Below are 56,511 nucleotides of genomic sequence, written 5' to 3' on the forward strand. Positions count from 1 at the left end.
CGATGCGGCGATCGACCAGCGCCGGCGGCGCCGACGAAATGGTGTTCGTGGCGGGCAAGGTCGGCTCGTTGCGTCCGTCTTCGTCGATGCTCGCGAGTTCCGCTTCATCGGCGGCGGTGGCTTCAGCCTGCAGATCGACGGCGGTGTCAGCCGGAGCGATAGGCGCGGGCGCGACGGGCGCCGGCTCGGCCGCAAGGCTCACGCCGCCAAAACTCGGCTCGACGCGCGCTTCGCTCTCGCTCGAAACCGGCTCGCGACGCGGCTGGCGCACCGGTTCGATAAACGGTTGCTCGTCGTCCGTCTCCTGACGCGCGAGCGCGTCGGCTGCCTCGTCGGGCATCGGACGCGGCATCTTGCGGCGCACCTTGGCGCTCTGCCACGCGTTATACACCACCACGCCGCCCACCACCACGGCTCCTGCTCCGATCAAACCGAGTGTCAACTCGTCCATGCACGCTCCATCGTTCTTTTGGGTTACGAAGCGCCGCGCGATCTGTCGCACGCATCGGACCGCGTTCCGGCATCACGCCTCGGGTCTTTTGCGCACCACTCCGCGCCTGCGCGCCTGGCCGGATCAGCGTCCGGCCTGCCACTCATTCAAATCCTGGTGCTGCGTCGCGCGCTTCAGCCGTTTTGGGCGAAGCCCGCCGCCGACTCCATGTCCACCGCGACGATGCGCGATACGCCCTGCTCCTGCATCGTCACGCCGATCAGTTGCTGCGCCATTTCCATCGCGATCTTGTTGTGCGAGATGAACAGGAACTGCGTCTTGACCGACATCGCGCGCACGAGATTCGCGAAGCGTTCCGTGTTGGCGTCGTCGAGCGGCGCGTCCACTTCGTCTAGCAGACAGAACGGCGCCGGGTTCAACTGGAACATCGCAAACACGAGCGCGGTCGCGGTAAGCGCTTTCTCGCCGCCTGACAGCAAGTGAATGGTCGAATTCTTCTTGCCGGGCGGCTGCGCCATGACCTGTACGCCAGCGTCCAGGATTTCGTCGCCCGTCATGATGAGCTTGGCCTGGCCACCGCCGAACAGCCGCGGGAACAGTTCGCCGAAGTGTCGGTTTACTTCGTCGAACGTGCCTTGCAACAGCGCGCGCGTTTCCTGGTCGATTCGCTGGATTGCATCTTCCAGCGTACCGATGGCGTCGTTCAGATCCGCCGATTGCGCGTCGAGGAACTGCTTGCGCTCGGTGGCCGCGACGAGTTCTTCGAGCGCCGCCATGTTGACCGGCCCAAGCGCCGTGATCGCGTTGTTCAGACGCGTGACTTCGCCTTGCAGATACGAAGGCTTCATGTCCGGCGTGAGCTTCGCCTGCAGTTCGGCTTCGTCGACGCCCGCTGCTTGCAACTGTTCGACGAACTGTTCGCCACTGATGCGCGCGGCCTGCTCCTTCAACTGCAATTCGTTGATGCGGTCGCGCAGCGGCTGCAGCGAGCGTTCGGCGAGTAGCCGCTGTTCGTCGGAGGCACGCAGACGCGCCGTCAGATCGTCCAGTTCGACGCGCGCGGCGTGCAGCGCTTCCTCGCGTGCCGCGCGGACTTCGAGCGCGTCCTGCAAGCCCGTCTGCGCCGTCTGTTCGTTGATGGTTTCGAGTTCGGCGCGCGCATCTTCGAGCGATGCCGCCACGCGTTCGCTTTGGTCGTGCGCCGTGTCGATGTTGCGCTTGTATTCCTCGATCTTCGCGGCAAGGCCGCGCGCGGCGAAACCCGCGTCGCTCGCGGCGCGTTCCAGTTCGCGCAGTTCCTGACGGGCGGCCGTTAGCGTTTCGTCGAGCGCTTCGAACGCCATCTGGTTGTCTTCGAAGCGCGCCTGCAATTGCGCGAGCTCCGTGTCGTGATGTTCGAACGCCGCCTCGGATTCGGCCCGCAGCGCGCGTTGTTCCTCGATCTGCGCGACGATTTCCTCGAGTTCCTCGCCAATCTGCGTGCTGCGCTGCGTGTAGCGCTCATGCGCCTGCGCGAGCTTCAGCACATCGAGTTGCAGCGCGTGGACGCGTTGCGTCGCGCGTTCGGCGGCGGCGCGGGCATCGGCAAGAGTTTGCGAGCCTTGGGTATGCGCGGCTTCTGCGCGTACCGCGTTGGCCTTTGCTTCGTCGGCGAGCAATGCCTGCGCGCGCACTTGCCGCGTGAGATTTTCGATATCCTGCGAACGCGCGAGCATGCCCGACTGCTCGGAATCGGCGGCGTACAGCTGCACGCCGACACGCGTCACCACATGCCCTGCCTTCACGATGAACGCGCCGCCTTCCGGCAATTGCGTGCGCGCCGCGAGCGCCTGGCCGATGTCGTCGGCGATGAAGGTCGTGGCGAGCCACTCGTTCAGCACCGCGCGCAAGCCCGGGTCGTCGATGCGCACGAGCGACAGCAACGGCCGCAAGCCTTGCGGCGTGTCGAGCGGCTTGCCGGCGACGGGCGGCGAATAGAACGCGAGCTTGGCGGGCGGCGCGTCGGCGGCGAAAGCCTTGATCCAGTCGAGATTCGATACTTCGAGCGCCGCCAGCCGCTCACGCAGCACCGATTCGAGCGCCGCTTCCCAGCCCGCTTCGACATGCAGCTTCTTCCAGAGGCGCGGCAGCGCGCCGAGCTCGTGCTTGTCGAGCCACGGCTGGATCTTGCCTTCGGTCTGAACGCTTTCCTGAAGCTGCCGCAAGGCAGCAAGCCGCGCTTCGAGCTGATGATTCTGCGCGCTTTCGGCCTGTACACGCTCCTGCGCCGCGCGGCGCTCGGCATCCAGACGCGGCACGGTTTCCTGCGCATCGGCGAGACGCGCCTGCGCTTCGCTCTGTACTTCCTCATGCTCGGCGAGCTGCATGCGCAGTTCTTCGAGTTGCGCTTCGTCGGGTGCGTCGAGTCCTTTCGATTCGGTCCTGAGCCGCTCCTCGCGCTGCTGCAACTGCTGAAGCTGCTGATCCGCGTTGCGCTGATGCGCCGCTTCGAGCTTCAACGCCTGCTCCGCGCGCGCGATGCCAGCGCGTTCTTCGTTCAGATGCGTCTGCGCGTCGCGCCACCGGGCTTCGAGCGCCGGGAGTTCGTCATGCTTTGCGGCAGCGTTTTCCCGCGCGATGACTGCTTTCTCTTCGCCTTCCGCGAGCGCTTCCGATGCCGTCCCGATTTCGTCGCGCGCCTTTTGCGCCTGCATTTGCCATTGCTCACGCTGCGCGTTGAGCGCGGCGATCTGAGCCTGCACGCGATTGCGCGATTCGACGATGAAGCGAATCTCCGCTTCCAGCCGGCTCACTTCGCCGTTGGCTTCATAGAGCGCGCCTTGCGCGCCTTGCATGGCGTCGCTCGCGCTGTAGTGCGCGACACGCAGCGTCTCGAGTTGCGCTTCCACTTCGCGCAGACGCGCGGTCTGGGCTTCGAGTTCGATCTGCGCGTCGCGGATAGCGCGTTGCTGCCGCTCGGCCTCGTTGCCCGCTTCGTTCTTGCGCAAAAGCCACAACAGGCGCTGCTTTTCCTCGCCTTCGGCCTGCAGATCCTTGTACTTCGTCGCGACGACCGCCTGCGCTTCGAGCTTCTCGAGATTCGCGCCGAGCTCGCGGACGATGTCTTCCACGCGCGTCAGATTCTCGCGTGTATCGTGCAGACGATTCTCCGTCTCGCGGCGGCGCTCCTTGTACTTCGACACGCCCGCGGCTTCTTCCAGAAACACGCGCAGTTCTTCAGGCTTGGCCTCGATGATGCGCGCGATCATGCCCTGGCCGATGATCGCGTAAGCACGCGGACCTAAGCCCGTGCCGAGGAAGATGTCCTGGATGTCGCGGCGTCGCGCGGGCAGGTTGTTGATGTAGTAGCTGGAGGTGCCGTCGCGCGTGAGCACGCGCTTGACCGCGATCTCGCCGTATGCGCTCCATTGCCCGGCGGCGCGGCCGTCGCCGTTATCGAAGATCAGTTCGACGCTTGCCCGGCTGCCCGGCTTACGCGCCGTGGAGCCGTTGAAGATGACGTCCTGCATCGATTCGCCGCGCAGTTCGGACGCGCGCGATTCGCCGAGCACCCAGCGCACGGCATCGATGATGTTTGACTTGCCGCAGCCATTCGGACCGACCACGCCGACTAACTGGCCGGGGACCTGGAAATGCGTGGGATCGACGAAGGACTTGAAGCCAGCGAGTTTGATCGAGGTCAGACGCACGGCGATTTCGCTGTTTGAGATGAATACGGAGGTAAATAGCAGACAGGCCGCACAGCGGCCCGTCGATCATGCTCGCCTTGAAGGCAGTCGAGGCCCGGGCATGAGCTTAAAGCCCTACCCGGCGAGCGGTCACCATCATACCATCGCCCGTCTCGATTTCTTTTTGCCTGCGCCTTCATCGCGCGATGTATTTTCAGCGGCTTCTTTTCGCTGCCGATGCACCCATGCCGACAGCACGCAAGCCGCCACGATGCACGCGCCGCCGGCCCACTCGCGCGGGCCCGGCACTTCATGCGCGAAGAGCCACGACGACAGCGCGGTGACGACGAGTTCGAACAGCATGATGATCGACGCGCGATTGGCGGGCACGCGCGCCAGGCCGATCTGCACGATCATGTTGTTCACCGCGAGCACGACGCCGAGGCCCAGCACGATCGACGCGACCGTGCCCAATTGCGCGGCTGAAGGCGGCGCGGGCATCGGCTCGAACACGGTGACGAGCGAAGCGACGATAGCCGCGCCGCCGAAGATCACCGCCGTGCGCATCTCCGGCTTCATTGCCGGAAGCGTGCGCGTGATGCGCACCACCAGCACGTTGCTGATGGAAAAGCCCATGCCGCCCATGAGCCCCGCCCATTCCGCGAGATTGGCGGGCAACGGCAGGCCGAGTTCGGGCGACCACAGCATGGTGACCGCGCCCGCGAGCGACAGCAAGGACAGCGCGGCATCCACGCGAGTCAGGCGTTCCTTCAGGATGAAGTGCGCGAAGATCGCGGTCCAGGCGGGCGTGAGATAGAACAGCAGCAGCACGCGCATCACCTGGCCGTGAATAGCGCCCCAGACGAAGCCGATGCTCGTCACGCCCGCCGCGAGTCCAAGCGCGAAGAGCAGCCAATGCCACGAAAGGCTCTTGATCGAGCGATGCCGGAACAGCAGCACGAAGAGACAGGCGACTGCGCTCGTGCTTGCGCTGGCGGCGGTGCCGGAAAGGCCCATGGCGGCGAGCATGCGCATGGGATACCACACGAGGCCCCAGACCGATGCGCCGATCATGATGGCGAGCGTCGGGCCGGCGTCGTGGAAGCGGCTGCTCATCGTGTTACTCCGGCCGGCTGCGCGATTGCGCGCATCTCATCGTGATCAACCGGCTGTACCAGTGCGCCTTTCATGAGGCTCATTATTCGTTTGTCCTTTGCTGCAACGCGTCCGGCATAAGGCCGCGCGCTATAATCTCGTGCTCTTGCGTGTGCATTTCGCGTGTTCGTCGTGTCGCGACGAAGCTCTTCTTCAAGCCCGCTGCACGCATGCGTCGGATGCCGTTCGCTCATACATACGTACAGACGCTTAACCGCATAACCGCAAACCGGTCACGCCGTGAATCCACTACTCCAGAAACTTCAGTCGTATCCGTTCGAAAAGCTGCGTCTGCTTTTTCACGGCATCGAGCCGCGCGCCGGATTCACGCCGATCAGCTTCGGTATTGGCGAGCCGAAGCATCCCACGCCCGCGCTGATACGCGACGCCGTCATCGATTCGCTCGACGGCATGGCGAGCTATCCGGCAACGCTCGGCAGCGCGCCCTTGCGCGAAGCCATCGCCAAGTGGGTGATGACGCGCTACGGTCTGCCTTCGTTCAATCCCGCCACCGAAGTGCTGCCCGTTTCCGGTTCGCGCGAAGCCTTGTTCGCGCTGGCGCAGACCGTTGTCGACAGCCGCGGCGCGAGTCACGCGGCGGCATCGGGCGAGCCGCCCATCGTACTCTGTCCGAACCCGTTCTATCAAATCTACGAAGGCGCGGCGCTGCTCGCGGGCGCCGAGCCTTACTTCGTCAATAGCGACCCGTCGCGCAACTTCGCGTGCGATTACTCGACGGTGCCCGAAGCAATTTGGGCGCGCACGCAACTGCTCTACGTGTGTTCGCCGGGCAATCCGACAGGCGCCGTGCTCACGCTCGACAACTGGCGCGAACTCTTCGCGCTGTCGGACAAGCACGGCTTCGTGATTGCCTCCGACGAGTGCTATTCGGAAATCTATTTCGACGAAGCCAATCCGCCGCTCGGCGGCCTCGAAGCCGCGCACAAGCTGAATCGCGGTTTCGAGCGTCTCGTCATGCTGTCGAGCTTGTCGAAGCGCTCGAACGTGCCCGGCATGCGCTCGGGCTTCGTCGCTGGCGACGCCGCTATCCTCAAAAGTTTCCTGCTGTATCGCACCTATCATGGCGCGGCGCTTTCGACGGTGTTTCAGAAAGCGAGCGTGGTCGCGTGGCAGGATGAAACGCACGTTCGCGACAATCGCGCGAAGTATCTGCGGAAGTTCGAAACCGTCACGCCCATGCTCGCCGAGGTGCTCGACGTGTGTCTGCCCGACGCCGCGTTCTATTTGTGGGCCAACGTCGCCAAGACCGGTCTCACGGATACCGAGTTCGCCGCGCGTCTGTACGCCGACTATAATGTGACGGTCCTGCCGGGGTCCTTTCTCGCCCGCACGGCGCACGGCACGAATCCGGGCGAAGGCTTCGTGCGCATCGCGCTCGTCGCCGGCGTCGAGGAATGTGTCGAAGGCGCCCGCCGTATCGTCGAATTCTGCCGCACGCTGTCGCCGGTCACGGCACCCGCCTCGCCGTGACGGGCGCGGCCAGTCCATCTCTCCATCATCCTCGATACCAACTATGTCGCAACAACTTCAGAGCATCATCGATCAAGCCTGGGAAAACCGCGCTGAACTGTCGCCCAAGGCCGCGCCCGCGGAAGTCCGCGAAGCCGTTGCCCATGCCATCGAACAACTGGACAAGGGCGCGTTGCGTGTCGCCGAAAAGCGCGACGGCGACTGGGTCGTGAATCAATGGCTGAAGAAGGCGGTGCTGCTGTCGTTCCGTCTGGAAGACAACGCGCCGATGCCCGCCGGCGGCTACTCGCAGTTCTACGACAAAGTGCCCTCGAAGTTCGCGAACTACACGCCCGAAGACTTCGCGGCAGGCGGTTTCCGCGTGGTGCCGCCGGCCATCGCGCGGCGCGGCTCGTTCATCGCGAAGAACGTGGTGCTGATGCCCTCGTACACCAACATTGGCGCTTATGTCGATGAAGGCACCATGGTCGATACCTGGGCCACCGTCGGTTCGTGCGCACAGATCGGCAAGAACGTGCATCTGTCGGGCGGCGTGGGCATTGGCGGCGTGCTGGAACCGTTACAGGCGAATCCGGTCATCATCGAGGACAACTGCTTTATCGGCGCGCGCTCGGAAGTGGTGGAAGGCGTGATCGTCGAGGAAAATTCGGTCATTTCCATGGGCGTGTATCTCGGCCAGAGCACTAAGATCTATGACCGCGAAACCGGTCAGGTGAGCTACGGCCGCATTCCGGCGGGCTCGGTGGTGGTCGCGGGCAACCTGCCTTCGAAGGACGGTTCGCACAGCCTGTATTGCGCGGTCATCGTCAAGAAGGTCGACGCCAAGACGCGCGCCAAGGTTGGCCTGAACGAACTGCTGCGAGGCGACTGATCGTGGCGAAGACAACGGTCGTGTACGGCATTCCCAATTGCGACACGGTGAAGAAAGCACGCGTGTGGCTGGAGGAACATGGCGTGCCGTTCGAGTTTCACGACTTCAAGAAAGCCGGCGTGTCGAACGCGCTGGTGCAGGACTGGCTGAAAGACGTGCCGCTCGACCAGCTCATCAACAAGCGCGGCACGACCTGGCGCGGGCTGTCGGACGTGCACAAGGCCGAAGCGGATACCACCTCGGGCGCCATTGCGCTCATGATCCACAAGCCGTCGATCATCAAGCGGCCGGTCGTCGTCGTGAACGGGCGCGTGAAGACGCTCGGCTTTTCGGCCGAGCAGTACGAGACGATCTTCGCATGATCCCGTGCGGTGACTTCGCTTTTCCGAGTCACTGACGCGCCACGAGTGCCGGCCCCCTGCGCCGGCATTTTTTATCGCATCAACGTCAAGACACCATGTCCGGCACCTTATCCCTCACCGAAGCATTGATCGAACGCGCGTCCGTCACGCCCGACGACCAGCATTGTCAGGCGCTGATGATCGAACGCCTCGCCGCGATCGGCTTTCACTGCGAAACCATCGCCTCGGGCGGCGTCACGAACTTGTGGGCGGTCAAGCGCGGCACGGACGGATCGCAAGGCAAGCTGCTTGCCTTCGCCGGCCACACCGATGTCGTGCCCACAGGCCCGCTCGAACAATGGACCTCGCCGCCGTTCGCCCCGGCGCAGCGCGACGGCAAGCTCTATGGGCGCGGCGCGGCGGACATGAAGGCCTCGCTTGCGGCGTTCGTCGTATCGAGCGAAGAGTTCGTCGCGAACCATCCGCTGCATCGCGGCTCGCTCGCCTTTCTCATCACGAGCGACGAAGAAGGCCCCGCCACCGACGGCACCGTGAAGGTCGTCGAAGCCTTGAAGGCGCGCGGCGAGCGACTCGATTACTGCATCGTCGGCGAGCCGACTTCGAACGCCACGCTCGGCGACATGGTCAAGAACGGCCGGCGCGGCTCGATGACAGGCAAGCTCGTCGTCAAGGGCGTGCAAGGGCATATCGCGTATCCGCATCTCGCGAAAAATCCGGTGCATGCGCTCGCACCGGCGCTTGCCGAACTCGTGGCGGAGCGCTGGGACGACGGCAACGAATACTTTCCGCCGACCACGTGGCAAGTCTCGAACCTGCATTCCGGCACGGGCGCGACCAACATTATTCCCGGCAACGCGGACCTGATGTTCAACTTCCGCTTCTCGACCGCGAGCACGGTCGAAGGTCTGCAAAGCCGCGTGCAAGCCATTCTCGACAAGCACGGCCTCGATTACGACCTGACCTGGACCGTGAGCGGCCTGCCCTTCTTGACGCCGCGCGGCGAACTCTCCGAGGCGCTCGAAAAAGCGATCCGCGACGAAACCGGCGTGGCGACGGAACTGTCGACCACGGGCGGCACGTCGGACGGGCGCTTCATCGCGCGCATCTGCAAGCAGGTGATCGAATTCGGTCCGCCGAACGGCACCATCCATAAGATCGACGAACATGTCGAAGTGCGATTCATCGAGCCGCTGAAGAACATCTACCGCCGCGTGCTCGAACAACTCGTCGCTTAAAGCCTCTACCCGTCACACAAGGAGCCATTCGATGGCGCTGCCCTTCACCACCCTGCGCGACTTGCTGCGCTTTGGCGTTACGCGCTTCACACAGGCCGGACTCTCGTTCGGCCACGGTTCGACCAACGCCAATGACGAAGCCGCGTATCTGATTCTGCATACGCTGCATCTGCCGCTCGACACGCTCGACCCGTTTCTCGACGCGCGCCTGCTCGACACCGAAATCGACGCCGTCATGAAAGTGATCGAGCGCCGCGCGAAGGAACGCGTGCCCGCCGCCTACATCACGCAGGAAGCGTGGATGCACGGACACCGTTTCTACGTCGATGAGCGCGTGATCGTGCCGCGTTCGTTCATCGGCGAATTGCTGCAGGACGGCTTGCAGCCTTACGTGGCCGACCCCGACCAGGTCACGCGCGTGCTCGAACTCTGCACGGGTTCGGGCTGCCTCGCGGTGCTCGCGGCGCAGGCGTTCGAAAACGCCGATATCGATGCCGTCGACATCTCCGCCGATGCGCTCGCGGTCGCGCGCCGCAACGTCGACGACTACGAACTCGACGAACGCATCTCGCTTTACGAAGGCGACCTGTATGCGCCGCTGCCGCAAGACGCGCGCTACGAAGTGATCATCACGAACCCGCCATACGTCAACGCCACCGCCATGCAGTCGCTGCCCGAGGAATATCGCCACGAGCCGGCACTCGCGCTCGCGGGCGGCGCGGACGGCATGGACGTGGTGCGGCGTATCGTGCACGAGGCGAGCAAGTGGCTGACCGAAGACGGCGTGCTCGTCGTCGAGATCGGCAACGAACGCGCCAATGTCGAAGCGGCGCTCGGCGGTCTCGATCTGATCTGGCTCTCGACCAGCGCCGGCGACGACAACGTGTTCCTGATCCAGGCCGCCGACCTGCCGGCCTGAGCCTTCAGCGGCGTTGTTTCAACGCAAGCGCGGTCCTTTTCGGGCCGCGACTTGCGCCCAAGGTTCGGTAATATGACGCATCCTCGCGGCAGCGCATTTGCTGTCGCGCCGTGCAGGCTGCACGCGTCGTCATCGGACCAACGGCATTCCATGCAAGCAGCAGACTGGCTACACCTCGGCACGCTCGTGATAGCCGCGCATGTGCTCGGCGTGATCGCGGCGATTCACGCCATCATCAATACGCGCACCTCGCAGGGCGCGGTGGCGTGGGCGGTGTCGCTCGTGGCCATGCCTTATTTCACGCTCATTCCTTATCTGTTTCTCGGCCGCAGCAAGTTCGCGGGTTATATCGACGCGCGTCGGCTCGAAATCGAGATTCTGCGCAGCCGCTCGAAACCCGCCGAATGGGACTCGACGGATCGCAGCGACGCGCCTCAGCCGCTCCCGAATCATCGCGACGAAGCCGGCGCGCTGCTCGACGCGTCGGGCGTGCGCGGCGAGATCGCGCCGGGACCGGCGAGCTATCTCGGCAATCCGACCATTCGCACTTTGCAGCGCCTCTCGGGCATGCCGTTCCTGCGCGGCAACTCGGTGCGCGTGCTCGTCAACGGCGACGCCACGTTCTCCGCGATTCTCTCCGCCATCGAAGCGGCCGAGCACTATGTCGTCGTGCAGTTCTTCATCGTGCGCGCCGATGCGCTCGGCGAGTTGCTCAAGGAAATGCTCATCGCGCGGGCGAAAGCGGGCGTGCGCGTCTATTTTCTCTACGACAGCATCGGCAGCTTCGACTTGCCGCATCGCTACGTGAATGCGCTGCGTGCGAGCGGCGTACAGGCGCATCCGTTCGCGGCCAAGCGCAAGTTCGTGCACCGCTTCCAGATCAACTTCCGCAATCACCGGAAGATCGTGGTGGTCGACGGCAAGCGCGCGTTCGTCGGCGGACACAATGTGGGCGTCGAGTATCTCGGCGGCAATCCACGCCTCACGCCCTGGCGCGATACCCACGTCGAGGTGCGCGGCCCCGCCGTGGCGAGCATCCAGTTCGTTTTCACGGAAGATTGGTACTGGGCCACGCAACGCCTGCCCGAGCTCGGCCCCGCGCCGCATTCGGACGAAAACATGCACTGCATGGTGTTGTCGAGCGGCCCGGCCGACAAACAGGAGACCTGTTCGCTCTTCTTCGTCGAGGCGATCAACGCGGCGCGCCAACGTGTCTGGATCACCTCGCCCTATCTGATTCCCGACGAAGCCGTGTTCTCCGCGCTGCGCCTTGCCGTGATGCGTGGCGTCGATGTACGCATCCTGATTCCGAGCCGGCGCGATCATCGCGTGGTGTTCGCGGCATCGAAGCTGTATGCCTACGATCTGTTGCAGGCGGGCGTGCGCATCTTCCGCTACAAGCCGGGTTTTCTGCATCAAAAGGTCGTGCTCGTCGACGATGTCGGCGCGGCCATCGGCAGCGCCAATCTCGACAACCGCTCCTTTCGCCTCAACTTCGAGGTCATGGTGCTGACCGTCGACAACGCTTTCGCGCGTGAAGTCGAAAGCATGCTGCTCGCCGACTTCGCGCTTTCGTATGAGATCGACCGCGAGGACTATCGCGGCGCGGCGTCCTGGCGACGCATGGCCATGCACGTCGCGCGCCTCTTCTCGCCTATCCTCTAAGGCGCTACAGCAGTTTTTCGATGTCCTCGGCAATCGACTCCGGTTTCGTCAGCGACGCGTAGCGCTTCAGGATGTCGCCGTTGCGGTTCACGAGAAACTTCGTGAAGTTCCACTTGATGACCTCGGTGCCGAGCACGCCCGGTTCCTTCGATGTCAGATATTTGAAGAGCGGATGCGCATTTGGCCCCTTGACGTCGATTTTCGCGAACATCGGGAACGTGACGCCGTAGTTCTTTTCGCAGAAGCTGCCGATCTGCGTGGCATCGCCCGGTTCCTGCGCGCCGAACTGGTTGCAGGGAAAACCGAGCACTTCGAAACCGCGCGCCGCGAAGCGCTCATAGACTTCCTGCAGACCCTTGTATTGCGGCGTGAAGCCGCATTCGCTCGCGGTGTTCACGATCAAAAGCACCTTGCCGCGATACTGGTCGATGTTCACCGTCTCGCCGCCCAGCGTCTCGGCCTTGAACGCGTAAATGTCGTCGCTTGCTGCACTCATGAGTTGCTCCCGCTGGAAAGATTCGAAGAAAGGCGATGCTACTACCGCGCGCCACTTACCGCCATTGGCCGAACGGACGACCCCCGGCGCTTCGTGGCCGCAGTCTAAAATAGCGGTTTCCCTCATGCCGCGCCGCCATTTCCCGTGATTCGCTTCAACCAGTTCAGCCTCTCCCGCGGCACCAAGCCGCTTTTCGAAGAGACCAGCTTCACGCTCAATCCGGGCGAGAAAGCCGGTCTCGTCGGCGCGAACGGCGCGGGCAAATCCACGCTCTTTTCCGTGTTGCGCGGCGAGTTGCACGCGGACGGCGGCGATTTCGCGCTGCCGCCTTCGTGGCGCATTGCGCATGTCGCGCAAGAAACGCCCGCCGTGGACCGCACGGCGCTCGACTACACGCTCGACGGCGACACGCGACTGCGGGCTATCGAGGCACGCATCGCGGCGGCTTCGGCGGCGCATGACGGCGCGGCCGAAGCCGAAGCCCACGCCGCTTTCGCCGATGCCGACGGCTACACCGCGCCCGCGCGCGCCGAAACGCTGTTGCTCGGCCTGGGCTTCACGCTCGCGCAGACACGCGAACCGGTGACGAGCTTCTCGGGCGGTTGGCGCATGCGCCTGAATCTGGCGCAGGCGCTGATGTGTCCGTCCGACCTCTTGCTGCTCGACGAACCCACGAATCACCTGGACCTCGATGCAATCATCTGGCTCGAAGACTGGCTCGGCCGTTATCCCGGCACGCTCGTCGTGATTTCGCACGACCGCGAATTTCTCGACGCGGTCTGCAATGTCACGCTGCATCTTGAGAATCGTCAGATCAAGCGCTACGGCGGCAACTACAGCCAGTTCGAAGTGCTGCGCGCGCAGCAGCTCGCCTTGCAGCAGAACGCCTACGAAAAGCAGCAGAGAACGGTGGCGCATCTGCAGAGTTTCATCGACCGCTTCAAGGCCAAGGCGACCAAGGCCAAGCAGGCGCAAAGCCGTGTCAAGGCGCTGGAGAAGATGGAGCTGATCGCGCCCGCGCATGCGAGCTCGCCGTTCACGTTCGAGTTCCGCGCGCCCGACGCCGCGCCCAATCCGATGATGGTGATGGAAGACGTGCGCTGCGGTTATCGCACCGAGGGCATCGAGATTCCGATTGTCGAAGGCGTGACGCTGTCGATTCAAAACGGTCAGCGCATCGGCTTGCTCGGCGCGAACGGGCAGGGTAAATCGACGCTCATCAAGACGCTCGCCGGCACGCTTGCCGCGCTGTCCGGCAGCGTGCGGCAAGGCAAGGGCTTGCAGATTGGCTACTTCGCGCAGCATCAGCTCGAAACGCTGCGTCCCGACGACTCCGCCATTCAGCATCTCGCGCGGCTTGCGCCCGACACGCGCGAGCAGGAACTGCGCGACTTTCTCGGCAGCTTCAACTTTTCGGGCGAAATGGCGACCGCGAAAATCGCGCCGTTTTCCGGTGGCGAAAAGGCGCGGCTCGCGCTGGCGCTCATCATTTGGCAGAAGCCGAATCTGCTGCTGCTGGACGAGCCGACCAATCACCTCGACCTCGAAACCCGCCACGCGCTCACCATGGCGCTCGCGCAGTTCGAAGGCACGCTGATCCTCGTGTCGCACGACCGGCACTTGCTGCGCGCGACGACCGACACCTTCATGCTGGTGGCGAAGCATCGTCTAAGTCCGTTCGACGGCGATCTCGACGATTATCGCGACTGGCTGCTGCAACACGCCGCCGAAACGCGCGCGGCGGCAAAGGACGCGAATGGCGCGTCGTCCACGAACGCAGACACGCAGGACAGCACGCAGAACCGCAAGGAACAGCGCCGTCTGGAGGCGCAGGAGCGGCAGAAGCTCGCGCATCTGAAGAAGCCGCTGCAGTCGCGCATTGCGAAGATAGAAAAGGAAATGGATGCGCTGAATGCGGAAAAAGCCACGCTCGATGCGTTCGTCGCCGATCCCGCGAGTTACGAGGCCGCGATGAAAACGAAGCTAACCGACACCATTCGCCGGCAAGGCGAAGTCGGCGCGCGGCTGGAGGCGCTCGAAATGGAGTGGCTGGAAGCGCATGAAGAGCTTGAGCAGATCGGGTGATGACTTTGCGGCGCGCTCATCCAGCGGCCGGACTCACGTAGCTTCGCGTGCCTGGCGCGCCGCAAGCCTTCGAACGCCACCGTGCTTCGTAGGAAGCGCGAACCCTTCACAGATCGACACGCAACACGTTCACCCACGCCGCCGCCACGAATTTCACCTTCGCGGCAAGGTCTGCCTTGGTTGCCGTTCGTCATCGACGAGCACGTGCTTGCGCCCCGTCACATGGCGGCGGATAGTCGCGACGACTTCGTCCTCGGTGGCATCGGCCGCGACGACACGGCGCGAAATCTGCCCTTCACCGTCGATCCATTCGACGATCCGGCATCCGCCACCGAAAGGCTGCTGCAGCGGCGCGGAGACACGGCACCCGCGCAGATGAAACGCGGGCTTGGGCCGCGTTGATTTGATGTGGTTCAAAGCGTGGTCCTCTCGATCCTTGCAATCACTTCGCCTGTGTCGAGACAGCAGACGAAGCCGGCCGGTTCCGTAGCCCTGTAAGGATAAGAAGATCGCGCGCGAATCAGGTTACATATCGACGCGACATTTTTACGCCGCATTACGAAGCTCCGACCAAGCGCGCCAGGAGCTCACTCCAGGTCGCGCACGCGGTCGATCGCTTCCTCGATCCGATCCACCGCGATCACGTTCAGCCCGTCGATAGGCTGCTTCGGCGCGTTGGCCTTCGGAATCAGCGCGGCCGAAAAGCCCAGCTTGGCCGCTTCCTTGAGCCGGTCTTGTCCGCGCGGCGAAGGCCGGATCTCGCCGGCGAGTCCCACTTCGCCGAACGTGATGAGGCCCTTCGGCAGCGGCTTGTTGCGCATCGACGAATGGATGGCGAGAAGCACGGCGAGATCGGCCGCGGGTTCGGTGATCTTCACGCCGCCGACGGCGTTCAGGAACACGTCCTGATCGAAACACGCGATGCCCGCGTGCCGATGCAGCACCGCGAGCAAGAGCGCGAGCCGGTTCTGTTCGAGCCCGACCGCGAGGCGTCGCGGATTGGGCACGTGCGCGGTGTCGACGAGCGCCTGTACCTCGACGAGCAAGGGCCGCGAGCCTTCCTGCGTCACCAGGACGCACGACCCCGGCACGCTCTGCTCGTGCTGCGACAAAAAGAGCGCCGACGGATTCGCCACGCCGCGCAAGCCCCGCTCGGTCATGGCGAACACGCCGAGTTCGTTGACCGCGCCAAAGCGGTTCTTGAAGGCGCGCACGAGCCTGAACGACGAGTGCGTATCGCCTTCGAAGTACAGCACCGTATCGACGATATGTTCCAGCACGCGCGGCCCCGCGAGGCTGCCTTCCTTGGTCACGTGGCCGACCATGATGATCGCGGTGCCGGTCTGCTTGGCGATGCGCGTCAACTGCGCCGCGCACTCGCGAACCTGCGCGACCGAGCCGGGCGCGGAGGAGAGCGCTTCGGAATAGATGGTCTGAATCGAATCGATGACCGCGACTTCCGGCCGTTGCTCGTCGATGGTCGCCTGGATTTTTTCGAGCTGGATTTCCGCGAGCAAGCCGAGGTCGCCGACGGCGCTGTCCCGCGCGCCCGTCAGGCCGAGCCGCGCCGCGCGCAACGCGATCTGCGCGCCGGATTCCTCGCCGCTCACGTAGAGCGCGCGCCGCTCGCGGGCAATTTCCGCAAGCGATTGCAAAAGCAACGTCGATTTGCCGATGCCCGGATCGCCCCCGATCAACACCACGCCGCCCGGCACGAGACCGCCGCCGAGCACCCGGTCGAACTCGCCGACGCCCGTGGTGAAACGCGGCACGTCGGAGGCCTCGATGTCGGCGAGCCGCTGCACCGGCGAACTCTTCGCGAGCGCCTGGAAGCGATGCGCCGAAGCGCCCTGCTCCACCGACTCCACGAGCGTATTCCACGCCCCGCACGCGGCACACTGGCCGGTCCATTTCGGCGCTTGTCCGCCGCATTCGCTACAGATATAGAGCGTCTTTGCTTTCGCTGCTTTTGCCACGCGCTGCCTTGCTATAAGTCCGGTTGAAGTTCGATGCCTGGGTCATTCCGCGCGTACCGGCACGCGTTGCGCGATCGCGCACATCAATTCATAGCCGATGGTGCCGCACGAAGAGGCGACATCGTCGATAGGCAGATTCGGGCCCCACAGTTCGACGCGCGAGCCGATGCCCGCATGCGGAACCGGCGTGAGATCGACCGTGAGCATGTCCATGGACACGCGGCCGACGAGTTTCGTCCTCACGCCATCGACGATAACGGGCGTGCCTTCCGGCGCCACGCGCGGATAACCGTCCGCATAACCGCACGCCACCACGCCGATGCGAATGGCCTGTCCCGCCGTGTAAGTGGAACCGTAACCGATGCTGCTGCCCGCCTCGACCGTCTGCACGGCGATCAGCTCGGACGAAAGCGTCATGGCCGGACGCAGCCCGAGATTCGCGACATCGGCCGTCACGCCCGACGGCGACGCGCCATACAAAATGATGCCGGGCCGCACCCAGTCGAAGTGCGCGGCCGGATGCCACAGGACCGCCGCCGAGTTCGACAGGCTGCGCGCCCCCGCAATGCCTTCCGCGCCGCGTTCGAACGCCGCCAGCTGATGCGCGACGCCGCGTTCGCTGTCGGCATCGGAAAAATGGGTCATGAGCGTGATCTGTCCGATGCCCTGCACCGCCCGCGCCCGCTCCCACGCGGCGCGGAACCGCTCGGGCACGTAGCCGAGCCGGTTCATGCCGCTATTCATCTTCAACTGGATATTGATCGGCTTGGACAGCCGCGCCATTTCCAGCATGCGCAATTGCTCGTCGCAATGCACGGCCGTGGTCAGGCTGTAGCGGTCGATCACGTCGATATCGGTCGGCCGGAAGAAGCCTTCGAGCAGAAGAATCGGCCCGGCCCAACCCAATTCACGCAACTTTACGGCTTCTTCGAGGTCCAGAAGCCCGAAGCCGTCCGTTGCCCGAAGTCCGGGGAACGCTCGCGCAAGTCCGTGGCCATAAGCATTGGCCTTGACGACAGCCCAGATTTTGGATTTCGGCGCGTGCTTTCGTGCGACGGAGAGATTGTTGGCGAGTGCGGCGGTGTGAATGGTGGCGGAAAGGGGGCGCGGCATGAGCGTGTGTGGAATTGCGGTTCGGGCAGTCGGAAGGGCGAGCATACGCCAGCGTGGCATTGCGTGCTGCGGGTCTCAAAGACGCCTTGCGAATCAGTATCTTAAGAACAAACTCGCGGACGATCGTCTGTTTTTCGAGCGTCATCGAGATTACTGCTAGTCAGAATGCGCCTATTTTCGTGTTATAAAGCCGTGCGCACAACCCATTTCGAAAGGCATAAGCCCGATCGCAAGACAAGCGGCATGTCCGGCGGGCGGGGCGGATCACCCGCAGTGAGGAAAGCTTCGGATCAGATGAAAAAAGGTTTTTACACCATCATGGCCGCGCAGTTTTTCTCATCGCTGGCTGACAACGCTCTCCTGATTGCTGCCATTGCACTGCTGAAAGACCTTCACGCCCCGAACTGGATGACGCCGCTCCTGAAGCTGTTCTTCGTGCTCTCCTACGTGGTACTCGCGGCTTTCGTCGGCGCTTTCGCGGACTCGCGGCCCAAGGGCCGGGTGATGTTCGTCACCAATTCCATCAAGGTCGTCGGCTGCATCACCATGCTGGTGGGCGCACATCCGCTACTGGCCTACGGCATCGTGGGCTTCGGCGCGGCGGCCTACTCGCCCGCGAAGTACGGAATTCTCACCGAACTGCTGCCCGCCGACCGGCTCGTTGCCGCCAATGGCTGGATAGAAGGCACCACGGTCGGGTCGATCATCCTGGGCACGGTCATGGGCGGCGCGCTCATCAGTCCGCATATCGCCGGGCATCTGCTCAGTCTGCACATTCCGAAAGTCAATACGCCCGCCGAAGCCGCCATGCTCGTGATCGTGCTGATGTATGTAATCGCCGCGATCTTCAACCTGCGCATTCCCGACACCGGCGCGCGTTATCCGAAGCAGGAAACGCGGCCGATCAAGCTCATCACCGATTTCGCCGGTTGCTTCGTGACGCTCTGGCACGACAAGCTCGGACAAATCTCGCTCGCGGTCACCACGCTCTTCTGGGGCGCGGGCGCGACCTTGCAGTTCATCGTACTGAAATGGGCCGAAGTGTCGCTCGGCATGACGCTCTCGCAGGCCGCCATCTTGCAGGCGGTGATCGCGGTGGGCGTCGCGGTCGGCGCGGTGCTCGCGGCGGCGCGCGTGCCGCTCAAGCGCTCGCTGTCGGTGTTGCCGGTGGGCATCATGATGGGCATCGCCGTCATGCTGATGGCGTTCTACACGCGCCACCTCTTTCCCGCGCACTGGGGCATCTACTTCGGCAAGATGCACTTTCCGGGGTATCTGCTCGTCGCCTATTTGTTCCTGATGATCGTCGGCGGCTTGTCGGGCTTCTTCGTCGTGCCGATGAACGCGCTGCTCCAGCATCGCGGGCACGTGCTCTTGTCGGCGGGCCATTCGATCGCCGTGCAGAACTTCAACGAGAATCTCTCCGTGCTCGTCATGCTGTGCCTCTACGCCGTGCTGGTGTGGCTCGACGTGCCGATCCAGTTCGTGATCGTGCTGTTCGGCACCTTCGTGTGCCTGATGATGTACTTCGTCATGCGGCGGCATCAGGCGAATCAGCGCGCGTTCGATTCCGTCGCGCTGATCGGCGAAGCGCGGCATTGAAGGCGCGCGGCACGCTTTGCTCGTAGCATCGGCTAATCTTCTTCCATCATGCTTTCCGCCGATCTCTATTCCTTCGTCACGCGCGTGCGCGGTCATGCGCCGCTCGTGCATTGCCTGACGAATCTCGTCGTCACCAACTTCACGGCCAACGTGCTGCTTGCCATCGGCGCCGCGCCGGCCATGGTCGTCGCGCGCGAGGAAGTCGGTGAATTCGCGCCGATCGCGGGCGCGCTCTCCGTCAATCTCGGCACGCTCGATGTCCCGCAGTCCCGCGCGATTCGTGCCGCCGTCGATGCCGCCAACGGCGCCGGCACGCCGTGGGTGCTAGACCCGGTCGCGGTCGGCCCGCTTACGTTCCGCACGGAATTCGCGCTCGAACTGCTCGATCTCACGCCAGCGGTCATACGCGGCAACGCATCCGAGATCATCAGTCTCTCGGGCGGCGCTGCAAGCGGACGCGGCGTGGACAGCACCGCCGCCACCGACGCCGCGCTCGACGCCGCCCAGATCCTCGCGCTCAGGACACAGGCAGTCGTCGCGGTGACGGGCGCCACCGACTACATCACCGATGGCCGGCAGGTCGTCGCGCTGTCGAACGGCTCGCCGCTGATGACGCGCGTAACCGGCGTGGGCTGCGCGCTCTCGGCGACGGTCGCGGCGTTCATCGCCACCGCGACATCGCGCGATGAACACTTCGCGGCGACGGTCGCGGCCATCGCCCATACGACGATTGCGGGCGAACTCGCCGCGCGCGATGCCGCCCTGCCCGGCAGTTTCGCGGTCGCGTATCTCGACCGGCTGGCCTCACTCGACGAGAACGCGTTCGGGCAGACGCTCGTCACGCGTGACGTCGCGCTTTCCTGATCGCTCGGCAAATGCGGCCTTCCTTCGATCTTTCGCTTTATCTCGTGCTCGATCCCGTGCAGTGCGGCGGACACGCTGCGGCGCTTGCCGTGGCGCGCGCGGCGCTCGAAGGCGGCGCGACCATCTTGCAATTACGCGCGCCCGAGTGGCACAAGCGCGCGTGGTACGAGCTCGCGCGCGATCTGCTGCCGCTCACGCGTGCGCATGGCGTGCCGCTCATCATCAACGATCAGGTGGATGTCGCGCTTGCAGTCGGGGCCGATGGCGTGCATGTCGGGCAGCGCGATCTGCCGGCCGACGCCGTGCGGCGCTTGCTGGGCGCGGATGCGATCATCGGTTTGTCGGTGGCCGATCGCGCCGAACTCGACGCGGCGAACGCGCTACGAGGAACCGTCGATTACCTCGGCGCGGGACCGGTGTACGCCACGCCGACGAAGACCGATGCATCGGCGCCATGCGGTATCGATGGCCTGGCTGCGCTCGTCGCCGATGCGCGTTTGCCCACGGTGGCGATCGGCGGCATTCAGACGCACAATGCCGCGGATGTCATGCGCGCGAAACCCGCGGGTCTTGCCGTCGTCTCCGCAATCTGCAAGGCGGCCGATCCCCGCGACGCGTCGCGCGTCTTGCGCGAGATCATCGAACGCGCCTGAACCTCACCGTCACCTTATGGCCGATACGAAAACCATCCCCAACGTGCTCACCATCGCCGGTTCCGACTCGGGCGGCGGCGCGGGTATCCAGGCCGATCTGAAAGCGTTCTCCGCGCTCGGCGCGTACGGCGCAAGCGTCATCACGGCGCTCACGGCGCAGAACACGTGCGGCGTCACGGCCGTGCATGCGCCGGAAGCGGCGTTCATCACCGCGCAACTCGATGCCGTGTTCGACGACATTCGCATCGACGCGGTGAAGATCGGCATGCTGGCGAACGCGGATATCGTGCGCGCTGTCGCCGATGCGCTCAGGCGGCATAAGCCGACGCATGTCGTGCTGGATACCGTGATGATTTCCAAGAGCAATCACGCGCTCCTCGCGCCGGAAGCGGTGGCGGCGTTGCGCGACGAACTGCTTCCGCTTGCCACGCTGGTGACGCCGAATCTGCCGGAGGCGGCGGCGCTGCTCGGCTCGACGCCGGCCGTCGACGAAGACGAAATGGTCCGTCAGGGCGAAGCGTTGCGCTCGCTCGGCGCGCGCGCGGTGCTGATGAAAGGCGGCCATCTTGTTTCGGCCGATAGTCCCGACTGGCTCGTCGAGGCAAGCGGTTCGATGCGGCTTAACGGTGTGCGCGTGCCGCTCAAGAATACGCACGGGACGGGATGCACGTTGTCGTCGGCGATTGCGGCGCTGATTCCGCAAACGGACGATCTCGCGAGCGCGGCGGCTGAAGCGAAGCGCTATCTCACGGGAGCGATCGAAGCGAGCGCGCGGCTCGATGTCGGGCACGGCGTCGGGCCGGTGCATCATTTTTATCGCTGGTGGTAGCGGTCGGCGCGCGCCTGAACGCTCTATAACCGCGCCGCCGCAAAGATCCGCGCGCGCTCCGGCCAGTCGTCCGGCACGATGAAGCCGCGCGATTCCTCGCTCCAGTTGCCCGCTTCATCGCGTCGATAAGCCGCGATCATCGTCGGCATGGCAATCTCTTGCAGACGCGCATGAATCACCGATGCCTCGGCCAACAACGCGTTCGCATCGTCTGCGCGGAGCCGCCGCGAAGCCAGCCACGCGAGTCGTGGCTGCACGATCCACGCGCACTCATCGCAGGCATTGCTTGCCGTGCCACGCTTCTCGCGCCAGTCGGATGCCGTCATCCACCAGCCGCGCAAATGCTGCTCGCCGATTTCAGGCGCGCTCGCGACGCCTTCATCGCGATAAAAGAGACGCCCCTTGATGAACAAGCGCGGCTCCCACGGTCCTTCGTAACCCAGCGCGATGAACTCAGGACGCGCCGTCAGCGTGGACTGATGCGTCAGCAAGCGCGCATGTTTCAGATCGAAGCGATCCTGCAAGTTCGGTCCCACGTAGTCGGAAAGTCGTGAACTTGGCGACGCGGCGTCAGCGCCGACGTTTTGCTCGGCGCATTCACCGACAATGCGGCCTGGCAGACGCGCGCCTGACGACGCGTCGATATCGACACCGCCTTGCGCGGCGTGTTCACCGACGAAGCGATCCGGCAAACGCGCACCGGACGGCGCGTCGATCTCGCCACCGCTTTGCGCGACAGGTTTGCCGATATGCAGATAAAACTTCACCGCGAGTTCCCAATGCAGCCGCGCGCCGTCCGCCGTTTCGAGCAGAAAATCGCATTCGCCGATGGTGCGACGCTGACGCCGTATCTGCACGTTCGCGGCGATCAGGCGCGCCGCCGGCCCGTGCGCCAGGAAGAATTCCAGCAGGCTTTCCGCATAGATGCCGAGCCGAGTGCTCTTTGGGTTGCGCGTGTGGGCGTGGAGCGCGTCGGGCGCGGCATCGAGTTCGGCGAGCCACGCGAGCGTCGTTCGCCGCATTGCTTCCGAGTCGAAGGGATGAGCGAGCCGCGCGCCCGCATGATGCTCGTCGAGCAAGTCCGGCGAGAGTAGCAGCCACGCCAGATCCCGCACCGTCGTGTCGCCGAAACCATCGACGATGCGCGCGAAATCCGGCGATGGCGCCGACATCAGCGGCCGCCCTTTCGTCCTTCCTGCGCGCCCGCCTCGACGCCGAGCGCGGCGAGCGCATCCCGGTACGTGCCGCGCGCGAGGCACAGATCCGCCCAGGCCTTGGCCTTGTCGGGCAGGCTGCGCAGCAGATACGCGGGGTGATACGTGACCACCACCGGCACGCCGCGATATTCATGCACGCGGCCGCGCATCGACGCGATGCTGCCGTCCGTCTTGAGAAGACTCTGCGCCGCGAAGCGCCCGAGCGCGACGATGATCTTCGGCTTGACGAGCTCGACCTGACGTTGCAAATAAGGCTCGCAGCGCGCGACTTCCTCGGGTTCCGGATTGCGATTGCCGGGCGGACGGCACTTCAACACGTTGGTGATGAAGACGTTCGACTCGCGCGACAGTTCGAGCGAGCGCAGCATGTTGTCGAGCAGCTTGCCGGCCTGGCCGACGAACGGTTCGCCTTCCTTGTCCTCGTTCTCGCCGGGCGCCTCGCCGATGAGCAGCCAATCCGCTTCGCGGTCGCCGACGCCGAACACCGTGTTGGTGCGGCGCTCGCACAGGCGGCAACGTTCGCAACCGGCAACGCGCGCGGCGAGCGTGTCCCAATCGAGCGTATGGATGTCGCTCGGGGCGTCGGCTGCGGCGGGCGACGGTGCGTAAAACGGCGCATCGTCGGTCCACGGGAGATCGTCGTAGGCTTCGAAAGGGGCTTCGTGGTCTTGAGGCGGGCTTGGTTCGCGTGCGGCGCGTGCCGGTTCGCGATCGGCGCGAGTGACGGCTTCGGCTTCGGCTTCGGCTTCGCGTAAGCGCGGTTGGTGGGCCAAGGCATCAGGCGATGCGTCTTGCGCAAGACCTTCAGGCGCTTGGTTCGGCAGCGAATCGCGCGAGGTTGGGCTCGCCACATCTCCCCGACGCGTCGCTGATGCGTCGCGTGGATTGGCCGCCGGAAGAGGCGTCAACCGCGCCTCCGATGTTTTCGAAGCCAACGATGCCGCCTCGTCCGCATCCGGACTTGCCACTTCGCCACGCGACGAACGCGAAAGCCGCGCCTCGACTGCAACTTCCGATGGCAACGTCAAGGAAGCCGAAGACGCGCCACCCGCCTCGCTCACCCGCCGCCGCACCCACACCGGCCCGAAGCCGAGTTCTTCCACAAGCAGATCATCGAGCGCCATGCGCACTCTCCTTCGGAAACGACAGACGCATGACGATTGCGTCCTCGCGCGAACGGTGCCGCGCGGGATAATAATTTTTCCGGCGCCCGATGGCCACGAAGCCAAAGCGCTCGTAAAGCTGAATGGCACGCGGGTTCGACGGCCGCACTTCGAGCAACACGCCTTCGAGCTTTTCCGTACGCGTGATGCGCACCGCCTCGCGCAACAGCGTGAGCCCCGCTCCAGCGCGCTGCGCACTCGGCGCGACGCACAGGTTGAGCAGATGCATTTCATCGACGACCGGCATCAGCACGCAATAGCCGATGAGCGTGCCCGTCACATGCCGCAAGCACACGCCGTAATAACCATTGCGCAACGAGTCCTGAAAATTGCCGCGGCTCCACGGAAACTCGTACGCCATCTTTTCGACGGCGGCGACTTCGTCGAGATCGGCCTCGGTCATCGGCGTCAGATACCGGTCCGCCAGCAGCACGCCGCTCACCGCAGCGCCCCGTCGCCCGATGCGGCGCGCGCCTGCATGCGCTCCGCCGTCGTCTGCGCCACCTTGTCGCGGATATAGTCGGGTGCGGCGAGTTCAGGTGCAATCGCCCGTCCCGCGCGCCATTCGCGAAGCGCGATCAGCGCGACGGGAAGCGCGTGCGGCAAGGCATGACGATCGACGACCGTCGCGGCTGCAAGCGCGGGAAAACGCTCGCCAAAAGCCGTTGCGGCGTTGCCCGCGAGCGCAAAGGGGACATCGGGAAGCGGTACGGCCGCCGGTGCATCGAGCGATGCGGGATGCAGCGTGCGCCACGCGCCCGTTGCATCGTCGAACTCGAAGTCGGCCCAGTAGACTTCGTCCATGCGTGCATCGAGTGCGACGAGCACGCGCGCTGGCAGCGCTGCGTCGTGCAGGCGCGCCGCTTGTGCGCATGCGAAGAGCGTGCTCACGGGCACGACCGGCACGTTCAAGCCGAACGCCAAACCCTGCGCGACGCCTGTCGCGGTGCGCAATCCCGTGAACGAGCCCGGACCCGCGCCGAACGCGATCGCCGAACATTCGGCAAGCGTGACGCCAGCGTCCTCGCACAACTCGCGCACCGCGGGCAGCAGCCGCGTGCTGGATACCGCGCCCGTCGCCTCGTGGCGATACCAGACGCGTAGATCGTCGTGTAGGTATTGCGGGGCGACGGTATCGGAAGGAGAAGAAGAATTGGCGAGCAAGAGCGCAACGGAGCAGAACTCCGTCGAGGTATCGAGGGCGAGCAGAACGGTGCGTGTCATAGCCGGTATTGTAATGCGGGACCCGCGACGCTTTCGCGCCATCTGAATCGGCGCGACGCGTTTTCGGCGATGCGTGGTCTCTGGAGGCTTCGCTCGGTTCGAAGAAAACCTCGACCCATTCGGAGAATGCGCTTGCTAAGATCGGCAGCCCAAAGACTCGCAGGAGAAACGCACATGACCGAGATCGATCAGCAATTCGCCCAGGCGCAGAATGATGTCACGCAGTTGACCGAGCGCCCCGGCAATCTCACGCTGCTGCGCCTGTATGCGCTATTCAAGCAAGGCAGTCTCGGCGACGTTCAAGGCGACAAGCCAGGCTTCACCGATATCGCCGGCAAGTACAAGTACGAAGCCTGGGCCGCGCTCAAAGGCACACCCGCCGACGACGCCAAGCGGCGTTACGTGGAATTGGTCGATTCGCTCAGACGCGGCGACGCTGACTAATTCACGAACCAAGTATGCCGGCGCGCTTTAATGCCCGAAATTGGCGCGCAGATGCTTCATCATGTGGCGCGGTGCAACAAACTACGATATACTAGCGGTCAGCGCTTGACTGTAAGTTGCATCACCCGAGAAAGACCCAAGCAAGATCGGTGATCCTCCGAGCAACAAAGCGTTTCGTAGCGTTTTGCCCCAATCCAGTTTAGAAACTGTCCCCTCCCTGCCAGGCCGTCTGCGTGTTGTATTAGCGCGTTGTGTTGTTCGCATCTATCGGCCCGTCATGCATCAGGCTGACGTCAGCGCCCCTCGGGTCTGCCGTATCCTATACAGCTTCTAAAAAGATTCTCGCCGCTTATGCGTGCGAGTGGCCCCCGTTTTTCGATTTGCTCGCTGTTTCTTCGCTCGCTGAATCCAACGACCTGGGTATGCCGATTGGCGCCGACGCCTCATTTCCCGTTTCAAGGATCGACATGACTTCGAGCATTACCCCCAGCCCGTTGGACAACATCGCAGCACAAGCACTAGACCTCCCCGCAGCACCCGCAGTACAAGCCGTGGCACAACCCGAAGGCCCGACGTTCGAGTCGCTTGGCCTGTCCGCCGACATCGTCTCCGCGCTGACCGCCGCAGGCTATCAGTCGCCGACGCCGGTTCAGCAGCGCGCGATTCCCGCAGCGCTCGCCGGCCGCGATCTGCTCGTCTCCAGCCCGACCGGTTCGGGCAAGACGGCCGCGTTCATGCTGCCCGCCATCGAAAAATTCGCGCAAATGGAAAAGCTCCAGGCGCAGCAACCGCGCGCCCCGCGTGACCCGAATGCCAAGCCGGTGCGCCGTCAGCAACCCGTCGCGCGCCCGCGTCTGCTCGTGCTCACGCCGACCCGCGAACTCGCCATGCAGGTTTCCGCTGCCGCGACGACCTATGGCCGTCATCTGAAGCGTCTGCGTACGGTCAGCATTCTCGGCGGCGTGGCTTACGGCCAGCAATTGATGCTGCTTGCGAAGAACCCTGAGATTCTCGTCGCCACGCCGGGTCGCTTGATCGATCACCTCGAACGTGGCCGTATCGACCTGTCGACTCTCGACATGCTCGTGCTCGACGAAGCCGACCGCATGCTGGACATGGGCTTCATCGACGACATCGAAACGATCGTTGCCGCCACGCCGGCTTCGCGTCAGACGCTGCTGTTCTCGGCCACCATCGACGGCAAGATCGCTTCGCTCACCGGCCGTCTGTTGAAGGACCCGGAGCGCATCGAGATCGTTCAGAAGCTCGAAGCGCGTGACAACATCGCGCAACACGTGCATTACGTCGATGACCGCGATCACAAGGATCGTCTGCTCGACCATTTGCTGCGCGACGAAGGCCTCGATCAGGCAATCGTCTTCACGGCGACCAAGAGCGACGCGGACCTGATCGCCAACCGTCTGTCGGACGCTGGCTTCGATTCCGCCGCATTGCACGGCGACCTGCCGCAAGGCGCACGCAATCGCACGATCCGCGCGCTGCGAGAAAAGCGCGTTCGCGTGCTGGTCGCGACCGACGTGGCTGCACGCGGTATCGACATTCCCGGCATCACGCACGTGTTCAACTACGATTTGCCGAAGTTCGCGGAAGACTACGTGCACCGTATCGGCCGCACGGGTCGCGCGGGCCGCAGCGGCATCGCGGTGAGCCTCGTGCATTACGCTGAAATCGGCGCGCTGAAGCGTATCGAGCGCTTCGTGCGTTCGCCGCTGCCGGTGAACGTCGTGGTCGGCTTCGAGCCGCGCAAGTCGCCGCCTAAGGGTGGTTTCGGTGGCGGCGCTGGCGGCCGTGGTCGTCCGGGCGGCGGCAATGGCGGCGGTCGTCGCTTCGGCAGCGGCGGTGGCAATGGCGGCAGCGGTAACGGCGGTGGCCGTGGCTACGGCGCATCCAACGCCAGCGGATACGGTAACAAGCCGAGCACCGGTTCGCGCGAAGGCGGTTATCACGGTGAAGGCGGCGGCTATCGCGGCACCAACGCCGGCGGCAGCGAAGGCGGTTATCGTGGCGGTTCGCGCGATGGCGGTTTCGGTGGCCAGCGCGACGGTTTCGCCCGCCGCAGCGATGGTCCGCGCGCCCCGCGCCGCGGCAGCTAAGCCTTGATCGCTTAAAGGGCAGAGCGGCTATAAAAGCCGTTTGCCCGATAGCACAAAAAAAACCGATGCCTCGCGCGTCGGTTTTTTTTCGTCCGCTCGCCATATTTCACGATGTGCAATGATCTTTTGCGTCGCAAAAGACGTGCTGCGCGGCACAACGTCGGGCATTGCAAGATGGAAAACCGTATTTCGCATCGTGGAAATATTATTCCATCTCCCTGTATTTTAACGAAAATATTTATACGCAAATCTCTCTGCAGGGACTGTGTTGCGGGCGGCAATTTGCCTAGACTCTTATATAAGAGTTGAGCAAACGAAGCCGCCGACGTCGGCGCACGAAGCTCAAATCGCCAAGGAACTCAGTTCAATCTCAAGGAGAAACGCCATGACCTCACGTCAACAGCAAGCCCAACAACTCCATCAGGAATGGGAAACGGATTCGCGCTGGAAAGGTGTCAAGCGCAGCTATTCGGCGGAGGACGTGGTGCGTCTGCGCGGCTCCGTGCCGGTCGAGCACACGCTCGCGCGGCGTGGCGCTGAAAAGCTGTGGGCGTCGATTCATGAAGAGCCGTTCGTCAACGCGCTTGGCGCATTGACTGGCAATCAGGCGATGCAGCAGGTGAAAGCCGGCCTCAAGGCCATCTACCTGTCCGGCTGGCAAGTCGCGGGCGATGCCAATGTCGCGGGCGAGATGTATCCGGATCAGTCGTTGTATCCGGCGAACTCGGTGCCCCTCGTCGTGAAGCGCATCAACAACACGCTTACGCGCGCTGATCAGATTCAATGGTCCGAAGGCAAGAATCCGGGCGATGCTGGCTACGTCGATTACTTCGCGCCGATCGTCGCGGATGCCGAAGCCGGTTTCGGCGGCGTGCTCAACGCCTTCGAACTGATGAAGGCGATGATCGAAGCCGGCGCAGCGGGCGTGCACTTCGAGGACCAGTTGGCGTCGGTGAAAAAGTGCGGCCACATGGGAGGCAAGGTGTTGGTGCCCACGCGTGAGAACGTCGCGAAGCTGACGGCCGCGCGTCTCGCCGCCGACGTCTGCGGCACGCCGACGCTCGTCATTGCGCGCACGGATGCCGAAGCCGCCGATCTCGTCACGTCCGACATCGACGACAACGACAAGCCGTTCCTGACCGGCGAGCGCACCGTGGAGGGCTTCTATCGCACGCGTCCGGGGCTGGATCAGGCAGTGTCGCGCGGCCTCGCCTACGCGCCGTATGCGGACCTCGTATGGTGCGAAACCGGCAAGCCGGACCTGGAATACGCGAAGAAATTCGCCGAAGCCATCCACAAGCAGTTCCCGGGCAAGATGCTCTCGTACAACTGCTCGCCGTCGTTCAACTGGAAGAAGAATCTGGACGACGCGACCATCGCCAAGTTCCAGCGCGAACTCGGCGCAATGGGCTACAAGTTCCAGTTCATCACGCTCGCGGGTTTCCACGCGCTGAACTATTCGATGTTCAACCTCGCGCACGGCTACGCCCGCTCGCAGATGAGCGCATTCGTCGAACTGCAGCAAGCCGAATTCGCTGCCGCCGACAAGGGTTTCACGGCGGTCAAGCATCAACGCGAAGTGGGCACCGGCTATTTCGATGCCGTCACGCAAACGGTCGAACGCGACGCATCGACGACCGCGCTGCATGGATCGACGGAAGACGAGCAGTTCTTCGACAAAAAGGTCGCGTAAAAGCGGCAGGCTGAATCAGGGAGCGCAGTGAAACCGACGGCGGCCGTGGCGACATGGCCGCCGTTTTTCATTTCACCGTGACCTGTCACCGATAGACGATGACCGGAATCTTGGTATGCGTGAGCACGCGCTGTGTCTCGCTGCCGATCAGGAGACTGCCGAGCCCGCGTCTGCCGTGCGAGGCCATCAGGATCACGTCGCAGCCGTTGCCCTCCGCCGCCTCGATGATGCCGATATACGGCGCCGCGTCGATGCTCGTCACGCTGTCGCACGCCACGCCTGCCGCGATCGCCGCGCGTTCGACGGCGCGCAGATGATCGCGGGCTTCGCGTTCGGCGCGCGTGTGGAAGTCGTCGGGTGGTTCGACGGCGACATCGGCGAAAGGCGAATAAGGGTATTGCGGCAGGCACGCGTAAGCCGTGATGCGTGCGCCAACGGATTGCGCGAGGTCGATCGCGCCGTCGATGGCCTTTTGCGACAGTTCGGAACCGTCCGTCGGCACAAGGATGTGTTTGAACATGGCGTCCTCCTTCGGGCGTCGGTGCGTGCTTTCATTCTAGTGCCGCAAACGCGCGATCAAGGGCGGTTCATCCCCAGTATCCCGAAGCGTTATACGTATGCTTGAGCAGATCGAGAAAAAGACGCACACGCAACGGCAAGTGCCGGCGTTGCGGAAAAACGGCGTGGATGCCGATAGGCGGCGCGGCGAACGCATCGAGCACGCTCTCGAGGCGTCCCGCGCCGATATCCTCGCCCACCTCCCACCACGACCGCCACGCGAGCCCGCGCCCTTCCATGCACCACTCGTGCAGCACGGCGCCGTCCGAGCACTCCATCGTGCCGGAGACTTTGATCGTCACTACCTTGCCATCTTGCTGAAACACCCAGCCGCGCTGCTGATTCGCCGATGCCCCAAGCGCGAGACAGTTGTGATGCGCAAGCGCCGCGAGGTCCGCGGGTTCACCGAATTTCGCGAGATAGTCGGGCGACGCCACGCACACGCGCCGGTTCTCGCCGAGTTTGAGCGACACGAGCGACGAATCCGGCAACTCGCCGAGACGCACGGCGCAGTCGAAGCCTTCGTTGACGAGATCGACCATGCGGTCGGTGAGATCGAGGCTCACGGAAACGTCCGGATGCAGCGTCGTGAATTTCGGCACGAGCGGCGCGACGTGACGCCGCCCGAAGCCCGCCGGCGCCGACACGCGCAGATGCCCGCTCGCCTTCACGCCGCCCGCCGACACGCTCGATTCCGCGTTCTGCATGTCGTTGATGATGCGCTGGCAGTCTTCGAGAAACGCCGAGCCTTCGAACGTCAGCGTGATCTTGCGCGTCGTGCGCACGAGCAGCTTGACGCCGAGCCGTTCTTCCAGCGCGTCGAGCCGCCTGCCGATCACCGCGGGCGCGATGCCTTCCGCCTGCGCCGCCGCCGACAAGCTGCCTTTTGCCGCGACGGCCGCGAACGTCTCAATCTGCTTGAATCGATCCATGCGTTTTTTTCGTCAAATGCGGGACTCGCGCTCAGATTAGGTATTAAAAAGTAAAAGATCAAGTGATCCGGCGATGCTTTTTCCTTCACTACGATCACCAATACAATCCAACCCGACCTCTACATGGAGCGCACGGCTATGTCGGCCATAACGACACACCCATCTCCCCGCGCAGTGATTTTCGACGCCTACGGCACGCTCTTCGACGTTCACTCGGTCGTCTCGGTGGCCGAGCAACTGTTTCCCGGCAAGGGCGAACCGCTCTCGCAGCTTTGGCGGCAAAAGCAGATCGAATACACGCAGTTGCGCACGCTCGCCGATCCGTCGGGTAGCCATTACGCGCCGTTCTGGGACATCACGATCGATGCCCTGCGCCACGCCGCCGCCCGCCTCGGTCTTGCCGATGCGCTCACCAGCGCCGCCGAGAAGCGTCTGATGGACGAATACGCCTGCCTGTCCGCGTTCCCCGATACCGTGACCGCGCTCAAACAATGGCGCGAGCGCGCAGGCATTCCCCTCGCGATCCTGTCCAACGGCAATCCGCCGATGCTCGATATCGCCATCAAAAGCGCGGGCATGACGGGCCTCTTCGACCACGTGCTTTCCGTCGATGCGGTGCGCGCCTACAAGCCCGCCGCCGCCGCGTACGAACTCGGCACGCGCGCTTTCGGCGCGGCGGCGCGCGAGATCGTGTTCGTGTCGTCGAACGGCTGGGATATCGCGGGCGCGACCTGGTTCGGCTACACGACGTTCTGGATCAATCGCGCCGGCTTGCCGGTTGAAGAACTCGGGCTCGCGCCACGTGCAACGGGACGCGGCATGGCCGAACTGATCGAATTCGTCGAAGGTGGATGCAAGCCACAGGACATTCCCTTACGTGGTGCGCGCCGGGCGCCGCGCAACTGATTTACCGCTTTACCGCTACAAGCAAAACCGTCTGACCGACCAAGGAGATTTGAACATGACGCAGACATCGCAATCGCATCCGCTCTCGTTGCCCGAAGGCATGCGCATCGCGGCCGAGATCAAGCCGGGCTTCGAAACCGTCCTCACGCCCGAGGCGCTCGCGCTCGTTGCATCGCTGCATCGCCGTTTCGAGCCGCGTCGCCGCGAACTGCTCGCCGCGCGTATCGACCGTACCCGGCGGCTCGACGCAGGCGAGCGTCCCGACTTCCTCGCATCGACCGAATCGATTCGCGCAGGCGACTGGAAAGTGGCGCCGTTGCCGAAGGACCTGCAATGCCGTCGCGTGGAGATCACCGGTCCGGTCGAGCGCAAGATGATCATCAACGCGCTCAACTCCGGCGCGGATTCTTACATGACCGACTTCGAGGATTCGAACGCGCCGAGTTGGGACAACCAGATCACCGGCCAGCTCAATCTGATGGAGGCCGTGCGCCGCACCATCTCGCTCGAACAGAACGGCAAGTCATACAAGCTCAACGACCAGGTCGCCACGTTGATCGTGCGTCCGCGCGGCTGGCATTTGGATGAGAAACACGTGACGGTCGATGGCGAGCGCGTCTCGGGCGGCATCTTCGACTTCGCGCTGTTCCTGTTCCACAACGCGAAGGAACTGATCGCGCGCGGCAGCGGCCCTTACTTCTATCTGCCGAAGATGGAGAGCCATCTCGAAGCGCGTCTGTGGAACGACATCTTCATCGCGGCGCAGGAAAGCGTGGGCATTGCGCGCGGGACGATTCGCGCGACCGTGCTGGTCGAAACCATTCTCGCCGCCTTTGAAATGGACGAGATTCTGTACGAACTGCGCGAACATAGCTCCGGCCTGAACGCAGGCCGCTGGGATTACATCTTTTCCGCGATCAAGAAGTTCAAGAACGATCCAAACTTCTGCCTCGCCGATCGCGCCAAGATCACGATGACCGTGCCCTTCATGCGCGCATATGCGCTCGAATTGCTGAAGACGTGCCACAAGCGCAATGCGCCGGCTATCGGCGGCATGGCGGCGCTGATTCCGATCAAGAACGATCCCGCCGCGAACGAAAAAGCGATGGGCGGCGTACGTTCCGACAAGGCGCGCGATGCCACCGACGGTTACGACGGCGGCTGGGTTGCGCATCCGGGACTCGTGCCCATTGCGATGGAAGAATTCGTGAAAGTGCTCGGCGACAAGCCGAATCAGATCGCGAAGCAACGTGACGACGTACAGGTGAGCTCACACGATCTGCTCGATTTCCGTCCCGAAGAGCCAATCACCGAAGCCGGTTTGCGCAATAACGTGAACGTGGGCATTCACTATCTCGGTTCGTGGCTCGCGGGCAATGGCTGCGTGCCGATCCATAATCTGATGGAAGATGCCGCGACCGCCGAGATTTCGCGTTCGCAAGTGTGGCAGTGGATTCGTTCGCCGAAGGGCAAGCTCGACGATGGCCGCAAGGTCACGGCAGCGATGGTGCGGGAGATCACCATCGACGAACTCGAGAAGGTGAAGCAGTTGGTCGGCGGCGCGGGCAGCGATACCAAGCCTTACGAACGCGCGGCCAAGATCTTCGAAGAGATGTCGACTTCGGCGCAGTTCACCGAATTTTTGACCCTGCCGCTTTACGAGGCGATCTGACCCGCGAAGGTTGAGTCGTTCATCGCGAACGTGCATTGCGAACAAACGGCCTGCGGGCCGTTTGTTCATTGAGACGTGGCGAACGAATCGCGCATGGCGTGTGCTACATTGCGCATCGTCTTTTTAACGATTCAACCGTGGAGCGCACTGACCGTGCGAACGACAGCATGAGCAATATCCAGATCGATATCGAATGGACCGAGGCGGCATCGCGCAAAATCGAGAAACTGATGCCGCGCAACGCCAGCAAGGACGCCTATCTGGCACTGCCGCCGGTCGAATGTCTGCCGATGGAAGGCGATGTGCTTTTCCTCGGGCCGTCAGGCAAACAGCAACCGTTTATCGTGGCCGAGCGTCAATATCATCACGACGGCGATGCGGACTGGACCATCATTCTGATCCTCGACGTCCCGCACGAAACGCACTAACGACCCAACGGCATCCGCGCCGTTCATTCACGCCGCAGTTCAGAGAATCTTGCCTGCGACGTGAACCTCGCCGTGCTCGGCCAGTTCCGGCGACTTGGCGCGAAACGCCTGGATATGCGCGGACTTGCCGTGCTCGGCGAGTGCCTCTTCGCTTTCCCAACGCTCGACGAAGATGAAGCGGCGCGGTTCCTTCACATCGCGATGCAAGTCGTATTGCAACGCACCGCGTTCCTTGCGAGTCGGCTCGACATTCGCTTCGAGCACTTTCCTGAGTTCCTCTTCCTTGCCTGGCTTCGCGACAAAAATAGCGACGACTGCGACTTCCGACATAAGCGTTCTCCTCGTTTCAATGTTGGGATGGAACGCGAAGCATAACCGCGCGCGGCGCACTCTGCCGTTTTCGATCCACAAAGAAAAAACCCGCGTTCCGAATGAAACGCGGGTAAAAACCGTCGCCCTACGAGGATAGGCGACGGGGCCATCGGGGTTCGCGAGAACGCGAACCATTATTCGTTTGTCCTGTACCGGCGCTTCGCGGTGCCGTGTTCGCCGATGACGTAATGTACTGTCCGCTCGGTCGTTTTCTATAAGCTTTTGCGCACATAGCGCGATAGAAAGAATCCTCTGCGCAATAAGCGCGGAACGCTCGCATATGCGTTCAATCGCACGACCGATTTTTTCGCTATCGGCTTAACTTGTCGCGCCGAGAAAGGTTGACGAAAAAAAACCGCCTCGATGACAAGGCGGTTTGCACACGATGAGAGCCCGAAGGCTGCGAACGCGATGTTCAGCCGATCTGACCGGCCAACAAGGCCATGATCTGTCGCGCTTGTGGCGACGAATCGAGCTGACCTTTGTCGTCGACGATTGCGACGCGTGTTTGCTGTTCGGTGACCGCGCGCACGTTGACCTGATATTGCTTCGCGACCATTTCCTTGCGGCCGTGGAACACTTGGCTCCAAAAGCCCTGCTCGGCCGATGTCTTGTCGTTCGGATCGACGTAACGCACGTAGTAGACGCCACGCCCACGGTCGCGATCGTCCACGGTGAAGTTCGCCCGATCCAGCGCGATGCCCACGCGCAGCCACGCGCGGTCGTAGGCTTCGGGCAGGGTCAGTTCCGATGTCGTGGCTTCGGGTACGGCTTCGTTGCGAATGGGGCTGTTGCCTGCGTTGGCCGCGTTCTGCGCGGCAACCGATGCAGCCTTCTTGTCGCCAGCCTTGGCGCTCGCCGCCGCGGCGGTCGCGCCCGGCAAAGACGTGCCGCCCGCTTGACGCGTGTCCGCGTTGGTAAGCGAAGTCATCAGACGGCGCAAGTATTCGTTTTCGAGCGCGGGGTCGTTCGGACGCGCCTGCCACTGGCTCGTGTCGTTGTTTACGCCGGTCAACGCTTCACGCATGCCCTTCTGGCTGATGAACACGTACGTACCGCCGTTGGGCGCCGCTTCGAGACGCGTGCGGTATTTGTTGCGCTCGGCCGTGACATAGGAATTGCCCGTGGCCTTGGAGAGCGTGTCGCGAATCAGGCCATCTGAAATTTGCGGATGCGTTTCGTTCCAGTCGGTTTCCATCACGCCTTTATCGCGTTGATCGACGACGAGCAAGAAGCCCTGCTCTTGCCAGAACCGGCGGATCTGCGGCCAGACCTGATCGGGCGCGCGGTCGTCGACGACGAGCCAGCGCTCGGCGCCATCGCGCTGAATGCGCATGCCCGTGATTGGCGGCACCACCGTGGGCGCGGTGGGTGCGACCTTCTGGACTTGCTGCAGATCGGAAAGGGATGTCTGCCCGCCCTGTGGCGGCAGCGAACGCTGATCGACGGCTTCGTCGAGCAGGTTCGGCGGATTCGCGAGGGTTTCCTGCTTGGAGCGCTGATCGCTCTTGTAGTTGATCGCGTTAGGTGAAGACGTGCCGCAACCCGCCACGATTCCTGCCACTGCGACGACCGCAGCAACCCGCCTGGTTACACGAAAATCTGTCATGTCTGGAAAGTCCTTCCGCAACGCCACGGGTTCTTCCGTGGATCAACCCAGCATTTTACCGGTCTGGCGGTGTCTCTGGCAAAAAGAGGCTGGTTTCGTTTTCCGCGACGCTCGTCGCGATATTGATCCACGGAAACTGGATGCTTTTTGTCGCCTATATTTGTTGGCAATTTGCCATCGGCAGCGAATGCACTTTTGTTGCGGTCAAAAGGCATGGATGCACCCATGCCATTAGATCGTCTTCGCCTCGAAATGACAATTTATGACAGTCTCAGAAATAGGCAATTTGGCTTTTCGAGCTTCGTAACGTACTGATTTTCAAGGCACCACGCCCGTCTTTCGAAGGCTTTTCGCGGCTTTCGAGTGCCTCGGGCGACGGTATCGCCCATCCCCTTCTTCCCTCTAGAATCGCTCTCAAAATTAAGACTTATCTGAGTGAAACTGAGAGAGGAACACGTGACTACGCCAAGACATACGCTAAGAAATCCTCATTACCTCGCGGCGGCCTGCATCGCGCTCGGCGGATCGATGGCCGCACCTGCACAAGCGCAACTCGGCGCGATAGCGCGCAGCGCCGTATTTTCGCCAGGTGTCGTCGCGCATCGATCGACGCACGGCCTGCTCGATTACGTCGAAACGACGGACGCGAACGGCATCGTCGTGCGCGAATACGTCGCGGCCAGCGGCGCCGTGTACGCAATCTCCTGGCGCGGACCGGCCATGCCCGACACCGAAGCGCTGCTCGGCGCGTACTTTCAGCGCTTCAAGGACGGCGCGAACGCTTCGTCGGGCGATGCCGGTCTGCACGCGACGCGCATCGCGAATGGCGATCTCGTCGTCGAAAATCACGTGCGGCTGCGTGAGTTCAGTGGCCGCGCATGGCTCGTGAGCGCGCTTCCAGTTGGCGTATCCACCGCCGATATTCAATGACGATGGAGGCACGCATGCCTATTCGCACGCATCTCACGCTTCTTATCGTCACCGCACTGACCTTGACCGCATGCGGCGGTGGCGGCGGTTCCGACAGCGCCACGCCGGCACCCGCCGCGCCTGCACAAGCCAGCGCGCCCGCGACGGCCAGCGCGCCGGGCACGGCAAGCGTTCCGGCCGCGGCAAGCGCCGCCAGCAGCGCCAGCGCGGCATCCGCACCGAGCGCCGACTCCACCACCGTCGTGCAATCGACCACGCCGAACGTGCAGACCATCACCGTCACCAGCACGCCAACTCGCACGCGCAACATGCTGCAGACGAGCGTCACTATCTGCGTGCCGGGCACGAATACTTGCCAGACCATCGACAACATCCAGGTCGATACCGGCTCGCACGGGCTGCGCGTGCTGGCGTCGGCGCTGAACTCGCAAATCGCGCTGCCGCTCGTCGCTTCAAGCGGTTCGAACGGGTTCGTCGCCGAATGCTCGGTGTTTGGCACGGGCTACACATGGGGCGCCGTGCGCACCGCCGATGTGCGGCTCGCTGGCCAAGTGGCGGGGGCAACCTCCGTGCAGTTGATCGCCGATGCATCGACGCCCACGGCGCCCGCCGATTGCGCACAGTCCGGCCTGCCGATGCTCGACGCATCGAAGCTGCGCGGCAACGGCATTCTCGGCGTCGGTCCGTTCACCGCCGATTGCGGCGCGGGCTGCGCCGCCTCCGCCATGCCGCGCTGGTACTACACCTGCAACGCGGGCGGCGGTTGCACGGCGAGCAGCTTGCCGGTTGCGCAGCAGGTGACCAATCCGGTCGCCAACTTCGCCGCCGACAACAACGGCGTGCTGATCGAACTCCCCGCCATTCCAGCCGCAGGCGCATCCGCGGTCACGGGGACGATGACCTTCGGCATCGGTTCGCAGGCGAACAATCTACTCGGCTCGGCGACGGTGTTGAAATCGAGTTCGTCTTCCGGCTATGTGTCGACGAGCTTCGGCGGCAGTCAGTATGGGATGAGCTTCATCGACAGCGGATCGAATGGGTTGTTCTTCCCTTCGACGAGCATCACGACATGCGGCGCGTGGTATTGCCCGGCGGCGACGCAAGCCTTGAGCGCGACCGTGCGTTCGACGAGCGGCATCACGACCGACGTCTCGTTCAGCGTCGCGCAATCGACCACGTTGATCGCAAGCGGCAATTTTGCGTTCAGCAATCTCGCCGGACCGTCGAGCGGATACTTCGACTGGGGCTTGCCATTCTTCTTTGGGAGACGCGTGTTCACGGCGCTCGAAGGACGCGCGACGCCCGCAGGAAACGGGCCGTATTACGCGTTCTGAAAAGCCGAGGGCCGTTCGCGATGAACGGCCCTCGGCTTGACATGCCGCAACAGGCGGAGAGCTCCTTACTTCTTCTGCGCCTCTTCCTCGAAGATCTTCTGCGCTAGATGGAACGCTGAGTTCGCGGCCGGCACGCCGCAATACACGGCCGTCTGCAGCAGCACTTCTTTGATCTCGTCCTGCGTCACGCCGTTGTTCTTCGCGGCGCGCAGATGCAACGCGAGTTCCTCGCCACGATTGAGCGCGACCATCATCGCGATGGTGAGAAGGCTGCGCGTATGACGCGGCAAGCCATCGCGCGTCCAGATTTCGCCCCACGCATAGCGCGTGATGAAGTTCTGGAAATCCGTGGTGAGATCGGTGCGGTTGGCAAGCGAGCGGTCCACGTGCGCATCGGACAGCACCGCGCGGCGCACCTTCATGCCGGCTTCGTAACGTTCGTCATCAGTCATGGTTGTTCTCCGAGAAAGTCGAGCACGGCGCGCGTGTAATCGTCGCGCTTCTCGATGTTCGACAAATGCGCCGCGTCCAGTTCGACGTAGCGCGCGCCTTCGATATAACCCGCCAGTTCGCGGCCCTGCTCGGCTGTCGTCGACAGATCGTGCGTGCCTGCGATCACGAGCACCGGCAGCGCGATGGTCTTCGCTTCGGCGCGCAGGTCGGCGTCGCGGATAGCTTCGCAATTCGACGCGTAGCCTTCGCCCTCCGTATGCCGGAAGACATCGCGGATGTTGGCGAGCACGAGCTGTTCGCGCTCGATGAACGGCGCAGTGAACCAGCGCGCGATCACGGCGTCGGTCAGCGACGACATGCCGCCTGCTTCACGCGCTTTCGCGGCGCGCGGCGTCCACACCGCATCCGAGCCGATGAGCGCCGCCGTGTTCGACAGCACCACGCGCGAGAAACTTTCGGGATGACGCGCGGCGAGCCCGATGCCCGTGAGCCCGCCCATCGACAGACCGCAGTAATGCGCGCGTTCGATACCGAGATGATCGAGCAGCCCGACGACATCGCCGATCAACTGATCGATGGTGTACGGCCCCGCTGGCGCGTCCGAATGGCCGTGGCCGCGCGTGTCGTAACGCACCACGCGGTAGTGCTCGGCGAACGCTTCGACTTGCGGCGTCCACATGGAGACATCGGCGCCGAGCGAATTCGACAGCACGAGCCACGGGGCGTCATGGCCCGCGCGGGCATCGACTCGATAGTGAATCCGGGTACCGTTGATAGCGGCAAGGGGCATGCTGTATCGCTCCTGAATCTTGTGCGCTCACGCGTTCGCGCGATGAAGCTCGAGCGCGGCCTCGACGAAGGCCTGTGCCTGACCGGCGTAGTTCGCCGGATCGAGCAAGGATTTCAACTGTTGTTGCGAAAGATGCTGCGTGACGGTTTCGTTCGCGGCGAGCACATCGAAGAGAGACTGGCCGCTTGCCACCGCCGCCTTCGACGACTGCTCGACGAGCTTGTGCGCATCCAGCCGGCCGATGGCGTCGCCGAGCGCGAGCATGACCGCTTCGCCGAGCACGAGACCGTTGGTCGCGTCGAGATTCCGCGCGAGCCGCGCGACGTTCACTTCGAGACCCGGCACGATGCCCTTGATATTCGACAACGCGCCCGCCGTAAGCCGCGCGAGATCGGGCAGCGCTTCCCATTCCGCCTGCCAGCCGCCGAGCGCGCGTTCGTGTTCCTGCACCATGCCCGCGAAAACCGTCGCGACGAGATTGGGCGCGCGCGTCGCGGCAGTAAGCACCGCCGCGCAACCCACGGGATTGCGCTTGTGCGGCATGGTGGACGACCCGCCCTTGCCTGCGGCGGCCGGCTCGGCGAGTTCGCCGAGTTCGGTCTGCATCATGAGCGAGATGTCGCGCGCGATCTTGCCAAGCGTGCCCGTGAGCATGCCCAGAAACGCCGCCGCCTCCGCGATGCGATCGCGTTGCGTATGCCAAGGCAGCGCGGGCAGGGCGAGCTGAAGTTCATCGGCGAGCGACTGCGCCACCGGCAAGGCCTTGTCGCGCAGACTCGCCAGCGTGCCCGCCGCGCCGCCGAATTGCAGCACGAACACGCGCGATTTTAGTTCGTACAGACGCCCGCGATGACGCGTCACCGCATCCAGCCATTGCGCGAACTTGAGACCGAGCGTGATTGGCAGCGCCTGTTGCAACCATGTGCGGCCGATCATCGGCGTCGCGTGATGCTTCTGCGCCTGCTGCGCGAGCGATGCGGCGAGTTCGCGCAGATCCGTATCGATCAGTTCGAATGCGGCGCGCAGTTGCAGCATGACGCCCGTGTCGATGATGTCCTGACTCGTCGCGCCCCAATGCACGTACTTCGCGGCCTCGGCGTCGCCGGCATTCACCACGGCGGTCAATTGCTTGACGAGCGGAATCGCGAGATTGCCGCCGGCGGCCGCGCCGGTCATCAATGCGCCGGCGTCGATGTTGTCGGCATTGCACCCGGCGACGATCGCATCGACCGCGCTCGCCGGAATCACGCCATGCTCCGCCGATGCACGCGCGAGCGCCGCTTCGACATCGAGCATGGCCTGCACCGTCGCGCGTGCCGACCATAGCGCGTTGGCGGCCTCGTTGCCGCAGATGAGATCCGTGAGACGACCGGTCGAGGCGAACATGTCCTTAGACACGCTCGATGACCATCGCAATGCCTTGGCCCACGCCGATGCACATGGTGCAGAGCGCGAAGCGCCCGCCCGTGCGCTGCAACTGATAGCTCGCGGTCGTCACGAGCCGCGCGCCGGACGCGCCGAGCGGATGTCCGAGCGCGATCGCACCGCCGTTCGGGTTGACGCGAGGATCGTCGTCGGCAATGCCGAGCATGCGCAGCACGGCGAGCCCTTGCGAGGCGAAGGCTTCGTTCAGTTCGATCACATCGAACTGGTCGATCGTCATGCCAAGGCTTGCCAACAGCTTCTGCGATGCGGGCGCCGGTCCGATACCCATCACGCGCGGTTCGACACCCGCGGTCGCGATGCCGAGAATGCGCGCGCGCGGCGTGAGGCCATGACGCTTCGCGCTTTCTTCGTCGGCGATCAGCATGGCGACGGCGCCATCGTTCACGCCCGAAGCGTTGCCCGCCGTCACCGAGCCGTCCGGACGCACCACGCCCTTCAGCTTCGCGAGCGTTTCGAGACTCGTCTCACGCGGATGCTCGTCCTGCGACACGACGAGCGCGTCGCCCTTCTTCTGCGCGATGCTGACCGGCGTGATTTCCTGGGCGAGCGTGCCGTCCTTCTGCGCGCGCGATGCCTTCTGCTGACTGCGCAGCGCGAACGCGTCCTGATCGGCGCGGCTCACCTTGTAGTCGTCGGCGACGTTCTCGGCGGTTTCGGGCATCGAGTCGACGCCATAGAGCTTCTTCATCAGCGGATTGACGAAGCGCCAGCCGATGGTCGTGTCGTGAATCTCGGCCTGACGCGAGAACGCGCTCGTCGCCTTGCCCATCACGAACGGCGCACGGCTCATGCTCTCGACGCCGCCCGCGATCAAAAGGCTCGCCTCGCCCGACTTGATGGCGCGCGCCGCGATGCCGACCGCATCCATGCCCGAACCGCACAGGCGGTTCACCGTCGAACCGGGCGTGCCCACAGGCAAGCCGGCAAGCAACGCCGACATGCGCGCGACGTTGCGATTGTCTTCGCCCGCCTGATTCGCGCAGCCGTAGATCACTTCCTCGACGGCTTCCCAGTCCACTTCCTTGTTGCGTTCGACGAGCGCGCGCAGCGGCACGGCGCCCAGGTCGTCGGCACGCACGGAAGACAGCGAACCGCCGTAACGGCCGATCGGCGTGCGGATGGCATCACATACGAAAGCTTCTTTCATCGGTCAACTCCAGTTATCTCTCAGGCGAAGCGTTTATGCAGCCTCGGACAGCGGCACGTATTGCAGCGGCACCTGGGCCAGCTTTTGCAGTTCGTCGAACGACAGACCTTCCACCATCTCGCGCACGACAAAGCCTTCCGGCGTCACGTCGAACACGGCGAGGTCCGTATACACGCGATCCACGCACTGTACGCCCGTCACCGGATAAGAACACTCGGCCACGAGCTTGCTCTCGCCTTGCTTCGTGAGCAGTTCCATCATCACGTACACCTGCTTGGCGCCGATGGCCAGGTCCATTGCGCCGCCGACGGCGGGAATCGCATCGGGTGCGCCGGTGTGCCAGTTGGCGAGGTCGCCCGTCGCCGAGACCTGGAACGCGCCGAGCACGCAGAAATCGAGATGGCCGCCGCGCATCATCGCGAAGGAATCGGCGTGATGGAAGAACGCGCCGCCCGTCAACAGCGTGACGTGCTGCTTGCCGGCGTTGATGAGTTCGTCGTCCTCTTCGCCCTTCGCGGGCGCGGGACCCATGCCGAGCAGGCCGTTTTCGCTATGGAGGAAGATTTCGCGATCCGCCGCGAGATGATTGGCGACGAGCGTCGGCACGCCGATACCGAGGTTCACATACGCGCCTTCGGGAATGTCCGCGGCCACGCGGCGGGCCATTTCGTCACGGGAAAGTTTCTTCATGGCTTCGATCCTTCAGGATGCAAGTTCAGCTTCGAGTTCGGCGGCATGCACCGCCTGCGGCACTTCGACCACACGTTGCACGAAGATGCCCGGCGTCACGATGTTTTCGGGGTCAAGCTCGCCGAGCGGCACGACCTTCGACACCTGCACGATGGCGGTCTTCGCGGCGCTCGCCATGATCGGCCCGAAGTTGCGCGCCGTCTTACGATAGACCAGATTGCCCCAGCGGTCGCCCTTATAGGCCTTCACGAGCGCGAAGTCGGCGTGTAGCGGCGCTTCGAGCACGTAGTGCTTGCCGTCGATCACGCGGGTTTCCTTGCCTTCTGCGAGCTTCGTGCCGTAGCCGGTCGGCGTGAAGAATCCGCCGATGCCCGCGCCCGCCGCTCGAATGCGCTCCGCGAGATTACCCTGCGGCACGAGTTCGAGTTCGATTTCGCCCGCGCGGTAGAGCGCGTCGAAGACGTGCGAGTCGGTCTGACGCGGAAACGAACAGATGATCTTGCTGACGCGCTTCGCCTTCAGCAAGGCGGCGAGACCCGTGTCGCCATTGCCCGCGTTGTTGTTGACGATGGTGAGATTGCGCGCGCCCTGTTCGATGAGCGCGTCGATCAGTTCCGAGGGCATGCCCGCCGTGCCGAAACCGCCGATCATGATGGTCGCGCCGTCTTGCACATCCGCCACCGCCGACGCGAGCGAGTCGAAAATCTTGTTGATCATTGCCGTACTTTCTCCTGTGTCGAACCGACTTGCGTGTCAGCGGCTGCTTGAAGCAAACGCATCTCGGGGTTTACCTGTGCGCCGACAAGCTTGCTTCGAAATGTTCGATATGCGAACATGGATTCGTTAAGCGAACATTGGCATGTTAGTCCCCGGTTCTTTGTCGTGTCAACGAAGCATGCGCGAAGTGCGGGTTTGTACGGGTCTTCACGCTTTCAATATGTCCACTCCAACGAATGCCGACGCGGATTCATCCGATAACCCCGCGCGTCCCGGCGACGCCTACGTGCAATCGTTCGCGCGCGGGCTCTCGGTCATCCGCTCGTTCGACGCGAACCGCCCGGCGCAAACGCTCACCGATGTCGCCGCCGCGACCGGCTTAACGCGCGCGGGCGCAAGGCGCATTCTCCTTACGTTGCAGACGCTCGGTTATGTCGAAGCCGATGGCCGCCTCTTCCAGCTCACACCGAAGATACTCGACCTGGGCTTCGCCTATCTCACGTCGATGCCGTTCTGGAATCTCGCCGAGCCGGTCATGGAAGAACTCGTCGCGCAAGTTCACGAAAGCTGCTCGGCGGCGGTGTTGAACGGCGCGGAGATCGTCTACGTGCTGCGCGTGCCGACCCACAAGATCATCACGCAAAATCTGTCGATCGGCAGCCGTCTGCCCGCGTTCTGCACGTCGATGGGCCGCGTGCTTTTCGCCGCGCTCGACGACGCACAACTCGACGAAGCACTCGATGCCAGCGAACTCGTCGCGCGCACGCCGCACACCATCGTCGACAAGACTGCGCTCAGGGAATCGATCGCGCTCGTGCGGCGCCAGGGCTGGGCTATCGTCGATCAGGAACTGGAAGAAGGATTGATCTCGCTATCGGCGCCCATTCGCGACCGGCAAGGCCGCGTGATCGCCGCGCTGAACCTCTCCGGCAACGCGCAGCGCAAGAGCGCGAAGCAAATGGTGAAGTCGTTCCTGACGCCGCTGCAGGAAGCGGCGCAGCGCGTGTCGGACATGGTTGCGCGGCGTGGATGATCCGCGCGACACTCCACTATCCGCGAGGCGAATGTTCCGCCGGACGATAACGACGGCCGCATGACCGACCTCGACCTGAATCTGATCCCGTTCCTCGTCGCGATAGAGGAGACGCGCAACGTGAGCCGCGCCGCCGAGCGGCTCGGCGTGAGTCAGCCGCGCGTGTCGACGGCGCTCGGACGGTTGCGCGAATATTTCAACGACCCGCTGTTCGTGCGGACCTCGCGCGGCATGGAACCGACGCCGCGCGCCCTGGCGCTCGTGCCGGCGGCGCGCGAGGCGCTCGGGCGGATCGAACGCGGTTTGCTCGATACGCAGCACTTCGATCCCTCATCGAGCACCGACACGTTCTCGATAGCGCTGTCGGATGTCGGCGAGATCGTGTTTCTGCCGCGCTTGTTGCAGGCGTTCGCAACCGAGGCGCCGCAAGCGAATCTGCGGTCTGTGTCGGCTTCACACGGCGATGTCGAGCGCGGACTCGAAGCCGGCTCGATCGATCTGGCGGTCGGCTATTTTCCCGATCTGCGCGGCAACAACTTCTTCCAGCAGCGGCTCTTTTCGCACCGGTTCATCTGTCTCATGCGGCGCGATCATCCCTTCGCGCACGAGCCTCTCACGCTCGAACGCTTCTGCGCATGCGGCCACGCCGTCGTGCGCGCGGAGGGACGCAGTCAGGAGATACTCGAAAATCATCTCGACAAGGAACGCGTGCGGCGCCGCGCCGTGCTGGAGACGCCGCACTTCATGAGCTTGCCGTTCATTTTGTCGCGTACGGATCTCATCGCGACGGTGCCGCATGCGATCGGCTTCGCGTATGTGGCCGAACACGCGTCGATCACGCTCGCCGAGCCGCCGCTCGCGCTGCCGAGGTTCGATCTGCGGCAGCATTGGCATCGCAAGTTTCATAACGATCCACGCACGAGTTGGCTGCGTGGCGTCGTCGCCTCGCTCTTCAACGACGCACTCGACGAATGGCCGAAGTGACGGGCAGCTTTTCCTCGACGTGCGGCGATGTCTAACGCCCGCTCCGGCTTGCGTCCGAGTTGCCCTCATCCGCGGATAAATCCGGCTAACATTGGCGTTTTGTTTCCTCGAAGGAAATGATCGATGGATGCGCTCACCAGTCTTCGCGTATTCCGCGAGGTCGTCGAAGCCGGAAGTTTCGTGAAGGCGGCCGAACGGCTAGACATCTCGACCGCGATGACGAGCAAACACGTCGCCAACCTCGAACGCCATTTGAACGTGCGGTTGCTGAATCGAACGACGCGGCATCTCAGCCTGACCGAAGCCGGCAACGTTTATTACGAACAGTGCAGCGAGGCGCTCGACATCCTGCGCGCGGCAGAAGCCGCGGTCGGCACGCAGACGGCGCAGCCGCATGGCGTGCTCAAGGTGACCGCGCCGGGCTGGTTCGCCAATCGTAAGTTCGCGGATTTGCTGGTGGCTTATCAGGCGCGTTATCCGGATGTGCTCGTCGATCTGCGCCTCGAGAACCGCTTCGTCGATCTGGTCGAGGAAGGCTACGACATGGCCTTGCGCGCGACGTCCGAGCCGTCGCCCTCGCTCATCGTACGGCCGTTGTGCCGGATGCCGTTCGTGCTGGCGGCATCGCCTGCGTATATCGAACGGCATGGGCCGGTGCGGCATCCGGACGACATGGCGCGGCATCGCGTCGTGCTGCCGACTTACACCAATATCGAGACGGTTACGCTGACGGGCGCGGACGGCGCGTTCACGGTCAGGAATCAGCCGGTGCTGAAGACCAACGATACGTCGATGGCGCTCCAGCTCGTGCGCGCCGGGATGGGCCTGGCGTATTTGCCGGCGTGGATCGTCGATCCCGAACTGGGCGCGGGCAACTTGCTGCGCGTGCTGCCGGGCTACGAAGCGTTCGCGCCGTCGGTGTATGCGGTGTACACGAGCCGCAAGTACATGACGACGAAGGTCAGAACCTTCATCGATTTCTTATCGGACTCGCTGAGCGATCAAGAACCAAGGAAGTGACCGAATCACGACAGAATTCGGATTAGTCGTAGATTAAGAATACTCGTATTCAAGCGCTGCTTGCCGTGTGTGAATATCGCGCCCAATTCCCGCTTTGGCCTTCCACGATCTGGTTATCACGGATTGTGACGATCGCCGCTGGGGAGGCTGGCTCTTTCACGCATCATCATTGGCATAGCGCACATGGACTTCTTTCCCTGGCTCCCCTTGTTGTTCAACCTCTTGCTTCTGTGCGCGGTGATGTTCGTCTGCCGCACGATCAACGCAAGTCACGGCAAGCTGCTGTGGAATGGCGCACTGGTGTTGTTTATCTTCTGCTTTCTGGCAATGGCTCTCGACTTCGTACTGACGATGGTCTTTGCGTCCGCGAGTTTTCATGATCACACGCAGTATGAAAGCATCGCGACGCGGAGCAAGTGGAGCGAACGCGTGTTGAGTTACCTGATTCCTTGTGTCGTGTCGGCGTTGTTGGCACAGCGCTTTCGCAAGCGTCAGCGCGCAGCGCTTGCGCGCAAGCGGCGCGTGCCGACGCTTCGTAACAATGACGCGCCTGTTTCGATCAAGACTTCCCCTTACACGCAGTCTGAACTCAGGCTGTGAGCATTTTCGAGTAGATTCGACGAGTTCGAACACGAATTTCGTCGAAGCAGTTCTACTATTCGTTTCGCTCTGATATACTTTCGCTCTTTCGGGGCGTAGCGCAGCCTGGTAGCGTACCTGCATGGGGTGCAGGTGGTCGGAGGTTCAAATCCTCTCGCCCCGACCAATATTTAAAGGCTCTCCGGCTTTTGGCCGGAGAGCCTTTTGTCTAACTTGGGCACGCTTGTCTAACTTGACGGATGTTTCGACAGCGGTTTGCTCTTCTTCTTGAGACGGTACAAACACGCAACGTCGAGACGACGAAGACCCGCAACAACCAAGGAAGTGGCGCTGACGCGCCAAAACAGACGTCTGCTACCATTTGTCCGTTTCCAACGCGGGAGCAATGTGATGATCAGATCGATACTTGAAGCGTTCGGATTGATGCGGCCGAAGGTCGTCCTTTGGGACGTCAAGCAGCGAGCATACAAAGAAGGAATGGCGGGCCGATTCGACAACCCGTATGTGCGCGGCACGCCTGAGTGGAAGTCGTGGCGCCTTGGACTGCAGGAAGCCGAATCCGACACCGCAATGTCAATATGAAACGCCCGGGCAAGCCGGGCGTCGAACCGATCAGCGCGCTACGCGGCGTAGCAGCAGTCCATTGAGCCGAGACTGAATCGGCATCTCAATGTAGCGGTAGCTGGCGAAACCAACTGCCAGCGCGATCACAATCCATCCAGCAATCAGAATCAGCCCGGGAACCTTCGGGATCACGCCGGCAAGTTCCAGCCCCTTGAGCACCGTGTAAAAAATGAACTGGTGCCAGACATAGATCGAATACGAAGCGTCGCCGAACTTGCTCCAGAACTTGGCAAACTTCCATCCGCCCTTCATCTCAAGCACGATCACTCCGTAAAGTACGAACGCCATCGGCAGACCGTTGCCCAACGTTCTCCACCACGGTCCAAGCGTCCACCATCCTCGTAAGCGGATCGCTTCGAGTCCAACTACAAAGCCGACAAGGCCGAGCACGATCGCAGTTGCAGCGAAGCCCATCAGCTTCCTGTCGATCAGGAACGCGATGACCATTCCGAAAATGAATTCCAGAATCAGCGGCGAGGTCGGCACGGCGGTGATCCACTCGTGCCTTACGAACGTACCATAAATGATGATGAACGACATGACGGCCGCCCACAGTGCAAGCAACCACGGCAAACGGCGCGGCGAGATGAGCAGCGCTGCCGTCACGATCACGTAGAAATAGACCTCGAAGGTCAGCGACCACGCGGCCATGATGAGGCTGTTGAAGTGCGTCAGGAGAAGCGCCTGTTCGATCAGGGGCTCGCGCGGGACTTGCGGCGGCGAGTAAGCGATATACGGACTCAGCAGAACCGCAAGCGCGAAAACAATCCAGTAAACAGGGTAGATCCGAGTCAGTCGTTTGACACCGAAGTTCCACGCGACTATGCCGCGATGCCCTACCCCGTTGCGGGCGCTGCGGACTGCGACCGTGCTGATAATGAAGCCCGAGATCACGAAGAAGATGTCGACGCCACTCGACGCGATCCCGCCGAAGTACGGCCCCATCTTGTCGAAGCCGATGCCAGGCTGCAGCAAAAAGGCATGACCGATGAAAACGAGCAGACACGCAATGCCACGCATGGCCTGCAGGTTGACAATGGTGGGAGTGGACGGCTCGCGCGGGCCGGTGGCCGCGCTGGACTGCTTGAGCGGTATCGAACCTATTAAATGGTCCGAACCTTGTATTTCGACGTTGGACATGCTACTGGCACCCGGTGGAATGGGCGCCAGTATAGCCGCAATTTAATTCTCTAAACCGTATCTCTACGGGTAATCACGCATCCTGCGCTATCGAACACGCCGTGCTCGGATGTGTACCGACGCTGCACACGTGGAAGTGGTGAACCCGATATTGGCAGTCAGATACACCGTCGTCCCGGCCGCAACGCTGACACGTCTAGTCGGAAGCGCCCACATATCAATCACGCCTGCCGACTTTGATTGCGTCAACTGAATCTGATTCGGAAAGCCAGGCAAAGCATTATTCGTGAGAGCGATACCGGCTTGGTAGCTGGTAACCACGGTCGTAGCTGCTGGCGTTACCTGGAAGCTGCCCGTGACATCCCAATCCCCTGCAGTGAGACTGACACTCGTCAGCGTTTGCGAAACCCCTGTCGTATTGATTGCAACGCCAGTCGCTGTGTTCTCGATAATCTCACCGACGCTGCCAGCGTTCGCGTTGTTGTTCGTCGTGGTGCCGACGATGCCGGCCGTCCGAGACGGCGTGAGTGCTCCACTGGCGCTGAGCGTCGTGAACGCACCTGTGTTCGGCGCTGTGTTCCCGATCGTGCCAGGGGAAGCCAGAAGCAGACGTACCCATGCAGTGGTTGCAAGTGTCGTGCTGTTCGCCACGACACCCGGTGTAGGTGCTGCAGGCGTGCCGGTAAAGGTCGGGCTGGCGATCGGCGCGTACGTAGACGCGGCTGAAGTTGTCGTCAGGTAGCCCGGAACAGTCGGTGTTCCTGTGAACGTTGGACTGTTGAAAGGCGCAGCGCGAAGATTAGCAAGTGCCGATGTTGCGTGGTTTGCGCCCGTTCCGCCGTTCGAGATTCCAAGCGTTCCAGTGATACCCGTTAGCGTGACAGCTCCCCATGCCGACGCCGTAGTTGGGCCGTTTGAAATGATGACTTGGCCGGCCGTGGAACCTGCAGGGTTGAGCAATTGAATGGGCGTAAGCGTCGCTCCAAATGCAATCGAAGCGAAGCCAACAAGGAGCGCGGCAAGGAATTTTTTCATTTGGATGTCGGGCAGTTCGTTTGGCACGCAGTTTCGTACGCAACCATCCATTGCTTCACTTCAATGGGGTACGACGAGCGATAGATGGCTTTTGACGCCCACGCACATTCGTTCACCGTGCGTGTGACGTATTGGATTTGCGGAGCAGGCGGCTGTGCGGCGCATCCAGAGACAACCAGTAGAAGGACTAGGTATCGCATGATCAGTCCTTCCGCACAATGCCAAGCTTTGCCGCTTCAGCGTCCAGATCGCTTTCCGGCATCGTCTGCACATTGGCCAATGATTTGAAGGTGCAGATGCAGCGCAAGCGCTCGCCGGACACACGACGGCAGAGATGACGGCGCACTACACGAAGTCTCGCGAAGTCGAGCGAGTAACGCCTGTCCCTCTGCGTCGAGCGAGCTAAAAAACTGTCTAACTTGCCTGAAAACGTTCCGCAAACCCGCGCCAGAACTTGCTCAACGTTTACGCACCAAGTTAGACAAACACACTTAACTGTTAGATTTTTGTAGCAGTGCATCGCCGCATGGGGTGCAGGTGGTCGGAGGTTCAAATCCTCTCGCCCCGACCAAATTAAGCCCGCGTAATCTTTTGATTACGCGGGCTTTCTCATTTGTATGTCCATGGCGGAAGAAGCGATTCTGACGGCTTCCAAAAGAACGCCGCCGAAGCGCATTGCGTACAGTCAAGATGAAACTCCTGCGCGGCTGAATCGTCATCTCGTCCTGCGCGCGCGTGGCGTGTGCTACGGCGGACTGAAGTGCGTCGATGTAGTGGTCGCGCTTTCTCTGCATCCGTTATCGCGCTCGCCGTAATGTCTTAGACCGCGTACGGAATGGAGCCGAAGCCGGCGCGACTTTTCGCCCGCTCAGGCCACTGAACCTCAATCACGGTCTCCAGAACCGTTCTCGACATCGGGCCGCTATTCGCCGCACCTCTCGGCTAGCCATGCGCGCATCGTCTATCGACGTAGCACGGCTTTCTTGCCATCCTGTCTATTCCTTGCTCTCCGGAAACATACATCCGCCATTCCGAACCAGCGTCTTTACCTCTTCGCTCACCAGCAGGGGACTTTGCCTTAATCGGGCAATGAAAGCCTTACTTCGCCGAACGTACGACTTTGAATCGTACTTCGCGCTCCATAGGACGATGTTCAGCACGACAGGGATGAGGTCCAAGCCCTTCTCGGTCAGCGTGTAGAAGTCACGGCGCCCATCGTCGGGGCTGGGCGCCCTCGAGAGAATTCCTTGTTCCTCAAGAAACGCAAGGCGGGACGCAAGGACATTGGTCGCGATTCCCTCTTCCGATCTCAGAAACTCGCCATACGTCTTCTTGCCAACAAAGACGATGTCGCGAATGATCAAGAGCGACCACCGGTCGCCAAAGATCTCCACGCCGTAGTTCACCGCGCAATGGGATCGAAGGTCTTCTTTGGATGTCGTCTTCATGGCCAAATATTAACATCGCTTGCATGAAGCAAGTAAATTTCCTCCTTTACTTGTTTTTTGCAAGTTATGTGAATAGGATGGTTGCTAGTGGTTACGAGCACCACCCAACTCACCAGGAGACTGCATGAGCACGATCAGCATCATTGGTACAGGCGGCATGGCCGCAGCGATCGGCGGCCTTGCCGCCAAGGCGGGACACACAGTCGAGGTAATTAGCCGCGACGCTGCCAAGGCGCGGGCGCTTGCCGAAGAGTTTGGAGCCAACGCGACGACAGGAACGTTCGGCGTCGCCCCGGCCGGGGACATGGTCATCCTGGCGCTTCCCTACCCAGCCGTTCTCGACGTGGTGAAGCAATACGGGAACGAGCTTGCAGGCAAGGTTCTCGTGGACATCACCAATCCCATTGCCTCCGATCACGTGAGCTTCGTGACTCCGGGCGACAGCTTCGGCGCGCGGGAGATCGCCAAGGCCGCGCCTACCGACGCGAAAATCGTCAAGGCGTTCAACACCCTGTTTTCTCACGTCCTGGCTGCCGGTCCAGTAGAGGGCCGCCTGTTGGACGTGTTCATCGCCGGGGACGATGCACAGGCGAAAGCACGCGTCTCGGCATTCGTCGCGAGCCTCGGACTGCGCCCGATGGATACCGGGCCGCTGCTCATGGCGAAGACGCTGGAGCACGTCAGCCTGCTGTCGCTGGGACTGCTCACTCACTCCGTCAAGCACGCCAACTTCTCAATCGGCGTCAGCCTGTTCGGCTGATTGCACCAGCGCCACGACATCTCGCATCACATCTTCTAGAGGGAGCAATAACATGCACGTTTTCGTCACGGGCGGGACCGGCCATATCGGTTCGTACATCATTCCCGAGCTCATCGCCGCCGGCCACGAGGTAACCGGCCTCGCCAGGTCGGACAAATCAGCGGCGGCGGTGTCCGCGCTCGGCGCAAAGGTGCGTCGCGGCGATATCTCCGATCTTAGTGAACTGAAGGCCGCGGCGTCGGAGTCAGACGGTGTCATCCATGTCGCGCATAGACAAGACCTGCTTCCCTCTGGCGGGCTCGATGCCGTGGCCGCCGCGGAACTCCGGATCATGCTTGCGTATGGCGACGCACTGGCCGGAACCGGCAAGCCGCTGGTCGTGTCGGCGAGCATCGGCTCACCCGGATGGGAAAGCCTCGGCCGGCCCGTCAGCGAGGATGACCCTGCCCTTCCGGCCGGCGATGCATACAAAGGAACCCTGCGAGTTCGTAACGTCGTGGAGCTCGCCGTGATAGCACTCGCGCAGCGGGGCGTGCGGTCTTCGGTCGTGCGGATTCCTCCCATCGCGCACAGCACGAGCGATGCAGGCTTCCTCCCGTTGCTGATTGCGCTCGCAAAGGACAAGGGCGTCATCGGTTATCCGGGAGACGGCGCAAACTTGTGGCCGGCCGTGCATGGCCGCGACCTCGCCACCTTGTTCCGTCTCGCGCTGGAGAAAGGTCCGGCTGGCAAAAGTTGGCACGGCATCGAGGGCGAGGGCATCGCTTTGCGCGAGATCGCCGAGGCCATCGGCAGCCGCCTGGGCCTGCCGGCCGTGAGCATTCCCATCGACGTGCTGATGCTGCCGGGATACTTTGGCTTCCTGACAAACCTGGTCACGCTGGACCTTCCGGCGTCCAATCTCATCACGCGTCAGGCTCTCGGCTGGAAGCCTGCCCAGCCCGGCCTGATCGAGGACCTCGACAATGGCCACTACTTCCCTGCTCTTTGAGTGGCGAAAACAGCGCGGGCACGTTTTGATAGCGCGTTGAACGTGGATGTCGGCTGTCTTTTATCTCAACCTGTCGCGCTCAGCGAGCATGTTCACCATTTCCGCCATATTCTCGGTTCCCCAAGTGCACAGCGGGACGATCTTGTCGGCCAGGCTTCGACCGAGCGGCGTCAGCGTGTAGTCCACGCGCGGTGGCACCTCCTGATAGTCGGTCCGCGCGAGGACGCGATCGGCTTCGAGTTCCTTCAATTGCTGGATCAGCACCTTGGCGCTGACGCCGTGGACATTGCGCTTGAGTTCGCCGTAGCGCTTCGGGCCGTCGAGCAGGAAGTACAAGATCAGTGGCTTCCATTTGCCCGCGATGATGCTGAGGGTCGCGGCTAGCCCGTAAGAGTAGCGGCCACCACAGGTCGGAGAACAGTCGGTCATTTCGTGGTTACCAAAAGGTGCATACTTGTTCTTAGGTTAGTCCAACTGCATACTTGTTTCAAGCAAGCGATTCCTGCTTCCGTACAACTTGAAAGAAGGATGCACGACATGACCAGACTTAACGGAAAGACGGCTGTCATCACCGGTGGTGCCACGGGCATTGGCCGCGCGGCAGCGAAGCGCTTCATCGAGGAAGGCGCTTTCGTCTTCATCTTCGGCCGTCGGCAAGACGCACTCGACGATGCCGTGGCCGACCTCGGGCCCAATGCCCGCGCGGTAAAGGGCTCGGTCTCGGATGAGGCCGACCTCGACCGACTTTATGCAGCGGTGAAGGACGAGCGCGGGACCCTCGATATCGTCTTTGCGAATGCCGGCGCGGGAAGCCAGCTAGCGCTCGGCAAGATTACCGCCGAGCACATCGACGAAGCCTTCGACACCAATGTGAAGGGTTCGATCTTCACGGTCCAGAAGGCGTTGCCGCTGATGCGCGATGGCGGTTCGATCATCCTGACCGGATCGAGCGCCGGCACTACGGGCGCTCCTGGAATGAGCGCCTACAGCGCGAGCAAGGCGGCCGTGCGCAACCTCGCGCGAACGTGGGCGGAGGACCTGAAAGGCACCGGCATCCGTGTGAACGTGTTGTCACCCGGGGCGACGGCAACCGAACTCGCGAAGGAAGCGCTGGGCGAGGAAGGCCAGAAGATTTTCGCCTCGATGACTCCGCTTCAGCGCATGGCCGATCCGGCCGAGATCGGAGCGGTGGCTGCCTTTCTCGCGTCGTCGGACAGCAGCTTCATGACCGCCAGCGAGGTGGCCGTCGATGGCGGCTTGGCGCAACTTTGATGTGTTGTGGCGGCTCTGGCTAACGTCGTTCGCAGTGCCCCTTCAGTGGGCTTGTTGGTCGACGGCGGAAAGCGTGGGTCCTAAGTGCCGCGTGTTGGACTGCAAACCGCGCGGCACATCGATGGAGCAGCGGCCGTCCGACGTAAGAGCGCGAACTGTTCCAGTTGCGGGCCTGTGTCACAAACATGGAGAGATACCGATGAGCACACAAGCGAACGTCCAGGTCGTGAAGGATTTTTTTGCCGCGCTGGGCAGCGGCGATAAGCAAGCTTTGCTGGCCATTTCCGCAGAAGACATCGAGTGGATCGTTCCGGGCGAGTGGGCGCTGGCCGGCACCCACCGTGGACACGCGGACTTGGCGAACCTGTTGCAGAAGGCGTCCGAGATGGTGGATACGTCCTACCCCGCCCCGCCCGAATTCGTTGCTCAGGGTGACCGGGTTCTGGTCGTCGGCTTCGCGACGGGCCGAATCAAAGCCACGAACAAGACCTTCGAAGACCACTGGATCTTTGCCATCATCGTTCGCAATGGCAAAGTCGCGAGCATTCGCGAGTACATCGACACGCTTGCACTGGCCCGGGCCTCCGAACTTTAAGGCTAGTCGTTGTGTTGGGCGACGGAAGATCAGCAAGTCGCTGCGTTCGTAGTCTCCCCCGAGCTGGCTGATAGCCATCAACCTCGAAGAACTCATATTTGATAACTAGCAGCGGGATGAGCGGTTTCATAGTCGGATGCCTGCGCACTTCCGCGTCCCGCCAGACTTGAGACGCCTCTTTACCTTCCGCCGCGCCACTTCCGCGGCATCGTTGCGCCACTGACCGTCAGATACTTTCGCCCGCATAGCGAGGAAGCGTTCACGCTTTGCAGCGGGCTTTGTCATGGCGAGAGGAAGATCCGCTCTGTCCCGCACATCAAGGAATTCAAAGTCATTTCGGCCCGCTTGCTATCATGCCTGCCTGCGTGACGGCGGCTCGTAGTAGCGCCACAAGCCAAGCTCAAGTGTCTTCTAGCACGGGCCAACAGTGTGGATACGAAGGATTTGTGTGCACAGCGCCGTCCGGCTAATCGGCTTGACAACGACGACTTTCACAACGGCCCCAGCGCGCGAGACAGGTGATGAAGCATGAAGCCGCTATCTAAATTTTTTTCGAGAAAGGCCCCGCAACCAGCAGTCGAGGTTCCGTTACCGCCACCGGAAGTGACTGACGGACGGTTCTTTTTCCCAGTTCAGGAAATCAGAGTCGCGGTCGGTAACCACAGTCATATAAACCGACCAACCGTTTATTACTGGGGGGCTCCGTGTGCATTTGAGGTTGGGCATTACTGCTCAATTGCTCAGGGAGCAACATTCGTGTTAGGCGGCGAGCATCCGAAGCTTTCGTTGTCTACGAACACGACGCTGCATCAAATAAATGCTTCCAATAGATGGAAGGGAGACGTCGTCATTGGCAACGATGTCTGGGTCGGCGCAAACACCACCATCCTTTCAGGCGTTACGATCCACACCGGAGCGATCATCGGGGCGGGCGCCACGATCAGCAAAGATGTTCCTGCTTACGCGATAGTCGTCGGTAATCCGCAGCGCGTTCTGCGTTATCGCTTCGAGCCAGAGGTGACAGCCCGATTACTCGACTCACGTTGGTGGGAGCACAATCCGGAGACGTTGAATCCGCTCTTGATGAAAAGCACAGATATAAATGATTTTCTAATGCTGTTTGAGAATTCGGTTTGAGGGATGGCGGATTCGTTTGGCGTCTTGTTCATTTGCTTCTCGTTCAACGATGAGGAATGCGTCTCTGAAGGACCACGGGTGATGAAGCCGCACTGCCCTCTCTACAAAACTCCTGTAGGCGTGTCCGATACTGGCTCCGCTTGCGGCATCGACGCTTTGCCGATCTGGAGTAGCCCCTTGAATCTCAGGACACGAGACACCCCTTAAAATAAGAGGGAATCTTGTGACTAGTTTCAAGCCTAGGCAAATTGTGGAAAGCATTGAAGTTCTGACCGAGCCGGAGCGCCGTCGTCGACGTTCGGTCCAGGAGAAGGTGGCCATCGTGCAGGAAACCCTGGAGCCGGGAGCAACGGTTTCAGCGGTTGCCCGGCGGCACGGGGTCAACCCAAACCAGGTGTTTGCGTGGCGCAAGCAATACGAGGAAGTCAGCCTGGCTGCGGTGAAGGCTGGAGAAGCCGTGGTACCCGCTTCGCAGTTGGCCACAGCGATGAAGGAAATCAGGGAACTGCAGCGTCTGCTTGGCAAGAAGACGCAGGAGGCAGAAATCCTGAAGGAAGCAGTCGAGTATGGCCGCTCAAAAAACTGGATTGCGCGCTCG

At 62.6% G+C, this 56,511-nt stretch carries 54 protein-coding genes and 1 tRNA gene (2 of these 55 running past the window's edge); 30 read left to right on the plus strand and 25 right to left on the minus strand.

Annotated elements, in window-relative coordinates; genetic code table 11:
- The 3 genes from ACYQ47_RS29715 to ACYQ47_RS29725 form a co-directional block, all read right to left on the minus strand.
- Positions 1–451, minus strand: the start of a protein-coding gene (locus tag ACYQ47_RS29715) for a cell division protein ZipA C-terminal FtsZ-binding domain-containing protein (RefSeq protein WP_244827753.1). The gene continues 794 nt to the left of window position 1, outside the view; only the first 451 of its 1,245 coding nucleotides appear in the window; the start codon lies at positions 449–451; its stop codon lies beyond the left edge, outside the window.
- A gap of 173 nt (positions 452–624) precedes the next feature.
- Entirely contained in the window at positions 625–4,140 is a 3,516-nt protein-coding gene (smc, locus tag ACYQ47_RS29720; RefSeq protein ID WP_459908290.1) for a chromosome segregation protein SMC, read from the minus strand.
- Between the two features lie 135 nt (positions 4,141–4,275).
- Positions 4,276–5,235, minus strand: a complete 960-nt coding sequence (locus tag ACYQ47_RS29725; RefSeq protein ID WP_459908292.1) for a DMT family transporter — start codon at positions 5,233–5,235, stop codon at positions 4,276–4,278.
- A 279-nt stretch (positions 5,236–5,514) separates the two neighbouring features.
- Between ACYQ47_RS29725 and dapC the strand changes: the two genes are divergently transcribed.
- The 6 genes from dapC (at position 5,515) to cls (ending at position 11,817) form a co-directional block, all read left to right on the plus strand.
- Positions 5,515–6,765, plus strand: a complete 1,251-nt coding sequence (gene dapC / locus ACYQ47_RS29730; protein WP_459908294.1) for a succinyldiaminopimelate transaminase — start codon at positions 5,515–5,517, stop codon at positions 6,763–6,765.
- 43 nt (positions 6,766–6,808) lie between these two features.
- Complete coding sequence (dapD, locus tag ACYQ47_RS29735; RefSeq protein ID WP_244827749.1) at positions 6,809–7,636, plus strand: 2,3,4,5-tetrahydropyridine-2,6-dicarboxylate N-succinyltransferase; 828 nt, start codon at positions 6,809–6,811, stop codon at positions 7,634–7,636.
- A 2-nt stretch (positions 7,637–7,638) separates the two neighbouring features.
- Positions 7,639–7,998 (plus strand): ArsC family reductase, encoded by a 360-nt coding sequence (locus ACYQ47_RS29740; protein WP_370652105.1) that lies wholly within the window; start codon positions 7,639–7,641, stop codon positions 7,996–7,998.
- 95 nt (positions 7,999–8,093) lie between these two features.
- Positions 8,094–9,233 (plus strand): succinyl-diaminopimelate desuccinylase, encoded by a 1,140-nt coding sequence (dapE, locus tag ACYQ47_RS29745; RefSeq protein WP_459908297.1) that lies wholly within the window; start codon positions 8,094–8,096, stop codon positions 9,231–9,233.
- A 31-nt stretch (positions 9,234–9,264) separates the two neighbouring features.
- Positions 9,265–10,152 (plus strand): 50S ribosomal protein L3 N(5)-glutamine methyltransferase, encoded by an 888-nt coding sequence (prmB, locus tag ACYQ47_RS29750; protein WP_459908299.1) that lies wholly within the window; start codon positions 9,265–9,267, stop codon positions 10,150–10,152.
- 150 nt (positions 10,153–10,302) lie between these two features.
- Positions 10,303–11,817, plus strand: a complete 1,515-nt coding sequence (cls, locus tag ACYQ47_RS29755) for a cardiolipin synthase (protein ID WP_459908301.1) — start codon at positions 10,303–10,305, stop codon at positions 11,815–11,817.
- 4 nt (positions 11,818–11,821) lie between these two features.
- Here cls and ACYQ47_RS29760 read toward each other — a convergent pair whose 3' ends face one another.
- The gene (locus ACYQ47_RS29760) at positions 11,822–12,313 is read right to left on the minus strand and encodes a glutathione peroxidase (RefSeq protein WP_459908303.1); all 492 of its coding nucleotides are present in this window, start codon (positions 12,311–12,313) and stop codon (positions 11,822–11,824) included.
- A 144-nt stretch (positions 12,314–12,457) separates the two neighbouring features.
- On the opposite strand from ACYQ47_RS29760, the gene ACYQ47_RS29765 reads away from it, so the two are divergent.
- On the plus strand, positions 12,458–14,398 hold the full coding sequence (locus tag ACYQ47_RS29765; protein WP_459908305.1) for an ATP-binding cassette domain-containing protein: 1,941 nt from the start codon (positions 12,458–12,460) through the stop codon (positions 14,396–14,398).
- A gap of 153 nt (positions 14,399–14,551) precedes the next feature.
- On the opposite strand, the gene ACYQ47_RS29770 is transcribed toward ACYQ47_RS29765, so the two are convergent.
- The 3 genes from ACYQ47_RS29770 to alr all read right to left on the minus strand — a co-directional run bounded on the left by ACYQ47_RS29770 (position 14,552) and on the right by alr (position 17,487).
- Entirely contained in the window at positions 14,552–14,815 is a 264-nt protein-coding gene (locus ACYQ47_RS29770) for a DUF2866 domain-containing protein (RefSeq protein ID WP_244827743.1), read from the minus strand.
- A gap of 170 nt (positions 14,816–14,985) precedes the next feature.
- Positions 14,986–16,374: a DNA repair protein RadA gene (gene radA / locus ACYQ47_RS29775; RefSeq protein ID WP_459908307.1), complete on the minus strand. Its 1,389-nt coding sequence runs from the start codon at positions 16,372–16,374 to the stop codon at positions 14,986–14,988.
- A gap of 42 nt (positions 16,375–16,416) precedes the next feature.
- Positions 16,417–17,487, minus strand: a complete 1,071-nt coding sequence (alr, locus tag ACYQ47_RS29780) for an alanine racemase (protein WP_244827741.1) — start codon at positions 17,485–17,487, stop codon at positions 16,417–16,419.
- A 294-nt stretch (positions 17,488–17,781) separates the two neighbouring features.
- Here alr and lplT point away from each other — a divergent pair, with 294 nt between their 5' ends.
- From lplT to thiD, 4 genes are read left to right on the plus strand one after another with little or no spacing between them, the layout of a single operon-like run.
- The gene (lplT, locus tag ACYQ47_RS29785) at positions 17,782–19,089 is read left to right on the plus strand and encodes a lysophospholipid transporter LplT (protein ID WP_244827740.1); all 1,308 of its coding nucleotides are present in this window, start codon (positions 17,782–17,784) and stop codon (positions 19,087–19,089) included.
- A 48-nt stretch (positions 19,090–19,137) separates the two neighbouring features.
- Positions 19,138–19,953: a hydroxyethylthiazole kinase gene (gene thiM / locus ACYQ47_RS29790; protein ID WP_459908310.1), complete on the plus strand. Its 816-nt coding sequence runs from the start codon at positions 19,138–19,140 to the stop codon at positions 19,951–19,953.
- A gap of 11 nt (positions 19,954–19,964) precedes the next feature.
- On the plus strand, positions 19,965–20,606 hold the full coding sequence (thiE, locus tag ACYQ47_RS29795) for a thiamine phosphate synthase (RefSeq protein WP_250525737.1): 642 nt from the start codon (positions 19,965–19,967) through the stop codon (positions 20,604–20,606).
- Between the two features lie 16 nt (positions 20,607–20,622).
- Positions 20,623–21,435, plus strand: a complete 813-nt coding sequence (gene thiD, locus ACYQ47_RS29800) for a bifunctional hydroxymethylpyrimidine kinase/phosphomethylpyrimidine kinase (protein ID WP_250525736.1) — start codon at positions 20,623–20,625, stop codon at positions 21,433–21,435.
- A 23-nt stretch (positions 21,436–21,458) separates the two neighbouring features.
- Here the strand turns inward: thiD and ACYQ47_RS29805 are convergent, their stop codons facing one another.
- Genes ACYQ47_RS29805 through tsaB form a run of 4 tightly spaced genes read right to left on the minus strand, consistent with a single transcriptional unit; the run spans position 21,459 to position 25,039 of the window.
- Complete coding sequence (locus tag ACYQ47_RS29805) at positions 21,459–22,607, minus strand: DUF1853 family protein (protein ID WP_459908313.1); 1,149 nt, start codon at positions 22,605–22,607, stop codon at positions 21,459–21,461.
- Positions 22,607–23,776 carry a uracil-DNA glycosylase gene (locus ACYQ47_RS29810; protein WP_459908315.1) on the minus strand — a complete coding sequence of 390 codons (1,170 nt, stop codon included), beginning with the start codon at positions 23,774–23,776 and terminating at the stop codon, positions 22,607–22,609. The genes ACYQ47_RS29805 and ACYQ47_RS29810 overlap by 1 nt, the downstream gene beginning before the upstream one ends.
- Entirely contained in the window at positions 23,763–24,257 is a 495-nt protein-coding gene (gene rimI, locus ACYQ47_RS29815) for a ribosomal protein S18-alanine N-acetyltransferase (protein ID WP_244827734.1), read from the minus strand. Before rimI ends, ACYQ47_RS29810 begins: the two co-directional genes overlap by 14 nt.
- Positions 24,254–25,039, minus strand: a complete 786-nt coding sequence (tsaB, locus tag ACYQ47_RS29820; RefSeq protein ID WP_459908317.1) for a tRNA (adenosine(37)-N6)-threonylcarbamoyltransferase complex dimerization subunit type 1 TsaB — start codon at positions 25,037–25,039, stop codon at positions 24,254–24,256. Before tsaB ends, rimI begins: the two co-directional genes overlap by 4 nt.
- A gap of 174 nt (positions 25,040–25,213) precedes the next feature.
- On the opposite strand from tsaB, the gene ACYQ47_RS29825 reads away from it, so the two are divergent.
- The 3 genes from ACYQ47_RS29825 (at position 25,214) to aceA (ending at position 29,290) form a co-directional block, all read left to right on the plus strand.
- Complete coding sequence (locus ACYQ47_RS29825; protein ID WP_244827732.1) at positions 25,214–25,483, plus strand: acyl-CoA-binding protein; 270 nt, start codon at positions 25,214–25,216, stop codon at positions 25,481–25,483.
- Positions 25,484–25,950: 467 nt separating this feature from the next.
- Positions 25,951–27,597, plus strand: coding sequence for a DEAD/DEAH box helicase (locus tag ACYQ47_RS29830; RefSeq protein WP_459908320.1), 1,647 nt, complete (start codon positions 25,951–25,953; stop codon positions 27,595–27,597).
- Between the two features lie 385 nt (positions 27,598–27,982).
- Positions 27,983–29,290, plus strand: a complete 1,308-nt coding sequence (aceA, locus tag ACYQ47_RS29835) for an isocitrate lyase (RefSeq protein ID WP_244827730.1) — start codon at positions 27,983–27,985, stop codon at positions 29,288–29,290.
- An 85-nt stretch (positions 29,291–29,375) separates the two neighbouring features.
- Here the strand turns inward: aceA and ACYQ47_RS29840 are convergent, their stop codons facing one another.
- A complete protein-coding gene (locus tag ACYQ47_RS29840; RefSeq protein ID WP_244827729.1) occupies positions 29,376–29,810 on the minus strand; it encodes a universal stress protein in 435 nt (144 codons plus the stop codon).
- Positions 29,811–29,877: 67 nt separating this feature from the next.
- Positions 29,878–30,780 (minus strand): LysR family transcriptional regulator, encoded by a 903-nt coding sequence (locus tag ACYQ47_RS29845; RefSeq protein WP_250464455.1) that lies wholly within the window; start codon positions 30,778–30,780, stop codon positions 29,878–29,880.
- A 138-nt stretch (positions 30,781–30,918) separates the two neighbouring features.
- Between ACYQ47_RS29845 and ACYQ47_RS29850 the strand changes: the two genes are divergently transcribed.
- The 3 genes from ACYQ47_RS29850 to ACYQ47_RS29860 all read left to right on the plus strand — a co-directional run bounded on the left by ACYQ47_RS29850 (position 30,919) and on the right by ACYQ47_RS29860 (position 33,786).
- A complete protein-coding gene (locus tag ACYQ47_RS29850) occupies positions 30,919–31,686 on the plus strand; it encodes a haloacid dehalogenase type II (protein WP_459908323.1) in 768 nt (255 codons plus the stop codon).
- A 55-nt stretch (positions 31,687–31,741) separates the two neighbouring features.
- Positions 31,742–33,358 (plus strand): malate synthase A, encoded by a 1,617-nt coding sequence (gene aceB, locus ACYQ47_RS29855; protein WP_459908325.1) that lies wholly within the window; start codon positions 31,742–31,744, stop codon positions 33,356–33,358.
- Positions 33,359–33,525: 167 nt separating this feature from the next.
- Positions 33,526–33,786 carry a DNA-binding protein gene (locus ACYQ47_RS29860; RefSeq protein WP_459909374.1) on the plus strand — a complete coding sequence of 87 codons (261 nt, stop codon included), beginning with the start codon at positions 33,526–33,528 and terminating at the stop codon, positions 33,784–33,786.
- A 39-nt stretch (positions 33,787–33,825) separates the two neighbouring features.
- Here the strand turns inward: ACYQ47_RS29860 and ACYQ47_RS29865 are convergent, their stop codons facing one another.
- A complete protein-coding gene (locus tag ACYQ47_RS29865; RefSeq protein ID WP_244827725.1) occupies positions 33,826–34,116 on the minus strand; it encodes a putative quinol monooxygenase in 291 nt (96 codons plus the stop codon).
- A gap of 457 nt (positions 34,117–34,573) precedes the next feature.
- Positions 34,574–35,767 carry an outer membrane protein assembly factor BamC gene (bamC, locus tag ACYQ47_RS29870; RefSeq protein ID WP_244827724.1) on the minus strand — a complete coding sequence of 398 codons (1,194 nt, stop codon included), beginning with the start codon at positions 35,765–35,767 and terminating at the stop codon, positions 34,574–34,576.
- Between the two features lie 456 nt (positions 35,768–36,223).
- On the opposite strand from bamC, the gene ACYQ47_RS29875 reads away from it, so the two are divergent.
- Both ACYQ47_RS29875 and ACYQ47_RS29880 read left to right on the plus strand, forming a co-directional pair.
- Positions 36,224–36,697 carry a DUF2844 domain-containing protein gene (locus tag ACYQ47_RS29875; protein WP_244827723.1) on the plus strand — a complete coding sequence of 158 codons (474 nt, stop codon included), beginning with the start codon at positions 36,224–36,226 and terminating at the stop codon, positions 36,695–36,697.
- A 14-nt stretch (positions 36,698–36,711) separates the two neighbouring features.
- Entirely contained in the window at positions 36,712–38,031 is a 1,320-nt protein-coding gene (locus tag ACYQ47_RS29880) for a DUF3443 domain-containing protein (RefSeq protein ID WP_459908329.1), read from the plus strand.
- A gap of 65 nt (positions 38,032–38,096) precedes the next feature.
- On the opposite strand, the gene pcaC is transcribed toward ACYQ47_RS29880, so the two are convergent.
- From pcaC to ACYQ47_RS29910, 6 genes are read right to left on the minus strand one after another with little or no spacing between them, the layout of a single operon-like run.
- Entirely contained in the window at positions 38,097–38,483 is a 387-nt protein-coding gene (pcaC, locus tag ACYQ47_RS29885) for a 4-carboxymuconolactone decarboxylase (RefSeq protein ID WP_244827721.1), read from the minus strand.
- Positions 38,480–39,274: a 3-oxoadipate enol-lactonase gene (pcaD, locus tag ACYQ47_RS29890; protein ID WP_459908331.1), complete on the minus strand. Its 795-nt coding sequence runs from the start codon at positions 39,272–39,274 to the stop codon at positions 38,480–38,482. The genes pcaC and pcaD overlap by 4 nt, the downstream gene beginning before the upstream one ends.
- A 27-nt stretch (positions 39,275–39,301) precedes the next feature.
- Positions 39,302–40,660 (minus strand): 3-carboxy-cis,cis-muconate cycloisomerase, encoded by a 1,359-nt coding sequence (locus tag ACYQ47_RS29895; protein WP_459908333.1) that lies wholly within the window; start codon positions 40,658–40,660, stop codon positions 39,302–39,304.
- Between the two features lie 4 nt (positions 40,661–40,664).
- A complete protein-coding gene (gene pcaF / locus ACYQ47_RS29900; protein WP_459908335.1) occupies positions 40,665–41,867 on the minus strand; it encodes a 3-oxoadipyl-CoA thiolase in 1,203 nt (400 codons plus the stop codon).
- Positions 41,868–41,900: 33 nt separating this feature from the next.
- Complete coding sequence (locus ACYQ47_RS29905) at positions 41,901–42,557, minus strand: 3-oxoacid CoA-transferase subunit B (RefSeq protein ID WP_244827717.1); 657 nt, start codon at positions 42,555–42,557, stop codon at positions 41,901–41,903.
- A gap of 12 nt (positions 42,558–42,569) precedes the next feature.
- On the minus strand, positions 42,570–43,274 hold the full coding sequence (locus ACYQ47_RS29910; protein ID WP_244827716.1) for a 3-oxoacid CoA-transferase subunit A: 705 nt from the start codon (positions 43,272–43,274) through the stop codon (positions 42,570–42,572).
- Positions 43,275–43,494: 220 nt separating this feature from the next.
- Here ACYQ47_RS29910 and ACYQ47_RS29915 point away from each other — a divergent pair, with 220 nt between their 5' ends.
- The 5 genes from ACYQ47_RS29915 to ACYQ47_RS29935 all read left to right on the plus strand — a co-directional run bounded on the left by ACYQ47_RS29915 (position 43,495) and on the right by ACYQ47_RS29935 (position 47,077).
- A complete protein-coding gene (locus tag ACYQ47_RS29915) occupies positions 43,495–44,307 on the plus strand; it encodes an IclR family transcriptional regulator (RefSeq protein ID WP_309963943.1) in 813 nt (270 codons plus the stop codon).
- A gap of 60 nt (positions 44,308–44,367) precedes the next feature.
- Positions 44,368–45,291 carry a LysR family transcriptional regulator gene (locus tag ACYQ47_RS29920; protein WP_309963945.1) on the plus strand — a complete coding sequence of 308 codons (924 nt, stop codon included), beginning with the start codon at positions 44,368–44,370 and terminating at the stop codon, positions 45,289–45,291.
- A gap of 123 nt (positions 45,292–45,414) precedes the next feature.
- Positions 45,415–46,311, plus strand: coding sequence for a LysR family transcriptional regulator (locus tag ACYQ47_RS29925; RefSeq protein ID WP_459908339.1), 897 nt, complete (start codon positions 45,415–45,417; stop codon positions 46,309–46,311).
- 183 nt (positions 46,312–46,494) lie between these two features.
- Positions 46,495–46,911 (plus strand): hypothetical protein, encoded by a 417-nt coding sequence (locus tag ACYQ47_RS29930; RefSeq protein ID WP_459908341.1) that lies wholly within the window; start codon positions 46,495–46,497, stop codon positions 46,909–46,911.
- Between the two features lie 89 nt (positions 46,912–47,000).
- Positions 47,001–47,077: transfer RNA gene (locus ACYQ47_RS29935), tRNA-Pro, on the plus strand.
- A 446-nt stretch (positions 47,078–47,523) separates the two neighbouring features.
- On the opposite strand, the gene ACYQ47_RS29940 is transcribed toward ACYQ47_RS29935, so the two are convergent.
- The 3 genes from ACYQ47_RS29940 to ACYQ47_RS29950 form a co-directional block, all read right to left on the minus strand.
- A complete protein-coding gene (locus tag ACYQ47_RS29940; protein ID WP_459908343.1) occupies positions 47,524–48,675 on the minus strand; it encodes an acyltransferase family protein in 1,152 nt (383 codons plus the stop codon).
- A gap of 87 nt (positions 48,676–48,762) precedes the next feature.
- Positions 48,763–49,737 carry a hypothetical protein gene (locus ACYQ47_RS29945; protein ID WP_459908345.1) on the minus strand — a complete coding sequence of 325 codons (975 nt, stop codon included), beginning with the start codon at positions 49,735–49,737 and terminating at the stop codon, positions 48,763–48,765.
- A gap of 968 nt (positions 49,738–50,705) precedes the next feature.
- A complete protein-coding gene (locus ACYQ47_RS29950) occupies positions 50,706–51,158 on the minus strand; it encodes a winged helix-turn-helix transcriptional regulator (RefSeq protein ID WP_244827711.1) in 453 nt (150 codons plus the stop codon).
- Positions 51,159–51,282: 124 nt separating this feature from the next.
- On the opposite strand from ACYQ47_RS29950, the gene ACYQ47_RS29955 reads away from it, so the two are divergent.
- Entirely contained in the window at positions 51,283–51,918 is a 636-nt protein-coding gene (locus ACYQ47_RS29955; RefSeq protein ID WP_459908348.1) for an NADPH-dependent F420 reductase, read from the plus strand.
- 52 nt (positions 51,919–51,970) lie between these two features.
- Positions 51,971–52,909, plus strand: coding sequence for an SDR family oxidoreductase (locus ACYQ47_RS29960; RefSeq protein WP_250508900.1), 939 nt, complete (start codon positions 51,971–51,973; stop codon positions 52,907–52,909).
- A gap of 60 nt (positions 52,910–52,969) precedes the next feature.
- On the opposite strand, the gene ACYQ47_RS29965 is transcribed toward ACYQ47_RS29960, so the two are convergent.
- A complete protein-coding gene (locus ACYQ47_RS29965; protein ID WP_250464428.1) occupies positions 52,970–53,338 on the minus strand; it encodes a winged helix-turn-helix transcriptional regulator in 369 nt (122 codons plus the stop codon).
- A 108-nt stretch (positions 53,339–53,446) separates the two neighbouring features.
- Here ACYQ47_RS29965 and ACYQ47_RS29970 point away from each other — a divergent pair, with 108 nt between their 5' ends.
- From ACYQ47_RS29970 to ACYQ47_RS29985, 4 genes are all read left to right on the plus strand, one after another.
- Entirely contained in the window at positions 53,447–54,181 is a 735-nt protein-coding gene (locus ACYQ47_RS29970) for an SDR family NAD(P)-dependent oxidoreductase (RefSeq protein WP_250492282.1), read from the plus strand.
- 199 nt (positions 54,182–54,380) lie between these two features.
- Entirely contained in the window at positions 54,381–54,776 is a 396-nt protein-coding gene (locus ACYQ47_RS29975) for a nuclear transport factor 2 family protein (RefSeq protein ID WP_309842587.1), read from the plus strand.
- Between the two features lie 528 nt (positions 54,777–55,304).
- Entirely contained in the window at positions 55,305–55,913 is a 609-nt protein-coding gene (locus tag ACYQ47_RS29980) for a CatB-related O-acetyltransferase (protein ID WP_459908351.1), read from the plus strand.
- A gap of 259 nt (positions 55,914–56,172) precedes the next feature.
- A protein-coding gene (locus ACYQ47_RS29985; RefSeq protein WP_459909376.1) for an IS3 family transposase occupies positions 56,173–56,511 on the plus strand; the annotation gives its coding sequence in 2 pieces (ribosomal slippage) (positions 56,173–56,488 and positions 56,488–56,511; 1,200 coding nt in all); it runs 860 nt beyond the window's last position.

The sequence above is a fragment of the Caballeronia sp. HLA56 genome (genome assembly GCF_054655155.1).

Excerpts from the sequence above, each read along its gene's own strand:
- ACYQ47_RS29725 (WP_459908292.1), bottom strand. The coding sequence starts at position 5,235 with ATGAGCAGCCGCTTCCACGACGCCGGCCCGACGCTCGCCATCATGATC.
- dapD (WP_244827749.1), top strand. The coding sequence starts at position 6,809 with ATGTCGCAACAACTTCAGAGCATCATCGATCAAGCCTGGGAAAACCGC.
- dapE (WP_459908297.1), top strand. The coding sequence starts at position 8,094 with ATGTCCGGCACCTTATCCCTCACCGAAGCATTGATCGAACGCGCGTCC.
- prmB (WP_459908299.1), top strand. The coding sequence starts at position 9,265 with ATGGCGCTGCCCTTCACCACCCTGCGCGACTTGCTGCGCTTTGGCGTT.
- cls (WP_459908301.1), top strand. The coding sequence starts at position 10,303 with ATGCAAGCAGCAGACTGGCTACACCTCGGCACGCTCGTGATAGCCGCG.
- ACYQ47_RS29760 (WP_459908303.1), bottom strand. The coding sequence starts at position 12,313 with ATGAGTGCAGCAAGCGACGACATTTACGCGTTCAAGGCCGAGACGCTG.
- alr (WP_244827741.1), bottom strand. The coding sequence starts at position 17,487 with ATGCCGCGCCCCCTTTCCGCCACCATTCACACCGCCGCACTCGCCAAC.
- lplT (WP_244827740.1), top strand. The coding sequence starts at position 17,782 with ATGAAAAAAGGTTTTTACACCATCATGGCCGCGCAGTTTTTCTCATCG.
- thiM (WP_459908310.1), top strand. The coding sequence starts at position 19,138 with ATGCTTTCCGCCGATCTCTATTCCTTCGTCACGCGCGTGCGCGGTCAT.
- thiE (WP_250525737.1), top strand. The coding sequence starts at position 19,965 with ATGCGGCCTTCCTTCGATCTTTCGCTTTATCTCGTGCTCGATCCCGTG.
- thiD (WP_250525736.1), top strand. The coding sequence starts at position 20,623 with ATGGCCGATACGAAAACCATCCCCAACGTGCTCACCATCGCCGGTTCC.
- ACYQ47_RS29805 (WP_459908313.1), bottom strand. The coding sequence starts at position 22,607 with ATGTCGGCGCCATCGCCGGATTTCGCGCGCATCGTCGATGGTTTCGGC.
- ACYQ47_RS29810 (WP_459908315.1), bottom strand. The coding sequence starts at position 23,776 with ATGGCGCTCGATGATCTGCTTGTGGAAGAACTCGGCTTCGGGCCGGTG.
- tsaB (WP_459908317.1), bottom strand. The coding sequence starts at position 25,039 with ATGACACGCACCGTTCTGCTCGCCCTCGATACCTCGACGGAGTTCTGC.
- ACYQ47_RS29825 (WP_244827732.1), top strand. The coding sequence starts at position 25,214 with ATGACCGAGATCGATCAGCAATTCGCCCAGGCGCAGAATGATGTCACG.
- ACYQ47_RS29830 (WP_459908320.1), top strand. The coding sequence starts at position 25,951 with ATGACTTCGAGCATTACCCCCAGCCCGTTGGACAACATCGCAGCACAA.
- aceA (WP_244827730.1), top strand. The coding sequence starts at position 27,983 with ATGACCTCACGTCAACAGCAAGCCCAACAACTCCATCAGGAATGGGAA.
- ACYQ47_RS29840 (WP_244827729.1), bottom strand. The coding sequence starts at position 29,810 with ATGTTCAAACACATCCTTGTGCCGACGGACGGTTCCGAACTGTCGCAA.
- ACYQ47_RS29845 (WP_250464455.1), bottom strand. The coding sequence starts at position 30,780 with ATGGATCGATTCAAGCAGATTGAGACGTTCGCGGCCGTCGCGGCAAAA.
- ACYQ47_RS29850 (WP_459908323.1), top strand. The coding sequence starts at position 30,919 with ATGTCGGCCATAACGACACACCCATCTCCCCGCGCAGTGATTTTCGAC.
- aceB (WP_459908325.1), top strand. The coding sequence starts at position 31,742 with ATGACGCAGACATCGCAATCGCATCCGCTCTCGTTGCCCGAAGGCATG.
- ACYQ47_RS29860 (WP_459909374.1), top strand. The coding sequence starts at position 33,526 with ATGAGCAATATCCAGATCGATATCGAATGGACCGAGGCGGCATCGCGC.
- ACYQ47_RS29865 (WP_244827725.1), bottom strand. The coding sequence starts at position 34,116 with ATGTCGGAAGTCGCAGTCGTCGCTATTTTTGTCGCGAAGCCAGGCAAG.
- bamC (WP_244827724.1), bottom strand. The coding sequence starts at position 35,767 with ATGACAGATTTTCGTGTAACCAGGCGGGTTGCTGCGGTCGTCGCAGTG.
- ACYQ47_RS29880 (WP_459908329.1), top strand. The coding sequence starts at position 36,712 with ATGCCTATTCGCACGCATCTCACGCTTCTTATCGTCACCGCACTGACC.
- pcaC (WP_244827721.1), bottom strand. The coding sequence starts at position 38,483 with ATGACTGATGACGAACGTTACGAAGCCGGCATGAAGGTGCGCCGCGCG.
- pcaD (WP_459908331.1), bottom strand. The coding sequence starts at position 39,274 with ATGCCCCTTGCCGCTATCAACGGTACCCGGATTCACTATCGAGTCGAT.
- ACYQ47_RS29895 (WP_459908333.1), bottom strand. The coding sequence starts at position 40,660 with ATGTTCGCCTCGACCGGTCGTCTCACGGATCTCATCTGCGGCAACGAG.
- pcaF (WP_459908335.1), bottom strand. The coding sequence starts at position 41,867 with ATGAAAGAAGCTTTCGTATGTGATGCCATCCGCACGCCGATCGGCCGT.
- ACYQ47_RS29905 (WP_244827717.1), bottom strand. The coding sequence starts at position 42,557 with ATGAAGAAACTTTCCCGTGACGAAATGGCCCGCCGCGTGGCCGCGGAC.
- ACYQ47_RS29910 (WP_244827716.1), bottom strand. The coding sequence starts at position 43,274 with ATGATCAACAAGATTTTCGACTCGCTCGCGTCGGCGGTGGCGGATGTG.
- ACYQ47_RS29915 (WP_309963943.1), top strand. The coding sequence starts at position 43,495 with ATGTCCACTCCAACGAATGCCGACGCGGATTCATCCGATAACCCCGCG.
- ACYQ47_RS29920 (WP_309963945.1), top strand. The coding sequence starts at position 44,368 with ATGACCGACCTCGACCTGAATCTGATCCCGTTCCTCGTCGCGATAGAG.
- ACYQ47_RS29925 (WP_459908339.1), top strand. The coding sequence starts at position 45,415 with ATGGATGCGCTCACCAGTCTTCGCGTATTCCGCGAGGTCGTCGAAGCC.
- ACYQ47_RS29930 (WP_459908341.1), top strand. The coding sequence starts at position 46,495 with ATGGACTTCTTTCCCTGGCTCCCCTTGTTGTTCAACCTCTTGCTTCTG.
- ACYQ47_RS29940 (WP_459908343.1), bottom strand. The coding sequence starts at position 48,675 with ATGTCCAACGTCGAAATACAAGGTTCGGACCATTTAATAGGTTCGATA.
- ACYQ47_RS29950 (WP_244827711.1), bottom strand. The coding sequence starts at position 51,158 with ATGAAGACGACATCCAAAGAAGACCTTCGATCCCATTGCGCGGTGAAC.
- ACYQ47_RS29955 (WP_459908348.1), top strand. The coding sequence starts at position 51,283 with ATGAGCACGATCAGCATCATTGGTACAGGCGGCATGGCCGCAGCGATC.
- ACYQ47_RS29960 (WP_250508900.1), top strand. The coding sequence starts at position 51,971 with ATGCACGTTTTCGTCACGGGCGGGACCGGCCATATCGGTTCGTACATC.
- ACYQ47_RS29965 (WP_250464428.1), bottom strand. The coding sequence starts at position 53,338 with ATGACCGACTGTTCTCCGACCTGTGGTGGCCGCTACTCTTACGGGCTA.
- ACYQ47_RS29970 (WP_250492282.1), top strand. The coding sequence starts at position 53,447 with ATGACCAGACTTAACGGAAAGACGGCTGTCATCACCGGTGGTGCCACG.
- ACYQ47_RS29975 (WP_309842587.1), top strand. The coding sequence starts at position 54,381 with ATGAGCACACAAGCGAACGTCCAGGTCGTGAAGGATTTTTTTGCCGCG.
- ACYQ47_RS29980 (WP_459908351.1), top strand. The coding sequence starts at position 55,305 with ATGAAGCCGCTATCTAAATTTTTTTCGAGAAAGGCCCCGCAACCAGCA.